The following is a 56,826-nucleotide window of genomic DNA, read 5'->3' on the forward strand; positions in this document are numbered from 1 at the left end:
TGAGCAGCGCGGTCGCCCAGGTGCTGCTGCCTTTGACGTCGGCGTAGCCGTCCCACCAGTCGAACAGGGTCAGCTTCACCGTCATGCCGTTGCGGCCGGCCAGCTCGACGAACTTGGCCAGTTTCGCCGCGTACTCGGGCTTGGGCGTGGGATAACCGAACACGGTGGGAAAGACGATGACGCGGACGCTGTCGGCGCCCAGGGCGCGCGCCTTGGCCAGGTCGGCGCCGATGGTGACCGGGTCGAACGACGTCCACATGCGGGACCAGCCGTTCGCCGACGGGTAGTAGTTGATCTGCTTGGCCGTCTTGGCCGCGGCGATCCGCCCGGCCAGCGTCGGCGTGGCCTGCTTGGCCGCCGACGCCCCCTCGGTCAGCGGCGACGCCGCGAGCAGAGAGGTGGCGAGTCCCAGAGCAAGCGCGGCGGCCTTGCGCATGAGCAGATCAGCCCTTCAGTTCCGACGGGGGTGGTGACACCTCCTGTCGGACGCGCGAACGCCGCGCGCGAGAAGAACTGATTGCTGTAGCGGGTGCGACTCGGTGGCGATCCGGTCACCGCACCGGCAGATCGACCCTCCGGCCCATGCCGACCCGCGGAGTGTTGGTGTCGGTGATCATCGCGAAGGCGCCGGCCGGCACGCCCTTGCGGGTGGCCACCCGGGACGCCGCCTGAAGGAGCGTGCGCTCGCGCGCACCGGCGATGAAGAAGACGTACGCGTCGCCCGACTCCTCGCCGTCCTCGACCTCCTCGATGCCGAGCTCCTCCTCCAGGTCGATCAGGAAGTCGCCGACGTCGTCGATCCACTCGTCGTCGGCGGTCAGCGGGAAGTGGATCTCCACCATCAAAGCCATGCCGCCCATGGTCCAGCACGCCGCGCCGCCCGCGCATGCCGGGTGCTCAGATGCGGAACGCCGACACCAGGCCGCTCAGCTCGGTCGACATCCGGGCCAGGTCGGAGGTGGCCTGCTGGGTCTCGGCGACGCCCTGGCTCGTCATCCGGGCCGCCTCGGCCACGCCGGTGATGTTCTGCGCGATCTCGCCGGTGCCGCCGGACGCCTCGGCCACGCTGCGGTTCATCTCGGCCGTGGTCGCGGTCTGCTCCTCCACCGCCGACGCGATCGTCGTCTGGAACTCGCTGATCCGCCCGATCACCAGGGAGATCTCCTCGATCGCCAGCACCGCCCCGCCGGTGTCGGCCTGGATCGCCTCGACCCGCCGGGAGATGTCCTCGGTGGCCCGCGCGGTCTCCTGCGCCAGGTCCTTGACCTCGCTGGCCACCACCGCGAAGCCCTTGCCCATCTCACCCGCCCGCGCCGCCTCGATCGTCGCGTTCAGCGCCAGCAAATTCGTCTGCTCGGCGATCGCCGTGATCGTCTTGATGACGTTGCCGATCTCGGCCGAGGAGTCACCCAGCTTGTTCATGGTGGCCGACGTGGCCGCCGTGACGGTCACCGCCTCGGCCGCGACCCGCGCCGCCTCGGCCGCGTTCTGCGAGATCTCCCGGATCGACGCGCCCATCTCCTCGCTGCCGGCCGACACCGTCTCCACGCTGCGCGACACCTGCTCGGCCGCGGCCGACACCGCCTGCGCCTGCACCGAGGCCTCCTCGGCCGACGCGGCGATCTGCGCCGACGTGCCGGTCATCTGCTCCGACGCCCCGGCCAGGGACGCGGCGGACGCCTCGATGGTCGCGATGGTCGAGCGCAGCCGGCCCATCGCGGCGTCCAGCGAGCGGCCCATCCGGCCCGGCTCGTCGCGGGTCTCCAGGCCGGTCGTGCGGGTCAGATCGCCGTCGGCGAGACCGTCACAGACGTACGTGACCTTGGAAAGTGATTGCACGATCTTGCGGGCGACCAGGAAACCGAGCAGCAGAGCCAGCGCCAGCCCGGCGACCAGGACGATCATCGAGGTGGTACGGCTGGACTCGTAGCCGGACCGGGCGTTGCCGGCGTTCTTCGCGGCGTCGGCCGTCTCGATCCCGTCCAGGTCCGTGAGCTGGTCATAGATGGAGTTCAGGACGGGCAGGGTCTCGTTCTTGCGGACCGAGACCCACGTCTTGAGGTCCTTGCTGGTGCCGGCCGGCAGCAGCTTGGTCTGAACCAGGCCCGTGTACGTGTCCCAGGTCGCCTCGAGTTTGTCGATCTGGGAGGAGTCCGCGGCGGGCATGGTGTCCCGGTAGGCCTTCAGCGCCGCGTTGGCATTCTCGATGTCGGTGTTGACGTCGTCGGTGAACTGTTTGGTGGTGTCCGCGGTCAGGGACAGGGCCTGGTTCGCGACGTCCGAGCGGGTCTTCGTCATCACGAACCTGATCTGGCCGATCGCCTTGATGCTGGCGACGTTGCTGGCGTAGATCAGCTGAGCCGAGTCGCTGGCCCGGCCGAGCGAGACCAGTCCGACAATGCCCACGATCAGCGCGACCAGCGCCGCGGTCGTGACCGAGGCGATCACTTTCACGCTGACGCTCAGGTCGGCGAAGGAGGCTCGGCGGGGCCCCGCGGAAAGGGTCATTGAGCTCATAACCGCACTCTTCCGGGTGAAGATCGAGAGGATTGGTCGTACGTCTTCACTATGCGAGTGAGGGACCCGGCCCATCGCCGCAATCGCCGAATTGGGGCCGCTGTAGGTTGATCTCCGGTGTGCCGGGAAGTCTGGTCGGCGGTCGATGACGGCTGGGCGGAACCTGGGGGCACGCGTGAGCACGATCGCCTGGATCGCGGTGGCGGTGTTCGTCGGGGCGTACGTCCTGATCGCCACCGAGAAGATCAACCGAGTCGCGGTCGCGCTCGGCGGCGCCTCCATCATGCTGGCGCTGGGCGCCACCGACGCCGAGCACGCGTTCTTCTCCCCCGACGCCGGCGTCGACTGGAACGTCATCTTCCTGCTGCTGGGCATGATGCTGATCGTCGGCGTGCTCAGGCGCACCGGCCTGTTCGAGTTCGTGGCCATCTGGTCGGCCAAGAAGGCCCGGGCCCGCCCGTTCCCCATCATGGTGATCCTCGTGGTCGTCACCGGCGTGGTCTCGGCCGCGCTCGACAACGTCACCACCGTGCTGCTGGTCGCGCCGGTCACCCTGCTCGTGTGCGACCGCCTCGGCGTACCACCGATCCCGTTCCTGATCGCCGAGGTCTTCGCCTCCAACATCGGTGGCGCCGCGACGCTGGTCGGCGACCCGCCGAACATCATCATCGCCAGCCGCTCGGGGCTGACCTTCAACGACTTCCTCAGCGTGCTCGCGCCGTTCGTGCTCATCGTCCTGGTCGTGCTGCTGGTCCTGTGCCGGATCATGTTCCGCAAGGCTTTCCGGTACGACGCCGAACGCGCCGCCAAGGTGATGGCGCTGCGCGAGCGCGACGCCATCCGCGACCCCCGGCTGGCCGTGCTCAGTCTCAGCGTGCTCGGCGCCGTGCTCGTGGCGTTCACGCTGCACACCGTCCTCGGGCTGGAACCGTCGGTGGTGGCGCTGCTCGGCGGGCTGCTGCTGCTCGCCCTGTCCCGGGTCGACGCGAACGAGGTGGCCGGCGAGGTCGAGTGGCCGACGCTGATCTTCTTCGCCGGCCTGTTCGTCATGGTCGGCGCCCTGGTCACCACCGGTGTGATCGACGAGCTGGCGCACGCCGCGACCGGCGCCGTCGAGGGCAAACTGTGGCCGGCGACGCTCCTGCTGCTCGGGGCGTCGGCCGGGCTGTCGGCGATCGTCGACAACATTCCGTACGTCGCCACGATGAGCCCCATCGTCAGCGAACTGGTCGACGCCTCCGGCGGCTACGATCACGCCCAGGTGCTGTGGTGGGCCCTGGCCATCGGCGCCGACCTGGGCGGCAACGCCACCGCCGTCGGCGCGTCGGCCAACGTCGTCGTGCTCGGCCTCGCCGAACGCGCCGGCCACAAAATCACCTTCTGGGGTTTCACCAAGTACGGGCTGATCGTCACCGTCATCACGGTCGCGCTGGCCGTGCCGTACCTCTGGTTGCGGTTCTTCTAGGTTCCGAGCATCCGGTCCAGCAGCCCGTCGAGAGTGATCACCCCGGCCATCACGCCGGCCTCGTCGACCACCGCGACCAGCGGCACGTTCGACCGTGCCATGATCGACGCCACTTCCAGAACCGTCGCGTTCCCGCGCACCGCGGGCAACTCCGGCCGCTTGCGGGGCAGCAGGTCGGCCACCGTGCGGTCGCCGACACCGTCGAGGATGACGTCCGCGGCGTCCTCGTCGATCACCCGCGCCAGCGCCGGATCGTCCTGGCAGTACGCCGGCAGCGCCATCCGCAGCACCTGCGTGCCGGCCAGCACCGTCAGCGGCCGCCCCGCCCGGTCGACCACCACCAGGCCCGGCAGGTCCTGCGCGGCCAGCACCCGCACGGCCTCCCGCGCCGGCAGATCCTCGGCCACCGTACTCATCGAGACCGCCACGTCACGCGCGTGCACATCCGCCCCCTCAACTCTGGTAGACGTCGGGGACGTCGTCCCGGTCCTCGTCGACCTGTTCCGCCTCGTACATGCGCCGGTAGGTGCGGTTGCGCAGCCGCAGGATCACCGTCGCCAGCAGGGCGGCGGCGAGTGAGCCGGCCAGCACGGCCACCTTGACGTGGGCGTCGCGCTCGGTGCCGGCGCCGAAGGCCAGCTCACCGATGAGCAGGGAGACGGTGAAGCCGATGCCGGCCAGCACGGCCAGGCCCACGACGTCTATCCAGGCCAGGCCGGCGTCGATCCGGGCCCGGGTGAAGCGGGCGGTCAGCCAGGTCGCGGCGACGATCCCGATCGGCTTGCCGAGGATCAGGCCGGCCATGACGCCGACCGCGACCGGGTCGGTCAGCGCGGAGCCGAGCCCGCTGAGCCCGCCGATCGCCACCCCGGCCGACATCAACGCGAAGATCGGCACGGCGACGCCGGCCGACAGCGGCCGGAAGCGGTGCTCGAAGTGCTCGGCGAGGCCCGGGCCGTCGGCACCGTCGCGGCGCAGCACCGGCACGGCGAAGCCGAGCAGCACACCGGCCACGGTGGCGTGCACCCCGGAGGCGTGCATCAGCGCCCACGTGGCGAAGGCCAGCGGCAACAGCAGCCACCACGCACGGACCCGGCGCTGCACCAGCACCGTGAACAGCGCCAGCGGCACCAGCATGCCCAGCAGCGGCCACACCGACAGGTGGTCGGTGTAGAAGATCGCGATGATCACGATGGCCAGTAGGTCGTCGACCACGGCCAAGGTCAGCAGGAAGGTGCGCAGCGCCGACGGCAGGCACCGGCCGACGACAGCCAGCACGGCCAGCGCGAACGCGATGTCGGTGGCGGTCGGCACCGCCCACCCTTCGGTGGCTCCCCCGGCGTTGACCAGCACGTAGATCAGGGCGGGCACCGCGACGCCGCCGAACGCCGCCGCCACCGGCACCGCCGCCCGCCGCGGATCGCGCAGGTCACCGGCGACGAACTCGCGCTTGAGCTCGAGCCCGGCCACGAAGAAGAAGATCGCCAGCAGCCCGTCGGCCGCCCACTTGCTCAGCGACAGGTCGAGATGCAGCGCCTCGGGACCGACCGTGAAGCCCAGCAGGGCCTCGTAGCTGTCCGCCCACGGCGAGTTCGCCCAGATCAGCGCGACGATCGCCCCGGCCAGCAGCAGGACGCCACCGATCGTCTCCTTGCGCAGGATGTCGGCGATCCGCCGCGCCTCGGGCCAGGAACCACGGCCGAGGACGTCAGGGGCACGATGGGGTGGTTGTGTCACAAAGTTTCCTTTTTCGGGCGTCGGTCAGCTGCATCGCCGACCAGACTTCCCGGCACACCGCGACCCACACTACCGGCACAGCGCCCCCGGCGTCATAGGAGTGAGACTCCGATCATCGCCGCACACAACGATCCCCACAGGACGACGACGACCGTGATGAGAGCGACCCGGGCCGCGGTCATCGGCCGCTCCCGGTTCTCGGAGACGGCCGCACCTGACGGCGGGCGCACGCCGAGCACGTCGCAGACGTCGGTCACACCGGTCGCCGACCAGGCCCTGCGGGTGGCCGCCGCCCGAGCCGAATCGCTGTGAACGTCTCCCTCGAGAATCACGACACCGTTCTGCACATCGATCGTGATCTCGCCGCTTTCCACCTCCGGATCGCACAGCAGAGCCTCCGCCACCGAGCGGGCGAGCCGGCCGTCAGCGGTCAGCGGCGCCGCGGCCGCCGGCGGTTGCGGCCGGAGCGGGCCCCGGTCGCCGTACGCCTCGGGATACCACCAGAAATACATGAGACCACCTCCCGGTCCTCAGACTCCGCGATGGGCATGGCGGCGCACCCGCAGCCGCATGACGATTTCATGACTCTCGGCATTGACGGCGATGCCTGTTCCGGTACGGTGAGCGGCAGGTGTGCCGGGAAGTCTGGTCGGCGGTCATTGATCGCTGTCGACCGGAAAGGCTTTCCCGCGATGACCGATTCCGCGCTGCGCGCTGTCGACCTGACGAAACGGTACGGCCGCCTCACCGCCCTGGACACCTTGAACCTGGACGTCGCGCCGGGCGAGGTGTTCGGGTTCCTCGGGCCCAACGGCGCCGGCAAGTCCACCACCATCCGGCTGATGCTCGGCCTGGCCCGGCCGACCGCCGGGCGCGCCGAGGTGTTCGGCGCCGACGCCGCCGATGTCGCCCGCGCCCACCGGTCGCTGGCCTACGTGCCGGCCGACGTGGCGCTGTGGCCGCAGCTGACCGGTGCCGAGATCCTGCACCTGCACGCCCGTACGGGCCCCGGCACCGATCCGTCCTACCGCGACGAGCTCGTCGAGCGCTTCGACCTCGACCCGTCGAAACCGGCACGCACCTACTCGACCGGCAACCGCCAGAAGGTCGCCCTGATCGCCGCGTTCGCCACCCGCGCGCCCCTGCTGGTGCTCGACGAGCCGACCAGCGGCCTCGACCCGTTGATGGAACAAGAGTTCCGCACCGCCGTCCGCGCGGCCCGCGACCGTGGCCAGACCGTGTTCCTCAGCTCCCACCAGCTCGCCGAGGTCGAGGCCGTCTGCGACCGGGTCGGCATTCTGCGCGCCGGCCACCTCGTCGAGGTGGCCACTCTCAGCCGCCTGCGGGCCCTGCACCGTTCCGAGGTGACCGTCTCCTACGCCGGCCCCGCGCCCACGCTGACCGCTGTTCCCGGCGTGGAGGCGATCACCGAGAACGGAGACGGGCGACTGCGGTTCACCCTGACCGGCTCGCCCGCCGCGGCCCTGCGCTGCCTGGCCACGGCCGACGTCACCGCCCTGGCCGTTCGCGAGCCGAGCCTCGAGGAGATGTTCCTCGACTACTACGGCGCGGAGAACGGCCGATGAGCGCCCTCGAAACCGCCCCCGGCGGCGCGGTGATCCGGCTGGCGGCCCGCCAGATCCGCCGCGGCGGCGTCATCGTCGCGGTGCTGATCGCCGGCATGACCGCGATCGTCGCGGCCACCTTCGACCAGGTGATGGCCGACCCGGCCGCTGCCGGCAGCCTGGAGGCGCTCGCCGGCAACCCCGCCATCCGCACCCTGTTCGGCGAGCCGATCGGCCTCGGCACGGCCGGCGGATTCACTGTCTGGCGCGTCGGCAGCGTCACCGCCGTGTTCCTGGGCGCCTGGGCGATCCTCGCGACCACCCGCATCACCCGCGGTGAGGAGGACGCCGGCCGGTGGAACCTACTGCTGTCCGGCCGGATCACGCTGCCCGGCACCGTCGTCCGGCACCTGGCCACTGTCCTGACCGTTCCGGCGGCCACCGCCGCGGGGATCACCGGTGTGCTGGTGGCGTCGGGCACGCCGATGACCGGCGCCCTGATCCACGGTCTCGGCACCGGGTTGCTCGGGCTGTTCTTCGCGGCCACGGCGGCGCTGACCGCGCAGATCTTCCCTGCCCGCACCCCGGCCACCGGCACAGCGGTCGCCGTCCTCGGCGTCACCCTGCTGGCCCGCATGATCGGCGACGGCATCACGGCGCTGGGCTGGCTGCGCTGGCTGTCCCCATTCGGGTTGATGGCGCTCTCCGGCCCGTACGTGCACGACCGTGTCGTACCCCTGCTGATCCTCTTCGCCGCCGCGGTGGCGATTATCGTGGCGACAGGGCTCACCGCCGCACGGCGTGAGGTCGGCAGCGGGCTGGTCACCGCCTCGACCAGCCGCCCGGCCCGGCTCGGCCTCCTCGGCAGCGTGGAGAGCTTCGCCATCCGGCGGGCGCTGCGGCCGTTGGCCGGCTGGGCGCTCGGCATCGGCGCCTATTTCCTGCTCATCGGACTGACAGCGGTATCGGTGACCGACTTCCTGGCCGACAATCCGGCCATGTCCGACGCGGCCGCGCAGGCGGGGTTCCCAGGGCTCGGCAGCATCGCCGGCTTCGCCGCGACGCTGTTCGCGCTGCTCGCCATGCCCGTCGGCGGCTTCGCCACCGTACGACTCGGCGCCTTCGTCGCCGCCGAGACCGACCGGCGCCTGACCTCGCTCGCGGCCCAGCCGATCGGCCGCGCCCGGCTGCTCGGTGCGGAGATCGCCGCGACCGCGGCCGCCTCGGCGCTCCTGGTCACCACAGCGGGTCTCGCCACCTGGGCCGGAGTGCTGATGATGGGAGGCGACCTCACCCTGACGGCCTCCCTGCGCGGGGTGTGGAACAGCATGCCGATCGTCCTTCTCAGCCTCGGCGCTGCCGTGCTCGCGGTCGGCTGGGTGCCGCGTTGGGTGGGCGTCGTCGGCGGGCTTCCCGCCATCGGCGGTTTCCTGCTCCTGGTCATCGCCGAGAGCGTCGCCACGCCGGCATGGGTGCGCGACCTCTCCCCGTACGCGCATCTCGCACCCGTTCCGTTGACGGGCGCCGGCTGGCCGGCCATCGCCGTGATGCTCGCCCTCGCCTCGGCCCTGACAGCCACCGGCATCGCCGGATACCGGTCCCGGGATCTGCGCTCCTGACATGTGCCGGGCCTCGCCCGGGTCGCTGCGGGCGGCGTACTGTCCCCGCATGACGCACGCAGTCGTGTCTGACCGGGCACGGATAGTGGCGATCCGGGCCCACGCCCTGTTCGACGGCGTGTCCGCGACCCTCATCCCCGAGCCGGTGCTGCTGCTGGACGGCCCGGCCATCGTCGGGGTCGGCCGGGCGACCGTACCGCCGGGCGCTCAGGTGGTCGACCTACCCGGCGCGACCCTGCTGCCCGGCCTGATCGACACCCACGTCCATCTCGCGTTCGACGCGAGCGCCGACCCGGTCGCCGCCCTCGCCATGCGGGACGACGACGCCACGATCGCGGCCATGACCTCCGCCGCCCGCACCGCCTTGCACGCCGGGATCACCACCGTGCGCGACCTCGGCGACCGCGGCTATCTGTCCCTGCGCCTGCGCGACACCCCGGGACTGCCCTCGATCGTCGCGGCGGGTCCACCGGTCACCACACCGGCGGGACACTGCCACTTTCTGGGCGGCGCGGCCGAGCCGACGCCGGGCGCGCTGCGGGCCGCGGTGCGCGAGCGGGCCGACCGAGGCGTCGACATCGTCAAGGTGATGGCCAGCGGTGGCACCATGACGCCGGGCACTCGCCAGGAGGTCGCCCAGTTCACGGCCGAGCAGCTGACCGTGGTGGTCGACGAGGCGCACCGGCTTGGCCTGCCGGTCACCGCCCACGCCCACGGCACCGCCGCGATCCGCACCGCGCTCGACGCCGGCGTGGACGGTATGGAGCATGTCTCGTTCTGGAGCGCCGAGGGGGTCGACGACCCGGGCGACCTGATCGCCCGCATCGCCGCCGGCCGCGTCGCGGTCGGCATCACCGCCGGCGTCGCCCCGGAACCCGGCGTCACCCCGCCGCCGGCAGTGGTGGCGCGGATGCCTCGCATCATCGCCAATACCCGGGCCATGTACGAAGCCGGCGCCCGCATGGTCATCGGCACCGATGCGGGCATCGGGCTCCCCAAGCCGCACGACGTCCTGCGATACGCGCTGGCCCAGACGTCGATGATCGGCCTCGACGCCCCGACAGCGCTGCGCCTGGCCACCTCGACGGCGGCCGAGGCATGCGGCCTGGGCCACCACAAGGGTCGCCTCGCTCCGGGATACGACGCCGACATCGTGGCCGTGCGGGGAAACCCCCTGCACGACCTCAACGCGCTGCACGACGTCCGCGCCGTCTTCGCCCGAGGAGCCCGGGTGGCTTCCTCATAGGCCGGCAGTGACGACGGAGCGCAAGCGATCTTCGTCGCTCCGTCTTCTCGCGGTCACCGGGAACCAGTACGGTGCTGGCAGGTGTGCCGGGAAGCCTGGTCGGCGATGGATGAACCCTGTCCTGCCGCGAAAGGGCTACGACGATGAGTGTTTCCGGGATGGTGCGCCGCATCTCCGAGGGGGGCCAGGCGCCGCGCACGGAACGGACCTTGCGCCTCGACCACCGTATCCGGACCGTCCTGGTGACCGAGACCCGCGGCGCCGCCGCGTTGCTGGCGGCGACCGTGCTCGCCCTGATCTGGGCCAACCTGCCCGGCGACAGCTACGAGACGCTCTGGCACACCGAGTTCACCGTCGGGCTCGGCGGCGCGGAGATCAGCGAAGACCTGCGGCACTGGGTCAACGACGGTCTCATGGTGTTCTTCTTCCTGCTCGCCGGCATGGAGATCCGCCGCGAGCTGAGCTTCGGCGACCTCCGTGACCGGCGGGCGGCGACGGTGCCGATCCTGGCCGCGGCCGGCGGCATGATCGTGCCGGCGGTCATCTTCGCCGCGATCACCGCCGGCACGTCCGCTCAGCACGCGTGGGGCATGGCGATGGCCACCGACATCGCCTTCGCGCTCGGCGTCCTGGCCCTGGTCGGCCCCCGCTGCCCGGCGAACGTCCGGGTCTTCCTGCTCACCCTCGCCGTGGTCGACGACATCGGGGCGATCCTGGTCATCGCGGTCGTCTACACCGAGGCCATCCATCCGGTGCCGCTGCTGGTCGCGGCGGTCCTGCTCGGTGTGGCACTGGCCATGCGCGCCGCGGGAGTCTGGCGGGCCACGCCGTATTTCGTGGTCGGCGTCGCGCTGTGGGTCGCCACCGTCGAGTCCGGGTTGCACCCGACCATCGTCGGTGTGGTGTTCGGCCTGCTCACTCCGGCTTTCCTGGCCCGTACGGCCGACCTCGACCGCATCGAGCGCCTCCTGCGGAAGTTCCGGCGCGAGCCCGGGCCGGAGGCCGCGCGGACGCTGACCATCGCGGCGCAGGGCGCGGTGTCGGCCAACGACCGGTTGCAGTACCTGCTGCGCCCGTGGACCAGCTTCCTCATCGTGCCGCTGTTCGCGCTGGCCAACGCCGGTGTGGTGCTCAGCCCCGAGGCGCTGTCGCGGGCGGTGACCTCGCCGGTGACCATCGGCGTGTTCGCCGGCCTGGTCGTGGGCAAGACGCTCGGCATCTGGGCGGCGTCGGCGCTCGTCGTGCGGACCGGCCTCGGCCGGCTCCCCTCGGGCGTACGCCTGCCTCAGGTCCTGTCCGTCGGCGCGGTGGCCGGCATCGGCTTCACCGTGTCGCTGTTCATCGCCGAGCTCGCCCTCACCGACGAGCAGGTCCGCGACGAAGCGAAGATCGGCATTCTCGCCGCCGCCGTCGTCGCGACCATGCTCGGCTGGGTGCTGTTCCGGCTCACCGGCCGGCAGAAGCCGGCGGGCGAGGCGACGTCCCTGCAACCGCCCGTCGAGCCCTCGGGTGAACACCACCGCGGCCCGCTGGGCGCCCCGGTCGAGCTGGTGCAGTTCGGCGACTACGAGTGCCCGTTCTGCCGCGACGCCGCACCGGCCATCACCGCCCTCCTCGACCGGCACCCCGGGCGGATCAGCTATGTCTGGCGAAACCTGCCGCTCGACGAGATCCACCCGTACGCCCGCCGCGCCGCCCAGGCGGCCGAGGCCGCCGCCGCCCAGAACGGCTTCTGGGCGATGCACGACCGGCTCATCACCGCCGACGCCTTCGACGACGAGGCACTGGCCGGCCTCGCCCGCGCGGCCGGACTCGACGTGTCCCGCTTCGTCGTCGACCTGGACACCGCCATCGTCGCCGCACAGGTCGACGCCGATGTGCGCAGCGCCCACGACAGCGGCGCCGACGGCACTCCCACGTTCTTCCTCAACGGAACCGTCGTCACCGGCTCACTCGACGAGGTCGTCGCCGCGGTGGAACGGGCGATCGACGCCGTACCCGTCTGACGTTCCGGCGGGATCTTGCTGGTCAGGGCGGTCGTCCTGGTCGCTCAGCCACCCGCGTTTCGCGGCCAGGACGGCTATCTGGAAGCGGGTCCGGGCGCCCAGCTGGGCCGCCGCGTCGGTGATGTGCTGCTGGACCGTGCGGCGGCTTATGGTGAGGATCCGGGCGATCGTCTCGTCCTTCATGCCGGCCGCCATCATGCGCAGGATCTCCCTCGTCCGCAGGTCCCGTCCCGAGACCGGCAACTCGTGACGCCTCGCCAGCGACACCGGCTCGGCGCGCTCCCACACGCTCTCGAACAGGGCCACGAGCGCCGTCACCAGCGTGGGCGAGCGCACCACCAGGGAACCCGACGACGGGCGGTCGCCCCAGATCGGCAGCAGCGCGGCGGCCCGGTCGAAGATCACCAGCTTCACCGGGATCTGCGATGCCAGCCGCAGCGTGCCGCCCCGGCCCGTCCCGCGCAGGGCCGTCATGAGCGAGACCGCGTCAGTGAAGCCGTCCGTCTCGTACACCGATCGCATCTGCAGACCGGGCGCCACCGGGGTCGTACTGTCGGACCCCGATCCGCCCGTCACATAGGGCGGCTTCGCGAGATGCAGCACCTCGAAGGTGCTTTCCGTCAGCAACTGGAGATAGCGCGCGGGCACCTCGTCCGGGCTCTTCAGCACCTCCACCATGTCGGTGGCGCGTGGCCCGGACGCCGAGTCGTGTGCTTCGACGAGCCGCTCCACGAGGTCTTCGGCACGGGCCAGTTCGGCCCGGCGCCGGGCCAGCAGCGCGCCGAGTGACGATCGCGGCGGCGCGGCCGCCCATCGTGGCGGCGCCCCGCCGATCCGCGACGCCAGCGCGTCGTCGACCAGCAGCCGCAGCGCCCGTTCCGCTTCGAACGGTGACACCCCGGCCGCGGACGCCACATCGTCGCGGTCCGCCGAGCGTACGGCCATCAGGTGTTCCAGCACCCGGCCGGCCAGCGGATCGAGACCGGTCGCCGACCACGGTATTTCCGTTCCGTCCATACGTTCTCGCATCCTCCGGCCTGAGCCTGCCAGGAGAGCCGCCCGCCGAGATGAATCGGGGATTACGAATGTGTAAGCGGCCTTCCGATTTGCGCAACTGCACAAGATCGTCCTTGTGGCGGCGGCCGGCATCAAGGTGAGCTGGGCGAACCCACTACCTCGCAGGAGCACCGAATTGCCTAGACCCAGGGCACTCCCCGCCATCGCCGTCCTGGCGACGGCCGCCATCCTCGGAACCACCGCCCAGGCCGCGCACGCGGCGACCCCGCCGGGGGCGACCCTTCCGGCCACCGTGGCGCCTGACACGGAGACACCCGCCCTTGTGGACGATGTGGCCGACCCGGCCGACGCCACGGTCGCACCGGACAAGGCCGCGAAGTCGCACCTCGCGAGCCACAAGGACCGCTACAAGATCGGCGATCCGGCCGGCACGCTCACCACGGCGAGCGTCGAGACGGAGGGCGAACGGGAGACGGTCCGGCTGAACCAGAAGTACAAGGGCCTTCCCGTCTTCGGCGCTCAATATGTCGTACGGACGGAGAAGGCGGCCGGCAAGCGGACGGTGACCGGAACGTCGGGCACCTACTTCACCAACCTGGACGTGGACACGGCCGCCACCCCGATCCCCACCGCGGTCGCCGTCTCCCGGGCGGTCGACGAGGTGCGCCGGAGCCTGAACCCGGGCGCGGCGGTCGTGGCCGGTGCGGCCAAGGCCGACCTCACCGGCACCGACCAGGGTCTGCTGGTCATGCCGACCGGCACCGGTGTGCTCGCGCGGCGCGTGCTCGTCAAGGGCAGGGACGCCGTCGACGGCCGGCCCGTGCTCCGCGACGTGTACGTGGGTGCGACGACCGGGGTGACGCTCCTCAGCGTCAGCCGGATCAAGTCCTTCGCCGCCGATCAGAAGCCCGGCACCGCGCCGCAGGCCGCGAAGACCTCAGGCACCACGAGCACCGGGACAGCGTCCGTCGCCGGACAGGGCACCACCCTGCACGGCGCCACCGTGTCGCTGCCGCTCGTCCGGTCGGACTCCGGGTCGTACCTCATGAAGGATCTGACCCGGACCGTCCCGATCACCACGTGGGACGCCCGGGGCCGGGACTACTACGACCTGATGGGTGGCGCGTGGCCCGAGGGTCTGGCGCCGTTCGCGTCGCCGTCGACCACGCTCGGCGCCGACCTGACCGACGCCGGCGCGGTGGACGCCGCCTGGGACGCCGCCAAGGTGGTCGACTGGTACAAGCAGAAGCTCGGGCGCGACAGCCTGGACGACGCCGGCATGCCGGTCGACTCGATCGTCGGGATCACGTACGGCGGCTCCCCGTGGGTCAACGCCTACTGGGACGGCACCCGCATGGTGTACGGCAGCGGCGACGCCGAATATCTGCCCCTGTCGGCCGACCCGGACGTCGTGGGCCACGAGATGACGCACGGCGTGGTGGAGCACACCGCCGGCCTCGTCTACGCCGGGCAGCCGGGCGCGCTCAACGAGGCGATCGCCGACTACTTCGGCAACGCGATCGACGTGGACGCGTCGGGCACGCCGATGTCCGACCCGCAGGCGAGCCTGCTCGGCGGCGACCTCTGCCGCACCCTGGCCCCCGCCCAGTGCGCCCTGCGCGACCTCGACGACGGCGCCACCACGGCCGACTTCCAGCACCTCATCGACACGCCGTCGATGGACGACGGCGGTGTGCACCTCAACTCGACGATCGTGTCCGGTGCCCTCTGGGACCTGCGCCAGGCTCTCGGCACGACGGTGGCCGACAAGATCGTCTACCGCGCCCTCACCGACTACCTGACGCCCATGTCCGACTTCGTCGACGCGCGTGACGCCGTACTCGCCTCGGCCAAGTCCTTCCGTTTGCCCAAGGGCGACCTCAAGGTGGTGCAGAGGGCGTTCGACTCCCGCGGAATCACCGCGAAGTGGGAGGAGAACCTCTACGGCAAGGGCACCGAAGTCCTGATCGACCGGCTCAACACGGGCATGTACGCCGACATGAGGGCGAGCACGGCGGGCGGCTGGTTCGCCGTGCCGCGCGCGGACGCGAACCGCACGGAGCCGACGTCGATCTGGGTCGGCCGTACGAACGGCAAGGGCACGCCGTACCGCATCTCCCCCGACGACGGCAGCGTCAACAGCTTCCCGCACACCGACGGCAAGCGGGTGGTGTGGCTGTCGGTCACGCTGAACCCCGACTCGCCGACCTACGAGACCAACCGCATCCTGTCGGCGCCGATCGGCGGCGGCCCGGTCAAGGAGCTCTACAGCTCCCCGTACCGCGTCGACGGCCTGGGCTTCGACGGCGACATCGTGGCGTGGAGCCAGTACGACCCGGAGCAGGGCTACCTCGACGTCGTGCGCTACCTGCGAGGCACCTCGAAGACCGTGCACACCCTGGCCCACCCGGACTGGCTCGGAAGCGCCACGGCACCGAGCGTCGAGAACGGAAGGATCTCCTACGTACGCTACGAGAACTTCACCGAGCCCGACGCCAACGGTGTCTATTGGTCGCTGGGCGTGGAGGTCTACGACGTGAAGACCGGCCGCACGGCCTACGCCGGCGGCGACCGAGGCGCCGAGCGGATGAGCTACCCCGACCTGTCGGCCACGGGCGTCGCCTGGATGACCGACCGCGACTACGGCACCATCGTCAACGGCGAATGGACAAAGGGCGCTTATTACGATTCCGTACGCCTCTACGACTTCGCCACACGCACCAGCCACCTCCTGTTCGAGGAGAACTCGCCGCAGGCGATCCGCACCGTGACGGTCGCCCTGTCCGACACGACCCTGACGGTCACCGAGGAGGCGCCGGTGAGCGCTTGGCTCGAGACCGGCGGCTACCCGAACAACGTGCTCAACCCGAAGCTCAAGCAGTACACGTTCCAGGGCCGGTACCTCGGCCCGGCGTCGTGCAGCCCGGGCGCACAGATGTACGCGACGGCCGGCAAGGGCCGCGAGGTCGTCTACATGGACTCGTCGGCGTCCGGCTTCGGCCTGGCCCACGCCACGGGTGCCAAGTCCTGTAAGTGAGTACCGCGGCGCGCTGGGATCGGTCCGACGGTCCCAGCGTGCTCGCGTCAGAGGTGGCGGACGATCGAGCCGGCCATCCGGTCGTGGAGGGTCCGCTGGCGGTCGCCGAAGACCGTGAACGCGTCGACCCAGAAGTAGACGCTCAGCGTCACCACGTCGAGCAGCCAGCCCAGCAGGCCCTTCACGCCGAACTCGCGCACCGCCATGCGGCCCCAGTCGAACGGCTGCCCGGTGTTCGCGTCGGCGACCACGTAGCCGAGCAGTTTCTTGCCCGGGCTCTGGCCGTCGGACCAGGTGACCATCGACCAGATGAACCACCCGATGAACAGGGTGAACACCATCAGCAGGCCGTCCAGCAGGAACGCGCCCAGCCGGCCGCCGGGCGAGACCAGCTGCCCCTGCGAGGCGGCGCCCGGCACGACATGGCCGGGCCGGTAGGGCTGAACGGCCGCCGGCGGCTGCGCGACGGGGGCGGCCCACTGCTGTCGGTACATGTTCGGATCGCTCATACCTGCCTCTGACGGACAGGCTTCAGTCCGAGCCCTTCACCGCCGTGCCGACGACCTCACCGGCGACTCGGATCATCTCGATCAGGGTCTGGCCGAACGCGCGCAGGAAGGAGGCCGATTGATCCGTGCTCACGATGGCCAGAATGATCAGGATGACGGCGAACGGGGCCCAGCTCAGGTGCATGGCGATGCGGCCGGCCACGGTCCGCGCCGATGCCCGGCCGCAGATCAGCCCGACCAGCAGGGCCGGGGTGAAGATCGCACTCAGGCGAGGCTCGGCGACACCGCCCCAGCGCACATTGATCAGGTCGATGACGAGGGCGGTCACGCCGATGACCGCCGCCAGGACCGCGGCCCACGCGCCGTACGAGACGAGGTCCTTGCGTTCGTGAAAAGCCGATCCCGGCGGCGGCGACGGATCGCGGGTAGTCATGAAGCCAGACTGACAGCCGAGCGATAAGCGGGTAATAGGGCGAATTGCCGACGCCCAGCACCTGTCCCGGCTAATCCGTTCGGCGTCATCCCCCTGATCGCTGCGGGGCGCTTCTGGTCAGTCGTTGTAGGGCTCGGGGAAGACGGCGGTCACGTCGGTCTCCGGGATCCAGACCGGGCGCTCCTTGCCGTTGATCAGGTAGCGCAGAAGGTTGGTGTCCTCGTCCCAGACCAGGGCGAGCACGCGGTAGCGCGCCTTGCCGCCGATCTTGACCTCGATGTCGGACGAGACTCCGGTGAAGTGACTGGGCATGGTGGTGACTTCTCCTCTCAGCCGCGATTGGTGAAGCACTGGAGGTAGGCGATCCCCTCGGGCCTGCCCTCCAGGTAGCTGCTGGTGCTGTAGCCGGCGTACGGCCGTCGCTCGATGAGCACCTCGTCGAAGTACGGCTCCCAGCGCGGCTCGATCTTCGGTTCCGTCACGAAGAAGGACATGAAGAATCCGCCGGGCCGCAGAATTCGGGTGATCTGCGTCCGCATCAGGTTGTCCCACCAGGCGGCGTCGTCGCGCATCGCGCGGGGCAGCCAGGGATCCAGCATCAATCCGTCCACGGTGCCCGTCGGCACCGACTCGATGTACTCGAAGAAGTCGGCCCGCACGATCTCGAGGTTCGCCGGCCGGTCCGGGTGCTTCTGCTCGAACTGCTCGATGACCTCCGGGTAGACCTCGATCACGGTGTGCTTCACGGTTTTCGGCTGTTCGGCGATGGCGATCGCGGAGAATCCCAGGCCGAGCCCGCACTCCAGGAAAGACCCGCCGTTGCGGCAGAGGATCTCGGCCGAGCGGCGCATCAACGGCTCCTCCCAGCCCTGCATCGCCTGTGATCCGTCGATGTAGAGCGTCACCTCGCCCTCGCCCGACCGCCGGAGGGCGATGTCCGGGTCGACCGGCTGTGCCGGGTGCTTCATGCTGTCTCCTCGGTGCCGGGAGCCTCGGGCTCGGTGTCGAACGAGAACGCGCGCAGGACGCCGTGCATGCGGTCCTCCACCTCGGCGGCGGTGGCGCCTTCGATGTGCAGGTAGCCGGACGAGGCGTACGAGGCCCGGGGAGGATGGGCGACGTCGCCGACGGCCAGCTTGAGCCGGCCGTCCATCACTCCCGGCAGGGTCAGCAGCTCGGCCAGCGGGGTGATCTCCACGACGCGGCCGGGCTTGACCGGCAGCAGCAGGTCACCCACGGCGCGGTTCTCGGTGTACGTCAGGTCCGGCATCCGTCCGACGTACGTGTCGAGGATGGCCCTGTGCATGTCGAAGCCGTACGCCAGCCCGTGGTTGGAGGGAACCTCGCAGCCCGAGATCCGTGCGGCCACCTCGCCCATGCAGAACGAGCCGTCCTCGCGCAGCCAGCACTCCCCGTGGAAATAGCCGTGGGTGATGCCGAGGCCGTCCACGAGGTTCTGGCACACCGCACGGGCGTCCAGCGGCGTCGCCTCGCTCGGGGCGAAGGTGATGTTGGCGTTGATCGCGCCGTCGAGGACGGAAAGAAGGGGCGCCGGGTTCAGCGAGAGGTAGGCGTCCAGCACCTTGCCGTCGAGCACCAGGGCACACAGCTGGAACTCGGTGCCGTGGATGAACTCCTCGACCACCCATGTTCGGCTCGGGTCGGGCGCCGGCGTGCGCGCCAGGTCGTCCGGCCCGTCGATCTTGTAAGTGCCGATGCACGCGAACGAGTCCAGCGGCTTCAGCACCACCGGCCAGCCGTGCTCCGAGGCGAACGCGGCGACGCCGTTCCGGTCGGTGACGAAGCGGTAGGCGGCGTGCGGCACGCCGATCTCCTGGTAGCGGTCCTTCATCGCCGACTTGTGCCGCACCCAGGTGACCTGCTCGGCGCTCAGGTGCGGCAGGCCCACCAGGCGCGCGAAGGGCTGGGCGACCTCCTGGAGCGGCTCCTGCGGGTTGCAGAAGTAGGTGGGCGGCCGTTCGAGCTCTGTCACCCACTGGCGGTATCGGGCGGCCTCGTCCTCCAGCGCGTCGTCGCGTGCGACGAATGTCGGCAGGTGAGCGCTGCGGTCGAGGTAGTCCTGCGGCAGGCTGCTCAGCACCGAGGTGAAGCGGAGCAGGACGATGTCGAGGTCGTCCCGGCGGATCGCGTTGTCGACGAAGGTGGACGGGCGGTCGTCCACCACCAGCACGGACGGGCGGGCGGCGGCAGTCATTCGCGCTCCTCGGGGCTCAGTGGATGATGCGGGACAGCCCGGACGGCCGGGCCGGGCGGGAGCTGCGCAGGTCGGTGATCACGTTCACCCGTTTCAGCCAGCGGTCGGTGCCGTCGTAACGCGGGAGGAACGACCGGCGGCCGTGGACCACGTTGCGGTTGTCGAGGAAGCAGATGTCCCCGGGGCCGATGGCGAGGCCGTACAGACTGTTGTCGATGTTGGCGGTGAGTTCGGCCCACGCCGCCGCGGCGCCCCGGTCTCCGGCCACCGGGCGCGCGAAGTCCCGGTCGACACGCAGCACCGGCGCTTCGGGGTGACCGGTCAGCAATGGGGTGGGCTCGCCGCCGGCCTGGTCGGCGCCCTCGTGCGAGTCGTCGGGAAGGATCTCGAACCGCGGCTGGAACAACGTCTCCAGGGCCGCCGCGGACAGCCGGGGCAGGTCCACGTACCCGATGGTGGTGTCGACCTGGTCGGGGTTGCGCAGCGCCAGCAGCCCCACGTGGTGGGCGCGATGCGGGGAGAACGCGTCCTCGGTGTGCCAGGCCAGCTCCCGGCCGCTGCTCGAGCTGACCGTGCTCTCCTCCATCCCGGCCACCGGCAGGACGTCGGTGATCAGGTGGCCCGCCTGTTGCGCGGCCCAGCCGATCGGATCGCCGAACAGGCCGGCGTAGAGCGCCAGCAGTATGGCGTAGCGACGGCTCGATGGCGTGTCGGCCGTCTTCCAATGCGCCGGCGTCGGCTCGAGATCGCCGGCTATGTGATTGCCCCGGAAGACCACGGCGTGCTTGCGCTCGTCCAGGCGGGCACGAGCAGCAGCCTCCCGTACCGGCCGCGGCAGGTCCGCGGCCAGGACGTGCAGGTCGGCCATGAACGCGGGATTCTCGGCGCTGCCGTATTCGGCCAGGCAGGCCAGGGCCAGCGAGCCGGCCGCGCCCGCGGAAGCATCGTCCAGACGGCACACGTGCAGCAGCCGCGGCGGGGTGATCGTGGAAGATTTCACGGTGCCTCCTTGTCGGACGGGCCGGTCGCGGCGGGCTCCACCCCGAAGTCCCAGCGGGTGAGCGACAACCCGAGGTCCTGCACGCCGTACGCGGTCAGGTAGTAGGCCTGTGGCGGCACGTCGGCGGCCATGGTCAACGTGAACTCGGCCGTCGGCGTGGGACGGCCGGCGCTGACCCGCAGGCGGGCCTGAGCCGGCTCGACCACGCAGTCGCCGCGCAGATAGCGGGGTACGTAAACGCCCACCCGGACCGGTCCCGGCCGAGCGCCGGTCACTCGCAGCCGGACCGGCAACACCCCGCCGGCAGCCACCTTGGCGGGTGCCTCGACGGCGAGCTCGGGTGCGCCCGTCAACCGCAGCGTCACGTCCCCACATCGTTCGCAGAGCACACAGACGGTGTCCAGCGCGGTCGGCGTCCAGGCCCTTCGCACGAACCGCCGCGCGGGAAGCCCACAGACGCAGACGACGTCCTCGGCCGAGTCGTCATCGGGTGCGCTGCGCTCACCGAAGTGCCCGGCGAAGTCGGTCAGCTCGTTGTCCGGGTCCTTGGCCAGCAGGCCGGCGATGGCATGGTCGAGGGACTGAAGGTCGGCGTCCAGCTCCGCTCCGACGCGGTCGGCGGAGACGGCGGCGGCCTGGCGGGTCGTCCACGGTGCGACCTTGGCCGCCATCCGGGTGAACCGGGGCCGTAACGGGTGGCTCGGCGGCAGCAGATCGCCGGCGAGGTAGGCGGTCAGCCGGGCCGCCGTGGTCAGCACGCGCGGATCCGGGCGCCGCGCCGCGATGCCGGGCAGCTCACGCCGGTCGCCGGGCAGACCGTAGTGCACATACGCGTCGTCCGGCTGGCTCCCGCCGAGCACCGCGTTGAGGGTGAGGACGGACGACGCGCCGGCCTCCGCGGCCCGCATCCAGGCCTCGTTCTCGGGCCGGTCGCTGTGGTGCACGGTCGGGGCGGCCACCACGTCCTGAGCGACGCCGTCGATCGCCTCCAGCAGGAGCTGGTACTTCGGGTCGTACGTGATCGCGTCCGGGTAGGGCGCGTTGTTGCAGGAGCTGAGCACGATCTCGGCGGCGCGGATCCGGGCCAGCGGCAGCAGCTTCTCCCGGGGCTTGTAGCAGTCCGGCCCGTACGCGCAGCGGGGCCCCAGCAGTTCGGGACTCCGAGCAGCGCCGGCGTGCAGGCCGCACACCGTCCAGTCGCCCAGGTTGATCGAGTCGTCCCGGCCGTGCCCCTGCAGGAGCAGCCGGCGCCAGCGGCCGTCGAGCACCTCGGCCCCGGTGTCCGCCTCGTCGAGGGTGCGGTCGTCGCGGACGCGCACCGCCCCGATCGGGGCGGGCCGGTCGGTCGAGGTGTAGAGCCCGACCGCGGTCACGTCGGGGGACACGGTCGCGTACTGCTTGGCCACGAACCAGGCCAGCGAGGCGAGGTCCCGGCCGGTGAGCAGGCTCGACCGGCCCCGCCAGCGCCACAACGCCGCGCGTACCGGATCGATCGTGAGCTGCTCGTAGAGGCCGGCGATCACCAGAGTCGCGTCGCCGGTCATGTCCGACGGCTGGTCCCGGTCGAGTTCGGAGGCGGCGAGCCACGTGACGGCGAGCGGCTCGATCATGGCGGCCAGAGCCGGTGGGAGCGGCTCCGAGCCGAGCAGCACGCCATATCGGCGGGGAAGCGGCCGGCGGGACGCCCGATAGATGTCGGTGGCCCGGCGGGCGGCCTCGGCCAGGTCGTCGCGGCCGTCGGTCCACACCGGCACGGCGGGTGTATCGCCGGCGAGGAATCGACTCACGTCGAGCGTGTACTGGTCCAGCGAGGCCGTCGCTGCGAAGACGGTCGGTGCAGACATGTGCTTGTTCTCTCCGGACTGTGGGTCAGAGTTTCCGGAGGACGGTACCGAGATACGTCGCCTGCTCCCGCTGGTCGGCCTCGCTGAGCTCCGGTGACATCGGGAGGCAGAGGATGCGGCTGATCCGGTCGCGGGTGGTCCGGAATCCGTCCCGGCTGATCGGGGCCGAGGTGCCCGGGTCCGCGAGGTTCCAGGGGAAGCCCTCGGCGTACAACGACCGGCGCCCGGACAGGACCGGGTGGGCGGGGAGGTCGTACTTGTCGAGGGTCCAGCTCGAGATGCCCGCCTCGGTGACGGCCTTGACGGCCCGGTCGCGCAGTTCCGGGCTCTCGAAGCTGATCCGGACGCTGAGTTTGACCTCGCCCTCCCGGCGCGGCAGCACGGTCAGGTCGGGACGCTCGGGTGCCTCGGCCGCCGCCATCGCGTAGTGCCGGGCCAGGCCGGCCAGGATCTCGTCCAGGTGCCGGAACTGCTGGAGCTGCACGGCGGCGGTGCCCTCGCTGGTCACGAAGTTCTCGCCGTAGAACGCGTCGTCGCCCCAGATCGGGTAGCGGCCGGGAATCCGGATCGATCCGTGGTCGTGGTACGAGCGCATGGTCTCCCACGTCCGCTCGTCGTTGGTGGTGAGCAGGCCGCCCTCGCCGGACGTCAGAACCTTGGCGTGATGGAAGCTGAAAGTGCCGGCGTAGCCCACGGTTCCGGCGTGCCGCCCGTCCGGGAACGTCGCGCCCAGCGCCTGAGCGGTGTCCTCGATGACATACGGCACCGAGGCCGGTACGTCCGCGACCGAGCCCTCCATGTGGGCGAGGATGACCCGTTGGGCGCCGGCCGGGATGAGCGTGGTGTCGAGCATGAGCCGGTCGTCGACGTCGACCGGCACGGGGATCAGGCCGCAGGACAGCACGGCTCCGGCCACCGCGACGAAGGTGAGGGCCGGGATGTACACGAGGTCGCCGACCGCGGGCCGGGTGGAGATCAGCGCCAGTCGCAGCGCCTCGGTGCAGTTGTGGACGGCCAGCACGTGCCCGGCGCCGAGGCGCTGGGCGACCACCCGCTCGAGGCGGGAGGCCGCGGACTCCGTCTCGGTCTGATAGCGGAACAGGATGCGGTTGTCGATCGCCTCCTGCAGCTCGGTCATGTCGGACCAGTCGAGATAGTTGGCGCCGAACGGGAGCATGCGCAGGCCGAGGCGTTTCTCGAGGCTCATGGTTGTGCCTTTGCTCTTGGAGGGGTCAGGCCCACGGTGCGATGGCGAGCTGGCGCAGCTTGCGCGCCACTCGCTGGGCGCCGCTCAGGTCGTCGTCGAACGCGTCGAGGACGGACCAGTCCACCGGGTCGCGTCCCGCATCGGCCGCGTCGGCGATTCGTACGGTCTTCGTCACCTGCTGCCTGAGGCGTTCCTGGGCCGCGTCGAGCGGGGGAAGCAGGGCCATGGGCGCCTTGCCGCGAGCCCGGGCCAGGGTCAGCGCGGCCAGGGACGGCGTCGCGGCGAACTCCACGCATCCGGCGTGCAGGTCGTCCAGGGCGGCCTCGCTCGTCGTCAGCACGTCGGCCGGCACGCCGCGCAGCCCGGCCAGGACGGCGGCCGGCGGCCCGTCGGTGAGGATCCGCACCGGCTCATGCGACCCCTCGACCAGCGGAAGAAGCACTTCCCGGGTGTACGTCTCGACGGCCTCCGGTGTGGCGGCGCCGACGGCCAGGGCCATCAGCCGGTACGAGCCCCGTCCGTTCCAGCCCCGGCGGACCGGCGTGAACGACAGGACGCGCTGCACGCCGCGAGGCAGGGGCTCGTCCCGGTCCGACCAGCGCGGCCGGTGTGCCAGCACCAATGCCGCCGCCGGCGGCGGTCCGGCCGGCTCGGCCGCGCCGGCATGCAGATGCAGGACGGCGTACCCGGCCGCTTGCAACGCGGCGGTGGCGTCGGCGGCGCCGGCGACCAGCGCGGCGCGGACGCTGTGGGAACGCGCCAGCGTGACGGCCTGGTCCGGGTCGGCGCCCGGCGCGAGAACCACGTCCATCTCGGAGAGATGCGCGGAGACCCGATGGACAGCCGTACGGGAATCGAGGTCGTCGCCGGGCACGAGAAGTACACCCCACCGGGTGGTGGTGGTCATGATCGCCTCCGTTGCCTAGAACTGCCAGGCCGGGACGGCGCCGAGTCGCGCCACGTCGTCGCTGTACCCGGCGGCCGTCGTCGAGCAGCCCGTGCAGACCGATGGCCCGTTGTCGCGGAAGTAGTCCTGGTGCCGGCGGAACGAGGGGCTGTCCAGCCACTGGCGGCCGTCCGGCTGTCGCACCGGGCTGCCTCCACGGACCTCGTCCTCGCTGCGGTGCGGCAGGCAGCTGCACCCGAACGCCCGGTTGTTCTTGGGATCCAGGTAGATCACGTCGTCGACGAGCTGACACAGCGGCTCGGACGCGCGCGGTGTGATGGACTCCCCGAAGTAGAGCTCCTGCTCGCCGGGGGTGTCGCCGTAGAAGCGACGGCCCAGCGGGATCAGGTTGGTCGCCGGGTCCGCGTCGTAGATCGGGTCGCAGGTCCGCCGGACCTCATCGGGGTCGGGGTACGCGATGTGCCGGTTCAGCTTGATCGCCGAGAGCTCCCACTGCTGGACCCCGGCATCGGTGAGCACCCGCTGCAGGCGCGGCATCTCGGCGAAGTTGTGCGGGCCGACCACGGTGTTCACACGGGGCAGGATCCCCAGCGCGGCGGCCCGGCGCAGTCCTTCCAGCCCGTTGGCGAACATGCCCGGCGACCGCCGGAAGACGTCATGCGTCTCCGGACCGGCACCGTCCAGGCTGACGATGATCTGCGCCAGGCCGGCATCGTGCAGTGCCTCGATCTTGCGGGGCAGCATCATGCCGTTCGTGATGATGGACATCCGCATGCCGTGCTCGGTGCCGAGGCGGACCAGCTCCTCGACGTCGCCGTGCATGAGCGGCTCTCCGCCGGTGAAGCGGACGAAGCCCACTCCGACCCGCCGGGCCTCGGGCAGCAGCTCCGCGAACATCTCCGGCGTGTAGCGGAACACGTCACGAGACAGCCCGTACTCGCACATGAAACAGTCGGCGTTACAAGCTTCCAGAATGCGAATGAAAAGATAGCGCTCACGTTCAGACAACGTCTTACCCCCGTATGCGTAGATGAGTGTCAAGTCATTACGCATTGATGTCTGCTGTTAGTGCACGATCATGGATCGAGTCGGACTCTACTGCTCCACGGTGGACCCGGCAAGGGGTTGCCGGACGGGCTGACCGCGAAGTACCGTTCGCGGTGATCATCGGTCCAGCTTAGACACATACCCATCATGAGCTGCCGAAACACGGTGTGCCGCATGCTTGCGCCACCGGTCGCCGAGCGCGCCCCCGAGACCTCGTCCGAGCCGTCGCCGGTCCACCGGGCACCTTCCCAAGGCAATCAGGAGGAGTTTTGGGAGAAGTTCTCCAGAAGCCCGCCGTCCTCGTTCCGAAAACCCTCGAAGAATTGCATTCCGCGCTCCGCGCGGGCGCCAATGTCATCGGCGGCGGCGTGGGCCTGATGTCGCGTGCGATGCCACCGGAGCTCGCCGAGCTCAATGTCGATCTCAGCGCGATGGGCCTGGGCGCCGTCGAGGCGCACGCCGCCGGCGCGATGGTCCCGCTGAGCCGCCTGGCGGCCACCGATCTCGCGCGTCATCGTGCGGTGGCCGAGGCGCTGGAGGTCACCGCCACCCCCGCCCTCCGGCGCCTCATCACTGTCGGCGGCGTGCTGGGCGCCCGGCAGGTCCGCGCCGACCTCGTCCCGGCCCTGGCGGTACATGACGCGCAGGTCACCGTCCTGCGGGCCGACGCACCCGTCCCCGTACGGATTCCGGTGCTCGACCTCTGGGACGTGGACGTCCCGTTCGCCGTGCTGAGCATCGAGCTCGGCGAGGCCGGACCCAGCCGTTACCGGCGCGTGGCCGGGCATCAGCCGATCGCGCCGAGCGTCGCCTCGGTGGCCGTCCGCCGCCGGGCCGGCGGCTGGAGCGTCTGTGTGGGCGCGGCGATGACGCGTCCCCAGCTCGTCGACCCGCGGCGGATTCCGCCGGTCGCCGCGTTCCGCACCGACCATCGCGGCTCGGCCGAGTATCGCCACCATCTGGTCGGCGTGCTGGTCCGCGACCTGATGACCGAGATAGAGGAGCCGACATGACAGCAACCCGGGCGCCGGTCGTCCTGATCGACGGCGTCGCGGCCGAGGTCGCCGCTCCCCCGATGTCGCGCGTCGCCTGGTGGCTGCGCGACAACGGGTGCCCAGCGGTGAAGGTGGGCTGCGAGGAGGGATCCTGCGGCGCCTGCATGATCCTGCTCGACGGCGAGGCTGTGCCGTCCTGTCTGCTGCCGGTGGGACGCCTGGCGGACGGTGCCCGCATAGAGACCTCGGCGGCGCTGACCGAAGAACCCGACGGCGCTGAGATCGTACGGTCGCTGGCCGAGGAATCCGCTGTGCAGTGCGGGTTCTGCACGCCGGGGATCGTGGTGAGCTGCGTGGCCGCGGCCAGGTCAGGCGACGACCTGTCCGAGGCAGGCACCACCCGGGCGGTGCTCTCCTCGCACGTCTGCCGGTGCACCGGGTACCAGGCGATCGTCCGGTCGGTCACCCGCGCCGCGGCCACTCTCGCCGCGGTCACTCCCGTCGCGGCCGCCGAGGGGATCTGAGGCGCAGATGGACCTCTCCTCTCTTCCTCGTGGCGCTGAAACGGCCCGCAAGGCCTCCGGCCGAGCTCCGTTCGTCCTCGACGCGGCGCCGGCGAGCGCCCTGCACGCACGCCTGATCCGGGCCCGGGGCCCGCACTCCAGGGTGGCCGTCGACACGGCGGCGATCGGGCGGATGCCCGGAGTGGTGGCGGTGCTCGGCCCCCAGGACGATCCGGGCCGCCCGTACTCCGCCAACCCGCACGGCGCCCGCGCGGACATGGCCGTCTTCACCGCGGAAGCCCGGTTCCCGGGCGATGTCGTGGGCGCCGTCGTGGCGCCGACGCGCGAAGCGGCCGCGGCGGCGGTCGAAGCGGCGGCAGCGGCGGGCGCCGGGCTGTCCGAGGTGGCATTGCCCGCCGTGCTCACCGTGGACCAGGCCCTGGACGCGAACGCGCCCCCGGCGCACCGCGGCTTTCCCGGGGACGGCAATGTGCTGGCCACGCTCGCGTTCGGTGCGGAGGCGGACGCGACCGCGGCAGCCATCGCCGCTTCAGCCCATGTGTTCGACCACACCTATCGGACCGCGGCGACCACGCACGCCTTCCTCGAGCCGATCGCCGCCACGGCCGCGTTCGACGCCGAGGGCCACTGCCGGATCAGGTCGTCCACCCAGTGCCCGGCACCCAGCCTGACGATCCTCGCCGGGCTGCTCGGCATCGCCGAGGAGCTGATCGAGTACGAGCCGGTCGTCATCGGCGGGTCGTTCGGCGGCAAGGAGGAATTCCTGCTCGACGCGGCGGCCGCGCTGTGCAGCCGGGCGGTCGGCGGCCGGCCCGTGGTGCTGGCCACCGACCGGCGGGAGATGACCGCTCAGTTCCGGCTGCGCCACCCGGCGAGCGTGCGGGTGCTGACCGGCTGTGATCGGACAGGCCGCATGACCGCCCGGCTCATCGAGGCGACCGTCGAGGGCGGCCCGTACGCGGTGCACACGCCCAGCGTCACCGCCAACGGGCTCACCTTGGCCATGTCGATGTACCCGGCGCCGGTGGTCCGGGCCACCGGCACGAGCGTGGCGCTCAACCGCGTGCCGGGCGGCGCCTACCGCGGCTACGGCGGACCACAGGTGCTGTTCGCGGTCGAGTCGCAGATCGACGAGATGGCCCGGGCTCTCGACCTGGACCCGATCGAGCTGCGGGCACGCAACGCGCTGCGACCGGGTGGGGTCGATCCGGTGCACCGGTGGCGGGCCGAGTCGTACGACATGATCGGCTGCCTCGACCTGGCCCGGGACCTTCCCCCGCTGGAGCCCGGAACCCGCGGCCCGAGGTATCGGCGCGGCCGTGGCCTCGCCGCTCTGGCCAATGTGTCGGGCGTGACCGGCGCCCTGGGCATCGACGAATCGCAGGCGGAATGCGTGGTCCGGGACGGGCGGGTCGTCGTGACGACCTCGGTGCCGGACGTGGGACAGGGGCTGCACACACTTCTGCAGAACACCGTCGCCGAGACTCTCGGGCTGCCGCCGGTTCTCGTCGAGGTCGCGTTCGACGTGCGAGGCGGCGACCGCGGCATCTACGCCTCTCGCGGCACCTACCTGACCGCGAACGCCGTCCAGGAAGCGGCTCTCGACCTCAAACGGCGCCTGCCGGCGGCGGCCGGGCCGGTCACCGGTGCGGTGCCCGGCTCGTGGGCCGGGCTGCGCGGCCGGGGCGTGTTCCGGGCCCCGGACAACGCGCTGGTGGCCGGTGTCCAGGTGGCCGACGTCGAGGTCGACATGGACACCGGCCAGGTCGAGGTGCTGCGGGTGACCTCGATCCACGATGCCGGGCGGGTGCTCCAGGCCGGCGCGGCCCGCGGGCAGGCCGTCGGAGGTGTGGTGCAGGGCCTGGGCAACGCGATGCTCGAGGAACTGCCGTTCGCCGGGACCGGGGAGCCGTACGAGACGAGCATGTACGCGCTGGGCGTTCCCCGGGCGACGTGGCCGGTCGAGGTCGACGTCGTCTTCACCGAGGGCGACCGGCTCCCGGCGGGTCCCCTGGCCGCCAAGGGCTTGGGCGAGTCGCCCGTGATGGCGGTCGCGCCCGCGGTGGCCGCGGCGCTGCACGACGCGGCCGGGATCCGGCTGCGAGAGACACCGTTCACGTCCGAGCGGGTATGGCGGGCCCTGCGGTCCCGGGAAGGAAAAGCAGTGACCGATCGTACGAGGACGCCGTTCGGGCTCGTGGTGCACGGCAACCCGTTCGGCTGGGGAAGCATGGGGAAGATCAACCACGTGCTGGCCCGGCTGCCCGAGGCCCGCCCGGTGCTGCTCGGTGAGAGCCTCGGCCACGAGATCCTCGCCGAGGGCCTGCTCGCCGGGTCGTACCCGGACGTCGCCGATCTCTCCGGGCCCGAGGCCCGGGAGATCCTGCGGCGGCACGAGATCGAGGTGGCTCTGGTCGCCAACGATCCCCTCGCCGCCGATCAGCTGATCTCGCTGGGCTGCCCTGTCGTCTTCATCGACAGCCTGCCGTTCCTCTGGACGGACGCCGACCCGATGCCGTCCTCCGAGGCCGCCTATTGCGCACAGCAGACCCTCGCCCTGCCGGTCGCCGCGGGCGCCGCGCTGCTCAAGGTGGAGCCGATCACCTGGGTCGGCGCCATCGTTCCGGAGTCGTCCACCGTGGCTTCCGGTGACACGTCGAGTGTCGTGATCAACGTCGGGGGCCTGGAGTCCCCGTTCGGGCGCAATCTGGGTGACAGCTACCTGACCGCGGTGCTGCCGCCGCTGCTCGAAGCGCTCGCCCGGCACGGCGACCCGGTCGTGCACCTGTGCGGCAACATCAGCTGGGACAGGCTCAAGGAACTCGGCATCGACATCGACCGGCTGACCAGCGTGGGGATCCGTTCGGCGGAGGAGTTCGACGCGCTGGTCGCGACGAGCGGCCTGACCGTCACCTCCCCCGGTCTGACCACGCTGTTGCAGGCGCTGCGCCATCGCGTACCGGTGTTGACGTTGCCGCCGCAGAACGTCAGCCAGGTGATGAACGCGGAGACCTTCTGGAGCGGCCAGCCGTCCGTACGGCACATGAACTGGCCCGACGGTGTCATCGACTGGAGCCACTTCGCCGAGCTGCGCCGGCAGGGCGAGGAGGTGACCGTCCGCTACATGTACGAGCGGGTCCGGCAGAGCGCGCACGACGAAGCGATGCAGCAGGCCCTGCGCACCGAGGCCAAGCGGGTCGTCGACATGGCACCTGTCCCGCCGGAGCCGCTGCTGCTGGACATCCTCGGCACGACCGGCGCCGAGGAGGTGGCCGCCGTCATCCGCGCCCGGCGCCGGCCGCAGCCGTGGTGACCGCCGGCGACGTGCTGTTCCGTTCGCTGTTCGTGGTGGCGCTGGCCGTGGCAGCCTACGAGCCGCTGAAGGAGATGCGGCCCGGGACGGACTGGCGCCCGGGAACGCCGGGCGCGCGGATCGGCGACCAGGTGGTGACCACCACCGGGCGGGCCGGTGTCGCCGCGGCGATCGCGGTCTCCGGGTTGTCGTTCGCGGCCGGATGGTGGATCGTGCCCGCGCTGTGCGTGTTCGCGGCCGCCTTCCTGCTGTTGGCGACGGTGTACCTCGCCCAGCGCTTCGCCGGCTACGTGACCGAGGAGGACGACGGGACCAAGCACTTCAAGGTCCACCATCATCTGCACCTCGCGGGCATGGCCGTGCTGACGGCGGCCGTCGCCGGTCTGGCCGGCCTGGTCGCCGGCCACGGATCCGACCCGCATGTCCTGACGGCGTGGATCTCGCAGGGGTTCTGGGGCGCCGTGGGTGCCCACTACTTCGTGGCCGCGATCTCCAAGATCCGCAAGCGTGGCCTCGGCTGGGCCGATCGGCGCCTGTTCCCGTACTTCGTCACGCTGTTCACGCGGTATCGCCGGGGCGACGGCGAGACCGTCCGCGACACCGGGGCCGGGCCGCTGCTGGCTCGCCACCCGGCCTGGTCCACGGCGCCGCTGTGGGCGGTGCTGCTGCTCGAGCTCGCGGCGCCCGCGGTGATGTTCGGCTATCCGTTCCGGCTGGTCATCGGCGTCGGCCTGGTGCTGTTCCACGCCTGCAGCTATTGGCTGCTCGCCGTCGACTTCCGGGAGAACGCCATGCTCGCCGCGCTGGTGCTGCTGCCACTGCCGTGGCCGGGGGCCGACTGGGCCGGCCTGACGATCGCGCCGGTGGCGCTGACCGCCGGGGTGGGCTGCATCCTGCTGTCCCTGCTCTTCGACGACCGGGTCTTCCCGTTCTCCAACCTGCCGATGTTCGCGGCGGCCTACCGCCCGGTCACGGTGATCACCCTGCGGTCACCGGACGGCGCACTGATCTACCCGACGATCCGGTACGCCGGGTGCTCGACCTCGGGCCTGTCCCGGGAGTTCGCCGAGACGCAGGAGCCGGGGCCGGACCTCGAGGGCTTCCTGGGCACGGTCCGCGATCGGATCGCGCGGTCGGGCGAGGAGCCTCCCGCGGGCACGGTGCTGTGGCGCGAGGTGATCGACGTGGACCCGTCGGGACGGGTCCACGTCGACGATGGCCTGCTGGCCGGCCTCGCCTGAGCTACGACTCCTTCGATGTCGCCGCGGCGACGTCCTCCAGGTCCTGTTCGGCCTCGAGGTCGTCGCCGCTCGGCACCGCCGCCAGGACACGGCGGAAGACCAGCACCACCAGGGCTCCGGCCAGCACCATCCCGACCGCGGCGGCGAACGCCGCCCGCGTCCCCGACCAGTTGACGAGCAGGCCGCTGAGCTGGGCGCCGACGGCACTGCCGGCGGTGTTGGCCGTGATCATCCAGGTGAAGGCCTCGGTCACCGTGCCCGCCCGGGCCGCCCGGCCGACGAACTCGTAGGCCACCACGGTGACCGGCGCGACGGCCAGCCCGTTCAGTGCCAGGGCCACCCCCATCGACCAGTTGTCCCAGGCCAGCAGCGGTACCGCCATCAGCGCCGCGAACACCAGAACCACGATCAGCAGCAGCTGCTCGGAGGGGATCCTGAACCGGCGGCCGCTGTACCAGATGCCACCGATCGCGCCGCCGACACCCCAGGCCGCGAACAGGAGGCCGACGTCGCCACCGGAGCCGTGCGCCTCCGCGAACGCCGGCAGGGCGATGTTGAAGACACCCAGGGAGCCGGCGCAGAAGAACAGGACGCCGAGCATCGTCAGCAGCGCGGGCGAACGCAGCGGGCCGAGCAGGTCGCCCTTGGCCGGTACGGGCCGCCACTGCCGCGAGGCTCGCGTGGTGGCCAGGCCCAGAGCACCCAGACCGCCCATCACGCCGCCGGCCAGAATCGCCGATCGCGGATCGCCGATCGCGATCAGCAGGCTGAGCAGGGCCGGTCCGCCGATGCTGTAGACCTCGGCCAGGATGGCCTCGAGCGAGTACGCCGCGTTGCGCTCGTCCTTGGACAGGCCCATGGTGCTCCACAGCGCGCGGATCGAGTTGCTGACCGGCGGAATCGCGCCGCCGGCCAGGAACAGAAGCGCGATCAGGAGCGGCCGGGGGCCGTCGACGGCGGACACGGTGCCGATCAGGAGGACCGGGTAGAGGACGGCGGTGACGACCAGCATCCAGGTCTGTCCCTGCCGGTCCACCCGCCGGGCGATCACCGGCCCCAGCACCGAGCCGCCGAGCGTGTACGCGGCCAGCAGGCCTCCGGTTGCCGCATAGCTGATGTCCTGCTCGACGAAGAACAGCACGAGCGCGAGGCTGATCAGGTAGAGCGGGAGCCGGCCGATGATGCTCCACAGGAGCGGGCCACGGACGGAACGATGACGGACGAGCGCGGTTATACGCGATGTTCCAGCAAGCACGGCTGCCATCTTCAGCCGAGCTGGGCGGATCTGTCCAGTGTGCTCGGACGATCTTCTATCGATGGTAATCGACTTGCCACCGGCGAAAGGGCTTGGTCAGAATACCCGGTATGGGTCATCTGGAGGTCTCGCATGTGCACTATTACCTTCCCGATGGCCGTATCCTCCTGGCCGACGTCTCCTTCCGGGTGGCCGAGGGCTCCGTGGTCGCCCTGGTCGGAGCGAACGGCGCCGGCAAGACGACCCTGCTCCGCCTGATCTCCGGCGAGCTGCCCCCGCACGACGGCACGATCACGGTCAGCGGCGGGCTCGGCGTGATGCCGCAGTTCATCGGGTCGGTCCGCGACGACCGGACAGTCCGTGACCTGCTCGTCTCGATCAGCCCCGAGCCGATCCGGACCGCCGCCGAGAGGATCGACGCGGCCGAGGCGGAGCTGCTCGAGCGGGACGACGAGCAGACCCAGATGAAGTACGCCCAGACGCTGAGCGACTGGGCCGAGGTGCGCGGTTACGAGGCCGAGACGACCTGGGACGTCTGCACGACGGCGGCGCTCGGGATCCCGTACGAGCAGGCGCAGTGGCGGCAGGTCCGCACGTTGAGCGGCGGCGAGCAGAAGCGGCTCGTGATCGAGGCGCTCCTGCGCGGCCCGGACGAGGTGCTGCTGCTCGACGAGCCGGACAACTACCTCGACGTCCCCGGCAAGCGCTGGCTCGAGGAGCAGCTGCGCTCGACCCGCAAGACGGTGCTGTTCGTCAGCCACGACCGGGAGCTGCTGGCCCGCGCGTCCGAACGGATCGTCAGCATCGAGCCCGGCCCGGCCGGCAGCGACGCCTGGGTGCACGGCGGCGGCTTCGCCACCTTCCACGAGGCCCGCAAGGAGCGTTTCAGCCGGTACGAGGAGCTGCGGCGCCGCTGGGACGAGAAGCACGCGCAGCTCAAGCGCCTGGCCCGGGACATGCAGCAGTACGCGGCCCGCAGCGACGTGATGGCCTCGCGCTACCACGCCGCCGTGACCAGGCTCCGCAAATACGAGGAGGCCGGCCCGCCGCCGGAGCCGCCCCGCCAGCAGGAGATCACGATGCGGCTCACCGGCGGCCGGACCGGCGTCCGGGCCATCACGTGCGAGGGCCTCGAACTGACCGGCTTGATGCGGCCGTTCGACCTGGAGGTGTTCTACGGCGAACGCGTCGCGGTGCTGGGTTCCAACGGCTCGGGCAAGTCACACTTCCTGCGGCTGCTGGCCGGCGAGGAAGTGGCCCACTCCGGCAAGTGGAAGCTGGGGGCCCGGGTGACGCCGGGACACTTCGCACAGACACACGCCCAGCCCGAGTTGCAGGGCCGCAAACTGGTCGATGTGCTCTGGACGGAGCACTCGCTGGACCGGGGCCAGGCGATGGGCACGCTGCGCCGCTACGAGCTGGACCGGCAGGGCGAGCAGCCCTTCGACCGCCTGTCCGGCGGCCAGCAGGCCCGGTTCCAGATCCTGCTGCTGGAGCTGGCCGGCAGCACAGCGCTCCTGCTGGACGAGCCGACCGACAACCTCGACCTGGAAAGCGCCGAGGCCCTCCAGGACGGCTTGGAGGCGTACGAGGGCACGGTGCTGGCGGTAACGCACGACCGCTGGTTCGCCCGCTCGTTCGACCGCTACCTGGTCTTCGGCTCCGACGGCCAGGTCCGCGAAACAACCGAGCCGGTCTGGGACGAGCGCCGGGTATCGGTCGCCTGATTCACCCGAGCGGGGAGTGGCGGCCGCCACCGCGTTGCCGAGCTGAGCGTGCAAAGCGTCCAGCTCGGGTGCAACCTCCTCGGCCCGCGCCTCGGCGTTCGCGATGGCGGTCGACACCAGCTCGGCGAAGGCGGTGAGCCGGGCCTCGCTGTCCGGGGGTGGCATCTCGCCGGTGGTCGATCCGGCCAGCAGAACGCCCCACAGGCCACCGCCATGTCCCGTGCGCTGGCCGCGTTCCCCCTCGACAGGCTGGTCGACGGCTTCGGCGCGACCGGCTCCCAGCCGGTGCTGTCCCCGCACGCCGTCCGCTGCCGCGTCGAGTTGCGCCCGCGTCCGTCCACCGAGCGACACTGCGCCGGCGCCGGCCAGGTCGATGGCGAGGCAGCGTAGAGCTCGGACTCGCCGGTGGGCGGGATGGCGCAGATCACCGGCGCTCAGGTGCCATCGGAAGCTTCCGGCGCCGCGTCAACTTGGCCCGGGCGTCCTCGGCGTCGCCGGGCGGCCGTTCCACCGGGAAGAAGAAGCCTTTGACCGCCGGGGCGAGCGCTCCGACGTGGTTCATCTTCTTGGGAACCGCCCGCCCGGCGTACGGCAGAGGGCCCGCGGCAAGGGGTTGGTGAACCTCGACGAAGCCTCCGCCCGGCAGCCGGCGAATCACGCCGGTTTCGATGCCGTGCGCGAGCACCTCACGGTCGTGCTGCTGGAGGCCGAGGCAGATCCGCACGGCGATGAAGTAGGCGAGCGCCGGACCGAGCACCAGGGCCACGCGGCCGCCCCAGACGATCGCGTTCACGCTGATGTGGAACTTGTCGGCGATGATGTCGTTGACACCGGACACCCAGGCGACAAGGTAGAAGGTCAACGCCATCGCGCCCACGCCGGTGCGCTGCGGTGCGTCCCGCGGCCGCTCGAGCAGGTTGTGCCACGAGTTGTCGCGGCGCAGGCGCCGTTCGATGTACGGGTACGCCGCGGTCACGGCCAGCATCCCGCCGAAGACGACCACACCGGGCCAGAACACCGGCGGGATCGAGTACCCGTCGCCGATCGGAATCGTGATCTGCCACGACGGGAAGATGCGCAGCAGCCCGTCCAGGAACATCACGTACCAGTCGGGCTGGCTCGACGAGGCCGCGTCGCTGCCGGACGAGGGACCGTACAACCAGACGGGGTTGATCTGCAGCAGGCCCGCGATCAGGGCCACCACGCCGAACACGACGAAGAAGAGGCCGCCGCGCTTCATCAGGGGCCGGGGAAAGAACCGCTCGCCGACGACGTTCTTCTCGGTCCGCAGGGGCCCCGGGAACTGGGCCGGCCGTTGTCTGAGGGAAAGCAGCGCGGACAGGGCGGTGACGGCCAGAACGACCGCGGGCAGCAGGAACGAGTGCAGGACGTTGAGGCGATCGATGATGACGGTGCCGGGATATTCGCCGCCGAACAGCGACGCGGAGATCCAGGTGCCGGCCACCGGGATCGAGAGCATGACGCCGTCCGCGATCCGCAGGCCGGTGCCGGAGAGCCCGTCGTCGGGCAGGCCGTAACCGCTCCACCCCTCGAGGAACCCGAGCACGAACAGAACGACGCCGATGACCCAGTTCGCCTCCCGGGGCTTGCGAAATGCCCCGGTGAAGAATTTGCGGAGCAGATCGAGGATCAGTGCGGCCATGAACAGCAGGGCGGCCCAGTGGTGCATCTGCCGGACAAAGAGTCCCCCACGCACTTCGAACGAGATATCAAGGACGCTTTCGTACGCCCGCGAAACGTCCGTTCCGCGCAGAGCCGCATAGGACCCGTCGTAGGTCACCTGCTGCATGGACGGTTCGAAGAAGACGGTCAGGTACACCCCGGTGATCAACAGTACGGCGAACGAGAAAATCGCGATCTCGCCCAGCAGAAATGACCAGTGATCCGGGAACACCCTGTTCATCAGCGACCGCAGCGGAGTCGCGACCTTGTATCTCTTTTCGGCCCCGGCCGCCACCTCCGCGACCAGGGCCGCCCGGCGCTGTTCCTTTTTCATCGCCATGGCGTGATGACGTGATGGCCTCCGCGGACGTGACATCGGAATGCGGCATCGTCGGCCAAGTCACATCTTGCATTTGTCCAGCTCGACCATTGCCGGCACGCAGCCGTCGACGGACTCTCATTCGCTCGATGTGGTGTGAGCGCGTGGGTGGCGTGGCTGTGCCGCGCGATGTTGGTGACCGCCGTGCAGCCGTCGAAGCAGCCCGTTCTCATCACGAACGCGGCGCGAAGTCAGCAAGAGCTTCTCCGTGCCCGGCACAAACGCTACCTACTGATGATGAGCGTGCGGGCGGGCCTTCTGGTCGTAGGTACCGTCGTGGTCAGCGCGTACCCCTCCCGGATGTGGGCATGGTGCTGCTCCCCGGCCGGCGGCGTGATCTATCGGGTGGGTTCGACCAGGCCGCACTCGTAGCCGAGGATCACGGCCTGCACCCGGTCCCGGAGGTCGAGTTTGGCCAGGATTCGCCCGAGGTGAGTCTTGACGGTGCTCTCCGAGAGGCAGAGCGCCGCCGCGATCTCCGCGTTGGACAGTCCGCGTGTCACCAGCGTGAGGACTTCCCGCTCCCGGCCGGTCAGGACGCTCAGCCGGCCGGCCGCGGCCGGCGTGGCCGGCGCGCTGCCCAGGTAGTGGGCGATCAGCCTGCGGGTCACGCTCGGTGCGACCACCGACTCGCCGGCGACGACCACCCGGACGGCGGAGATCAGGTCGGCGGCGAGGGCGTCCTTGAGCAGGAAACCGCTCGCCCCGGCCCGGAGCCCGGCCAGGACGTATTCGTCCAGGTCGAACGTGGTCAAGATGATCACGCGGGCCGGGTGCGGACCGGATCTGATCCGGCGGGTCGCCTCGATCCCGTCGAGGCCGGGCATCCGGACGTCCATCAGCACCACGTCCGGCCGGGTCCGGTCCACCACGTCGAGCGCCTGGACCCCATCGGCCGCCTCGCCCACCACCTCGATGTCGGCGGTCTCCTCCAGCACCAGCCGGAAGCCGGTGCGGACCAGCGTCTGATCGTCGACCAGCACCACCCGTACGGTCATCGGGGTACGAGGCTTTCGCCGGCCCGCAGCGGCAGCGTCGCGCAGACGCGGAATCCGGCGCCGCCGGCCGAGCCCGCGTCGAGCGTGCCGCCCAACATCGCGATCCGCTCGGCGATGCCGCGCAACCCGTTGCCCCCGTCGTCGGCTCCCTCGGCCGGGCCGGTGCCGTCGTCGGCGACCACGACCCGCAGCCGTTCGGGGTGGAACTCGAGCAGCACCGTCGCGCCGGCGCCCGGCCCGGCATGCCGCAGCGTGTTGGTGAGCGCCTCCTGCACGATCCGGTACGCCGACACGTCCACCGCCGCCGGCATCGCCGTGGGCACCCCGTCGACGTGCAACTCGACGCGCATCCCGGTCGAGCGCAGCTCGTCGACGAGCGCGGGGACGGCGCCGACACCGGCCAGCGGGGCGAGTTGCGGGTCCTCGGCCGGGTCGGTGCGCCCGGCGGCGATCAGCCGGCGCATCTCGGCCAGCGACGACCGGCCCACCTCGATCACGTGTTGCAGCGCGGTGGCGGCCCGGTCGGGGTGCCGGTCCAGCGCGGCGGCCGCGCCCTGTGCCTGCACCACCATCACCGACATGCCGTGCGCGACGACGTCGTGCAACTCCCGGGTGATCCGGGTGCGCTCGGCCGCGACCGCGAGCGCCGCCCGCTGCCGCTCCTCCCGGGCCAGGTCGGCGGTGCGCTGCTCGACCGCGGCCAGATGGGCACGACGGCTGCGCATCGCGTCGCCGATCGCGAACGCCGCGATCAGCAGCAACCACATCTCCATCACTGCCTGGCCCGCGTCGAGCAGCCGGTCGGGCGCGAACACCGACGGCGGATCGAGCGTCTTGCGCATCACCGTCGCCACCGGCTCTCCGCCGGCCGCCTCCTGTTTGAGCTGCTGCTGTTCGACCTCCTTGCCGGACCACACGGCGGTCTCCTGGTCGACGTGGAACCGGCCGCCCAGCATCGCGGCGTACGTCATCAGCATCGCCAGCGCCAGCACGGCGACCGAATGGCGGCGACGGCGGGCGACCGTCGCCACGGTGTAGAGCATCAGCGGGAGCGCCAGATCGAGCAACTGGAACTTGGTCTGCAGGGCCAGGTGACCGACCGTGCCGGCGGCGGCCAGCACCAGGCCGGTGAACGGCCACCGCTGCCGGATCAGCACACCACCGACGATCAGCGCGGCGAAGATCCACCAAGGCTCGCCGGCCGGGAGACCGGACCGGTCCAGGTACGTCGACGGGTCGCCCGGCTTCGTCGGAGTGACCCATCCTTTCACCAGCCCGGGCCCCAGGGTCAGCAGGATCAGGGCCAGCGCCAGGGTGGCGTCGGTCAACAGGTGGCGCGGCGAGTACCGGGACACGCTCTCATGGTAGGGAGCCGGCACCCCGCCGGCATCGGACTCAGGTGCTACGTCCGTGGTACCGGCGCCGGCGGAAGGACCGACCCGGGTAGGACGAAGTCGATCACCGCGGCGGCCACCGTGAGAGCCATGACCAGAACGACATCCGCTGTACTGATCACCGCACTGATCGCGGCCGGGGTCGCCGGGTGCGACGCCGGCGGGCGCGGCCGGTCCGCCGGCCCGTCGGCCTCCACCTCGGCGGCCCCGCAACAACTGCTGGCGCTCGGCCAGGAATGGGTCCGGTGCATGCGCGACAAAGGCATGACCCGGATGCCCGACGCACAGCTCACCCCGGAGGGCTACCTTCAGTTCCCCAACCAGGGCGGGTACGAATGGAAGCGCGACCTCGCGGCGCATCCGGGCATCATCGAGGCGTGCAAGTCCATCGAGGACCGGTACCCGCCGAACGCCTTCCGGCCCAAGCAGGCCGTCACCGCCGAGGATCTGCGCAAGCTGGCCGAGTTCGCGAAATGCGTTCGCCAGCACGGCCTGCCGGCATGGCCGGACCCGAACGCCGCCGGCGAGTTCGACCTCCGTGGGACCTCTTTGGCGAACGGCATCTCGGGCCGGCAGAGCGAAGCCTTGGACAAGGCGTGCAAGCACATCTGGAGCGGTGACATCAAGGTCCACGACAACGGCGGAGGCAAGAAGTGAGCCGCCGGCGCGGCATGACCACGGCCGCGATCGCGGTCGCCGTGGCCGCCCCGCTCGTCGCCGGCGTGGCGTACGCCGCCCGGTCCGAACCGAACGCCTCACCGCCGGCCGCCGCGATAGCGACCGGAACGGCCCCGGTCGTTCGGGGCACGCTCACCAGCCGGGTGCGGATCGGCGGCGCGCTCGGCTACTCCGGCTCCTACACCGTCGATCACCCGGGCCCCCCGGGCGTGCTCACCGCGGCTCCTCGCCCCGGTGCGACGATCGGCCGCGGTGGTGTCCTGTACCGGGTGGCCGACGCCCCGGTCCGGCTGCTGCTGGGCGCCGTCCCGGTCTATCGCGACCTCGAGTCCGGGATGAGCGACGGCCCCGACGTACGCCAATTGGAACGCAACCTCGTCGCGATGGGATTCGACCCGCACCGGCGGATCACCGTGGACCGGCACTTCAGCGCGGCCACCGCGGCGGCGATCCGGCGGTGGGAGGCCTCCTGGGGTCGCAAGCCCTACCAGCGCACCGGGCGCCTCGGCCAAGGGCAGATCGTCTTCCTGCCCACCGCGCTGCGAGTGACACAGGTTCCGGCCCGCGTCGGCGCCCCCGTCGAGCCGGCGACGACGGTGCTCACCGGCACGTCGACGAACCGGGCGGTGATCGGCCAACTGGACACCGCCGAGCTGGCCACCGTACGGGTCGGCGCCCGCGTCGAGGTCTCGCTGCCGGACGCCGACCCGCTGCCCGGCCGGGTCGCCGCAATCGGCCTGGCCGCGACGGCCGAGGCCGAGGAGGACGGCGGCGCAGCGACCGTGCCGCTCACCATCACCTTTCGCCCGCCCCCGGGGTTCACCCTGGACGAGGCGCCGGTGGACGTCGACATCGTCACCGGGGAACGGCGCAACGTGCTGCTGATCCCGATCGCTGCCCTGCTCGCCCGGCCCGGCGGCGGTTATCAGGTCCGCCTCTCCGACGGCTCCGTGGTGCGGGTCGAGCCAGCCTCCTTCGACGAGAACAGCGGCCAGGTGGAGATCGCCGGCGGCCTCACCGAGGGCCAGTCCGTGGAGGTGCCGGCCACATGACCGCCGTCCTGGAACTGATCGACGCCCGCAAGGTCTATCCCGGCACCCCGCCGGTGGAGTCCCTGCGCGGGGTCACGCTCACCGTGCACAGCGGCGAACTGGTCGCCGTGGCCGGGCCGTCCGGGTCCGGCAAGACCACCCTGCTCAACCTCGCCGCCGGCCTGGACCGGCCGTCCGGCGGCTCGGTCCGCATCACCGGCCACCCGGTCGAGAAGCTGAGCGACCGCCGCCTCTCCGGCGTACGCGCGCACCGTCTCGGCATCGTCTTCCAGCAGTTCTTCCTTCTGGAACGGCTGAGCGCGGCCGAGAACGTCGCGACCGGTCTGCTCTATCGCGGCCTACCCGCGGCCGAGCGCCGGCGAGCGGCCCGAGCCGCCCTGCGGCGGGTCGGTCTGGCCCACCGGGCCGACTTCCCGGCGGCGCACCTGTCCGGCGGCGAGCGCCAGCGGGTGGCGATCGCCCGGGCCCTGGTCGGCCGGCCGGCCGTGGTGCTGGCCGACGAGCCCACCGGCAACCTCGACTCGGTGACCGGCGAGGGCATCATCACGCTGTTGAACGAGCTGAACGCCGGCGGCGTCACCATCGTCGTGATCACGCATGACGCCCGCGTGGCCCAGGCCATGCGGCGCCGGGTCGAGCTGTGCGACGGCCAGGTCGTACGGGACAGCGGGGGTGTCTCGTGAGATCGCGGCTGCGGATCGCCGACCTGCTCCCGGTGAGCACCGTGGGCCTGCGGTCCCGGCCCGGCCGGGCCGCGCTGTCCATCCTCGGGGTGGCGATCGGGATCGCGGCCATGGTGGCCGTGCTCGGCGTCACCCGATCAAGCCAGGCCGACGTGCTGGCCGGCATCGACCGGGTGGGCACGAACCTGCTCACCGTGGCCAACGGCAAAACCATCCAAGGCGCGGAGGCCGAGTTGCCGGTGACCGCGGGCGCCGCGGTGGCCCGCACGGACGGGGTGCTCACCTCGGCGGCCACCGCGACGCTCGGGGTGCCGGTCTACCGCAACGACCGGATCCCGGCCGGGCGCACCGGCGGGCTGTCCGTGCGGGTCACCGATCCGGCCCTGCTCACCACTGTGGACGGTTCGTTGCTGAACGGCCGTTTCCTGGACGCCGCCCTGTCCCGCTACCCGGTGGTGGTGCTGGGCCACTACGCCGCCACCTCGCTGGGCATCCACGACGTCGCCGAAGGTCCCCGGATCCACCTCGGCGATCACTGGTTCACCGTGGTCGGCATCCTGGCCCCGGTGGAGCTGACACCCGAGCTGGACGCGTCGGCGCTGATCGGCGCGCCCGTGGCGGCCGCCTACCTCGGCTATCAGGGAAACCCGACCCGGATCTTCGTACGGACGCAGACCGAGCGTACGGACGAAGTCGCCGGCCTGCTGGGCCGCGCGGCCTGTCCCGGCCATCCCGAACAGGTCGCCGTGAGCCGGCCCTCCGAGGCGCTCACCGCCCGCCTCGCCGTCACCGACGGCACCACCGTCCTGCTGTTGGGCCTGGGCGCGGTAGCGCTGCTGGTCGGCGGCATCGGCATCGCCAACGTCCTGGTGATCTCGGTCCTGGAACGACGCGGCGAGATCGGCCTGCGCCGCGCGCTGGGAGCGACCCGGCGACACGTCGCGGTCCAGTTCCTGACGGAGTCGCTGCTGCTGGGAGCCGGCGGCGGGATGGCCGGCATCGTGCTGGGCGTCACCGTGACCTACGCGATGGCGACCAGTCACGGCTGGCAAACGCTGATCCCGGCCGCCGCGGTGGGCGCGGGCCTCGCCGCGGCCGTGGTGATCGGCGGCTGCGCCGGCCTGTACCCGGCGGTGCGGGCCGCCCGGCTGTCCCCCACCGACGCTCTCCGCGGCGGCTGCCAAGGCTGAACGGCTCGCAGCACCGGCCGGGGCCGGCGACGGATCAGTGCGACGACGCCGCCCACCACGAACGACAACCCGAGACCGATCGCGATCCCGATCAGCGGGTTCTCGGCGAAGGCGGAACCTCCCAGCACACCCAGCCCGGCGTGGTACGACGCCCACGCCACCGCGGCGAGCGCCGAGGCCGGGCTGAACCGGGACAGCGGCACCCGCGCCGTGCCACAGGCGAGATTCGTCGTGAGACGGCCACCCGGCAGGAACCGGGACACCACGATCAGCAGGCCGGGCCGGCGCTCGATCCGCCGGCCGGCCACGGCGACGGCCCGGCCGATCCGCGGGAAACGGCCGAGCAGCCGCGGACCGGCGGCGGTGCGGCCGAGGCCGTACACGAGGTGGTCGCTGACGAACACGCCGACCGCGGCCGCCACGATGACCAGCAGCAGGTTCGGCGTGCCGGCGCGGGCGAACACGCCGGCCGTCAGCACCGCCGCCTCGGACGGGACGACCGGCACGACGCCGTCCACGCCGACCAGCGCGGCCAGCAGCGGGTAGAGCATCGGCGAGGTCATCACCGGGCTGAGCAGGGAAATCAGTTCCATGCCGGCAAGCGTGGATCTCCGGCACCGGCCGAGGCGTCATCCTCGGGAAGGGGGTCGTATGCATCGCCGGTCGGACGCCGGACATGGATCTTCCGGATACGGTGTGAACGTGACAGCGCCGATCGAATGGTTGCGGTGGTGGCTGGTCGCCGGCGGGCTGGCGCTCGTCGCCCTGCCCGTGAACGCGGCCCTGTCCGCGCTGGTGTTCGGCATACCTCCGCTGGTCGCGGTGCTCACCGGCATCGCACAGGCCGCCGCGCTGCCCCTGATCCTCATCCGGCCGCGCGAGGCGACAGCTCTGCAACTGCTGGCCGTGGTCGTCGTCGCGCTGGCCCTGCCGCCCGGCTCCGTGTCGACGTGGCCGCTCACCGTGCCGGGACTGCTGACGCTGATCGCGCACACCGGTCTGGTCTCGGCCCGCTGCGACTGGCGCGCCACGACGCTGACGTGGAGCGTGAGCTCGGTGCTCCTGCCCGTCGTGGCCCTGCTCGATCCGCGCGGCCGCTCGGTCGGGGACGGGCTGCTGATCGAGATCCTCTATCCGGCGCTGTCGGCGCTCGTCGTGGGCGCCGTCATGCTGGTCCGCCGCTGGCGGGAGGTCCGCCGGGAGCTCGCCGACGCGCGCCGCGACGTCGAGATCGAGCAGAACCAGCGAGCGATCGCCGAGGAGCGCACCCGGATCGCGCGCGAGCTGCACGATGTCGTGGCGCACGGCATGTCGGTGATCCACATGCAGGCCACCTCCGCGTCGTACCGGATCGACGACCTGGACCCGCGGGCGGAGGCGGAGTTCACCCGGATCGCCACCGGCGCGCGGGCGGCCATGCGCGAGATGCGGCAGCTGCTGTCCGTGCTGCGGGCGCAGGACGCGGACGCCGAGTTGTCCCCGGTGCCCGGCCTGGACGGGTTGCCGGACCTGGTGGCGTCGGCGGAACGGGCGGGCCTGCCGGTCGAGGTTCGCCAGACCGCGGCCGTACGGGCGGCGGCCGTGCCGGAGCGCGTGGCTTTGGCCGCCTACCGCCTCGTCCAGGAGTCGCTGAGTAACGTCATCCGGCACGCGCCCGGCGCCCGTACGCAAATCGAACTCCGCATTGAAGGAAGTGATCTTTTGCTGTCCGTCGTGAACGAGTCCGCGCCGCGGCCGGCCGAGCCGATGGAGTCGCCCGAGCTGACCGGTCACGGGCTGACCGGCATGCGTGAACGGGTCCGGCAGGTCGGCGGGACGCTGGAGACCGGCGTCCGCGCCGGCGGCGGCTATCGGGTGGCGGCCCGCCTGCCGATCGGCGCCGAGCAATGATCCGCGCCCTCATCGTGGACGACCAGTCGATGATCCGGATGGGCATCCGGGCCATCCTGCAGGCGCAACCCGACATCGAGGTGGTGGGCGAAGCGGAGAACGGGCAGGCCGGCGTGGACAGCAGCCGCCGGCTACGGCCCGACGTCGTTCTGATGGACGTGCGGATGCCGGTGCTCGACGGGCTCGCCGCCACCCGGGCCCTGCTCGGCCCGGAACGCCCGGCCGGGCACACGCCGCGGGTGCTGATGCTGACGACGTTCGACCTCGACGACTACATCTACGAGGCGCTGCAGGCCGGAGCCAGCGGGTTCCTGCTCAAGGACAGCGAGCCCGCGGACCTGGTCCAAGCCGTCCGGGTGGTGGCCGGCGGCGAGGCGCTGCTGGCGCCGCGCATCACCCGGCGGCTCATCGAGAACTTCGTCGAGGCGCGACCGCGCCGCAACGCCGGCGCGGTCGCGCTGAACGCTCTGACCGACCGTGAGCGGGAGGTCCTGCGCCTGCTCGCCCAGGGGTTGTCCAACACCGAGATCGCCGCCTCCCTGTTCATCTCGGAGCCGACCACCAAGACCCACGTCAGCCGGATCCTGCAGAAGCTCGGTCTGCGCGACCGGGTACAAGCCGTGGTCTTCGGCTACGAGAACGGCCTGGTCACACCCGGGCGGCCCGGTTCACCGGAGGCTCGATAGGCGCGTTCTCGAAGCGGCGCACCAGCACGACGAGGCCGGCCAGGACGAGACCGAGCACCGGGTACCAGGCGAGGCGGGCCACGACCCAGCCGCCGTCGGCGGGCACGTCGCCGAGGCCGGGCAGCGTGCCGAACCGCCGGGCGACCTCGGAGACACCCACGAGCGCCACCTGATGCCAGCAGAACACGCTCATCGCGCTCAGGTTGAGCACGGTCACCGCGGCCCACACGCGGGGCCGGCGCAGGACCCGCTCGATCCGGGCGCGCAGCAGCAGCGCGGCGCCGGCCTGCATCGCGGCGAGAGCCGGGACCATCAGCGACGGCGGGTTCGAATTCGACCGTACTGACCCGGGCACGCTCACGAGGCTCACCGGGTAGTCCGCCACGACCAGCAGGAACACGAACACCGCCAGGCCACCGGCGAGCAGGCCGGCCGCCACGCGCGGTCCGACCCGCCCGGCCGACCAGGACACCCCCAGCTGGTAGGCGAAGAACCAGGCCGGAAGCACGCTCAGATATCCGACGGCGACCGGCTCCACGTCCGGGCCGAAGCGCAGCAGGTCCACCACGGCCACGGCCGCCGCGCAGGCCAGGACGACCCGCAGGCCACCGATCCGGTCCAGCTTGAGGGCGTACGGGGTGAGCGCGGTGATCACCGCGTACACGCCCATGAACCACAAGGGCTGAAGGAACAGGACCACTGTCGTACGAGCGGTGCCGGCCCCCAGCCCGGCCAGGCTCAGCACCGGCAGCGCCACCGCCAGGATCACCGCCGCGGCCACAACGGGCCGCCCGATCCGCCACAGCCTTCGGCGCACCCAGTGCGCGTCGGTCTCGCCCCGCTCCCGCGCCCGGCGCAGCCCCTGCGCCGCCGTGTACCCGCCGACGAGGAAGAACAGTCCCAGCATCTGCAGGAACCAGGTGGCCGGGTGCAGCCACTCCAGATGGCGCATCGGGCTGTCGATCCGCAGCCCGCCGGCCGGTGTCGCGACCAGCGCACCGACCAGCCAATGTCCACTCACGACGCCGAGAATGGCCAGAGCCCGGAGTCCGTCGATGAATCTGTCCCGCTGGCGCATGATGCCCCTTCCACTGTTGAAGAGGCACCGAAGCTAAGAACGGCCAGGGCCCGGCCGCGTCGGGCGCGAGATGTAGCCGGCATGGTCCCGCGGACTGATGCCGGGCGCGCCACCGGTTCCCCACGCTTGTCCCCATGAGGCAGACGAAGGCTCCTGGTGACACCACTCTCGCGGTCGAGCTCCGCGGGGTCCGGCGACGGTACGGCCGCGGGGCGCGCACGGTGAACGCCCTCGCGGGGATCGACCTGGCGTTGCCGCGCGGCACGTTCACGGCCGTCATGGGCCCGTCGGGGTCGGGCAAGTCCACGTTCCTGCAGTGCGCGGCCGGCCTTGACCGGCCGTCGGAGGGCTCCGTGCGCCTGGGCGGCACGGAGATCACCGGGATGAACGAGAACGAGCTGACCGAACTGCGGCGCGGCCGGCTCGGCTTTGTGTTCCAGGCGTTCAACCTGTTGCCGTCGCTGACGGTGGAGCAGAACGTCCTGCTGCCCCTGCGGCTGGCCGGGCAACGCCAGGATCGCCGGCGGGCGGCCGAGGTGCTCGGCAAGGTCGGGCTCGCCGACAAGGCGCGGCGCCGCCCCGGCGAGCTGTCCGGCGGCCAGCAGCAGCGGGTGGCCGTCGCCCGCGCCTTGGTCACCAACCCGGACGTGATCTTCGCGGACGAGCCCACCGGCGCCCTCGACACCGGCACCGCGGCCGAGGTCCTCGGCCTGCTCCGGCAAGCGGTGGACGGCCTCGGCGCCACCGTCGTCATGGTCACCCATGACCCGGTCGCCGCCGCCTGGGCCGACCGGGTGCTGTTCCTCGCCGACGGCGCGTTCGCCGACAGCCTGGAGCGCGGTTCGCCGGCCCGCATCGCGGCCCGGATGGCCGCCCTCGGCGCCGGCAACTTTCGCTCGGGTGTGATGGCGGGTGCGGCGGCATGATGCGCCCCAACGGACTCGCCCGTGCGGCCATCCGGTTCAAGCCCGCGTCGTTCGCGGGAACCTTCTTCGCCCTGCTGATGTCGGCGCTGATCGTCTCGGCCTGCGGCATCCTTCTGGAAACCGGCCTGCGCGCATCGGTGCCGCCGGCACGCTACGCGAACGCGCCGGTCGTCGTCGCCGCCGACCAGTACGAGTACATCGTCACCGGCAGCGGTGAGGACGCCGAGAGGGAAGCGGTGCCGCTGCCGGACACAGCACGGCTGGACGCCGGGCTCGCGGCCAGGGCGGCCACGGCACCGGGTGCGACCGCGGCGGTCGCGGACTACACCTTCCCGGTACACACGCGCGGGGCCTCGCTCACCGGCCACGGGTGGGGCTCACACCTGTTGACCGGTACCACGTTGACGGCCGGCGCCGAGCCTCGTGACGGCGAAGTCGTGCTCGCTCGGGACGCGGCCGCCGTCGGCGACACCGTCACCTTCGAGACCGCTTCCGGGCGGCGGGATTTCCGCGTGTCCGGCATCGCCGACACGGGCGGCCCGCTGGCCTGGTTCGCCGACGACCAGGCGGCCACGCTCGCCGGGCACCCCGGCCGGGCCGACGCCATCGCCGTGCTGGCGCCGCCGGGCACCGACGCCACCGCGCTCGCCGCTTCGGTGACCGCGACGCTGGCCGGCTCCGAAGTCCAGGTGCACGCGGGCGACGACCGCGGCGCCGTGGAGGATCCCGGCCTCGGCTACGCCAAGGAGATCCTCTTCGGCATCGGCGGCTCCTTCGGTGGCATCGCCACCATCGTGGCGATCTTCACCGCGGCCGCGACAGTGGCCCTGTCCGTGTCCCAGCGGGCCAGAGGGTTCGCCCTGCTGCGTGCCGTCGGGGCCACCCCACGGCAGATCCGCCGCGCGGTCGCCGCCGAGGCGCTGCTGATCGCACCGCTCGCCGGGATCGCCGGCCTTCTGCCCGGCCTGGGGCTCGCGCACTGGTGGTTCGGGCAGTTGCAGGACCGCGGCGCCGTCCCGGCCGCGGCGCGGCTGCACCTCTCGGCGACGCCGCTGCTCATCGCGGTCGCCGTCGGGCTGCTCACGGCTCTGGCCGCCGGCTGGATGGCGGGCCGGCGCCCGGCGCGGACCCGGCCGGGTCAGGCGCTCACCGACGCGTCGATGCAACGGCTGCGGCCGGGCGGCCTCCGCACCGTCCTCGGCGTCGCCGCCCTCCTCGGCGGCATCGGGCTCACCGGCATCGCGGCCCGCTCGGCCGGCAACGACGCGGCCGGCGCCGCGCTCGGCGTGGTCATGCTGTTCATGCTGGCGGTCGGGCTGCTCGGGCCGTTGCTGGCCCGGTTGTGCGCCGGCCTGTTCGGCCTGCCTCTGCGCGGCGGCGGGCCGGCGGCCGGGCTCGCGGCCGCCAACTCCCGTACGAACACTCGCCGGCTCGCCTCGGCCTTCACCCCGATCGTGCTGGCCATGGCCTTCGCCTCGACCCTCGTCTTCATGCACACGAGCGAGAACCACGCCGCCGGCAAGCAACTGCGCGCGGGTCTCACGGCCGACCACGTCGTCACGAACCCGGCCGGCCTCGCGGTCGACGCGGTGGACGGGGCCGCCCGTACGCCCGGCGTGGAAGCCGTTGTGGCCGTGCTCACCACCCAGGCGCTGGTGCCGGTCGGCACCGGCGAGTTCACGTCGCTGCAGGGCGCGACGGTCCAGGGCGTCACCGGCTCCGGCGCCGAGCTGGCCAAGGTGCAGGATCTGGACGTCCGCGACGGCAGCCTCGACGCGCTGGGCGGTGACCGGATCGCCATCGACACCACCCTGGCCACCGCGGCCGGCCGGGGTGTCGGCGACCGGCTCGCGCTCTACCTTCCCGACGGCACCGAGATCAGTCCCGAGATCATCGCGGTGTACGGCCGCGGCCTCGGACTCGGCACCGTGACCATGGACCGGGCGTCGCTGGCCGGGCACGTCACCTCAGAATTCGACAACGCCCTGCTGGTGCGGGGCGGCCCGGCCGAACCGCTCGAGGCCCTGGGAACGGTCACCGACGCCGACGGCTACGCCACCCGGCGGAGCCTGGACGCGGAGTTGGGCGCGTGGACCAACAACGCGATGGCCGCGGTCCTGGGCGGCTTCGCGGCCATCGCCGCCGTCAACACCCTGGTCATGACCGTCCTCGACCGGCGCCGCGAGCTGGGCATGCTGCGCCTGGTCGGCTCCACCCGGCGTCAGGTCCTCGCGATGCTCCATTGGGAGAGCCTGCTCGTCTCCCTCGCCGGCGTCGTCCTTGGTTCCGCCATCGCCGCGGCCACGCTGATCCCGATGATGCGCGGAACCACCGGCGAAGCACCGCACATCCCGCTTCTGACGTACGGCTGTTTCGCCGCCGCCGCAACCGGTCTGGCCCTGCTCGCGGTCACCCTGCCGGCCCGGGCACTCCTGCGCCGCCGGTCATGACCGGCGCTCCACCGACACCTCTGGGCCCGAGGACCGTACACGGTCGAGCAGGTCCTTCAGTTTCGCGGCGCGGGATGGGTGGTGATGGGACATCCACGCGACACGGCCGGCCAGGTGGGCGGCGAAGTCGGGGTGACCGTCGCGGTTGGCCGCCGCCAGTCCCTGGGTGGCCGCGTTGTGCAAGATGGCCCGCAAGCGATCGTAGTCCTCGCGGGGCACCGCCGGACGGTCGTTGACGACCAGGCCGGTCAGTTCCTGACGCTGCGACCGGCGCCGCACCCGGGTCTTGCCCGGGTGCGCCCGGAACCCCTCCTCCCGGGCGATCTGCCCGGCCAGGGCGACGAGCCGCGCCACACGGCCGTCGGCGAGCGTGCCGGAGAAGGCCAGGTCGTCGGCGTATCGCCCGTAGGTGAGGCCGAAGCGGCCGGCCAGCCCGCTCAGCCGCCGGTCCAGCCGGAAGGCGCAGAGATTGGCCAGCGCGGGCGACGTGGGCGCCCCTTGCGGCAGGTGCGGCTGCCGCAACAGCGCGGCCAGGTACGGATCGGAGGCGGCACGCAGGATCCGGGCCGGCGTCCGCGTGGTGGTGAGGGCGGTCAGCGCGTGCGCGACGGGCTCCGGATAGCCGATGCCGAGGAAGAGCCCGTGGATCCGTGCCGCCGTGATGCTGGAGAAGAAGGCACGCAGGTCCATGCTCACCAGCACACTGGCGCCCGCGTGGGCCCGCGCGAAAGTGTGCGCGTCCCGGCCCGGTACGAATCCGTGGACGCTGGGGTGCACGGGCACACGCGACAGGATCTGATCGAGCAACTGCCGTTGCAGCGCACGCATCCGCGGCTTGGGCGCCTCGATCAGCCGGTGCGTAAGCCAGGTGTAGCGGTAATGCCGCAGCCGCTCGTCGCGGGCGTGCCGATTGATCTCGCGGCGGTCGGCGAACCAGTCGAGAGCGTCGCCGTCGAGATCGAGGAACGCCGCGAGGCCCGCCAAGCCGTCGACACCCGGCGCGCCCCACCGCATCCGTACGACCCGCACCGGCACCACCGGCCGATGCCGGACGACCGCCCGTCGCACCGCGACCCGCGGCCGGCCCTCGAGCCCGGCCAGGAAATGGCGCAGTTCCCGGGGCCGGTCGGCGGGGGCGCGCGGATAAGCCAGCAGCACGGCCCCGACCAGCCGCCGAGCCCAGGCCGGGCGGCCCGCCACCACGGAACCGACCGTCGCCACCATGTCCTCGGGCCGCCAGCTCGTGGTGAGCAGGGCGTCGGCCAGAGCGCCCGCGACCTGCCACGGCGACTGCCGGTGGGCCCCTTTCGGGGTACGGGCGGCAGCGTGCCCCGACGATTCCCGGTCGTGCCTGCGCCGGGCTGCGCGAAGCGCGGAGGCGCGCCGGCGATGCGCTGCGGTGGTCACTCAAGCTTCCCCGGGGTTACCCCGGAGAGACCCTCGCCGCCGGAACGACGGGCGACGGTCGAGCTCGGGACACGCTGCCACCCGGCCAGCATAAGGTCAGCCGGCGATCTGCCGCCGTCCGCTGGTGCCGGAGGCTACGCTGATCCGCCGCGGCTTGGCCCGATCGGAGATCGGGATGCGCAGCGTGAGCACGCCGTTGTCGTACGTCGCCTCGAGTTTGTCGGTGTCGAGGGTGTCGCCGAGGAACAGCTGACGGCTGAAGACGCCCATCGGCCGCTCGCTGATCACGGACTCGACGCCGTCCCGGCGGGTCCGCAGGCGCTCGGCCCGGACCTGGAGCACGTTCTGCTCGACGGTCAGGTCGATCGAGTCCGGGTCGACGCCCGGCAGGTCGAAGTAGACGTAGAACCAGTCGCCGTCACGCTCGGCGTCGACGTGCATGACCGCGGGCCGGCCGGAGGTGCCGACGAACTGCTCGAAGACGCGGTCGATTTCACGGAACGGATCGGTGCGCATCAGCATGGTCGTTTCCCCCTTCGGAATCATCCGGCAGTTGAGTGCCTCCGACTCAACTCTCACTTCCACCAATACAACGACTCGAATCCGGCGTCAAGACCTTGCGTCCGGCCCCGAGAGCTCCTATTTCTAGGAGAAGGTCAATCGGCTCGTAGGAGGTGATCCTCGATGTGGTCGCAGCCACCGCCGCCGGTCGCCGACTGGTGGGTCCTGCATGTCGCGGCCAGCCCGCACGAAGTCCAGGACGCCCTCATCGATGCCTGCGTCCATCAGCGCGCGCGTGCGCTGCCCGACCCGGACTACCCGGCCTACCTGGCCGGCCAGGGCAGCACCGACGAGCCGCCGGCGTGGCTGAGCTTCGCCCGCGCCGAGCTCAGCCGCCGCGGACACCCGACACGCTGGTGCGAGCCGGACTGCCGGCACCGCGACGTCCGGCACCTGAGTCCCCTGATTCCGGGTGCGCCAGCCGGCGGAACCGCTCCGCGTCGGCGGCGCGGGGCAGATTATTGAACATGACGTACGCCGGTCCGGCGCCGACGATGCCGTCGAGCCGGGCCAGCTCGTCGTCGGTGTAGACGTGCCGGGCACCGGTGATGCCGTGCAGCCGGTAGTACGCCGTCGGCGTCAGGCTGACGCGCAGGAACGGGTCGGCCGCGTGGGTCAGGTCCAGCTCCTCGCACAGCTCCCGGACCAGCTCGTCCGGCCACGGCCCGCGCGGCTCCCACACCAGGCGGACGCCGGCCGGCCGGTGCGCCCGGAAGCAGAACTCGCGCAGCCGCGCGACGGCGCTCCCGCTCGGCCGGAAGCTCGCCGGGCACTGGAGCAGGATCGCGCTCGCGCCCAGGATCTCGGCGCAGCCGACCGTCGTCTCCCAGGCGCGAGCGACAACGGGCGTCCAGCGGAAACCGCCGGCCTCCGCCCGCTCGTCGGCGCTCAACGGCGTGCGCAGCCGCCGGTAGGTCGGGCTCTTCGCCTCATGCGTGATCAGCTGCCACGCCTTGACCGTGAACTCGAACTCCGGCGGAACAGCGGCCCGCCACCGCGCAGCGTCGCCTCGCGGGGCGGCTCGTAGAACGTCTGCTGCACCTCCAGCACCTCGAAGCGACGCGCGTACGACGTCAGCGCCATCCCGGCACCGCACAAACCGACCTTCACCGCCGTCATAAGCGGTTTCATACCCACCCGAGGTGACCTAACCTGTGCCAAGCGGAGGTGATCGATGAACCAACTTCTCGACGGGCTGACCTCGCTGGGCTGGGCTTCCGGCACACCCCTGTTCTTCTCCGGGGCCGAGCGGCCGGGCCGGGTCTCGGTGGTGCACGGCCCGAGCATCGAAGTGATCTGGTTTCCGTACGATGCCGAAGCCGAGACCACGCTGTTCGAGTTGCGCCGCGATCTCAACCTGCGGCCGGTGGCCGGCGACTGGATCGTGATCGACGGCGGGGAGCCGGTGCGGGTGGTACCGCGGCGGACGTCGCTGTCACGTCCCGACCCGAACGAGAGGGACATCCAGGTCCTCGCGGCCAACATCGACACGGTGATGATCGTGCTGCCGATCGACCGGGGCCTCAATCTCAAGAACCTCGAGCGGCTCTCCGTGATGGTGTGGGACAGCGGCGCCGATCCGCTGATCGTGCTCACGAAGGCGGACGCCACCGATGACCCGGGCCCGATGGTCGACGAGGCCCAGGCGGCCGCGCCCGGGGTGCCGGTGGTCCTGACCAGCGCCGTCGACGGGCGAGGGCTCGACGAGCTGCGGTCGCGGATGGGTGCCGGGACGACCACGACCATGCTCGGCCCGTCCGGGGTGGGCAAGACGTCGCTTCTCAACGCGCTGGAAGGCCACGCCGAGCCGGTGCGGGAGGTCCGGCGCGACGGGCAGGGCCGGCACACGACGACCACCCGGAAGCTGTACCGGCTGGGCATCGGCGGGGTGCTGCTGGATCTGCCCGGGATTCGATCGCTCGACCTGTACGCCAGCGACGCCGCGGTGGAGGAGACCTTCACCGACATCGCCGCCCTGGCCGAGCACTGCCGGTTCCGGGACTGCGCTCACGACGGCGATGAGGGTTGCGCGGTCGAGGCCGCGGTGGCCGCCGGCGAGCTGCCCGAGCGACGGTTGCACAGCTGGCATGCGATCCGGCGGGAGATGGCCTACCAGTCGCGGCGCAGCGATCCGGCGGCCATGGCCGCCCAGCGCCAGGAGTGGAAGCGGATCACGAAGGCGAGCCGGAAGGCCGGCCGGTGACCGCCTGTTCAACGTCCCGGGCCAGGGCGCGCAACGTGGCCGCGAAGCCGAGACGCCCGGCGAGAGACAGCACCGGCCCCGCGAATCGGGTGATCTTCCGCGGGGAGACGGTCACATCCTCGTACCAGACCACACGGCAACGCCGGCCCGGCAGAGGCGTCACCGAGAACCAGGCCCGGCCGTGCACGACGCGCCCCGACTTGCGCACCTCACATCGCCCGAGCCGATCATGCTCGCCATCACCGGACGGCGGCTGCCAGCCGACCACGGTCATCGGGTCGTCGAACGCCAGCGGCCCCACACCGCTGCGGGCCACGAACGTGGCACCTGTCCCCTCGGAGGGGCCGGGCAGGGTACGCACGGCGGTCAATGGCGCCCAATCACCATGGCGGGGCCAGTCCACCAGGGCCGCCCAGACCACGGTGGCGGGGGCGTTCACCTCTTGCACAACCGTGAACTCAGCCATCGACGAACTCCCAGATCAGTGCCGGCGTCAGTTTCTCAGTATGATCGCCGACTAGAGTCGCAGCCTGTGAAGCGTGCTTCGATCGCTGCCGGTGCCGTGGTGTTCGCGTTCGTGGCGGTCGGCGTCTTCGGCCAGGTGCGCCGTGCCCATCGAGAGTCCGTCCGGGCCTGGTCCGAATGGATCCCTCCGGCCCCCTGGCCGACGACGGCGTGACAGACGTCTATTCGTACAAGGACTTCAAGGTCGCCGTGAACTTCACCTACATATCCGACGGGCAGCCCTGCGCAGATCAGCCGTGCATCCGCGACGCCGACCTCACCGTCGCGACCGACGACGCGCCCAGCCTCCGCCACGCCGCCGTCTGGTTCCTCGACGGCCCGCCGGCCACCGCCGCCGAGGCACGCCGTTTCTGGGCGAAGACCACCTGGGTCCCCCACGCCGACGCCACCTGGTTCACCGACCTGGCAGCCCAGGGAACCATCTACACCCGCCGTTGATCCCACGCTCGCCGGGGACGCGTACGCTGCTGGTTCCCAGCGACCTAGCCCACGGTTGCGCTCACCCCATGCCCACCGGTCAACATCCAACACTGCCCGCATGCTGGTCCGGCTCATCCGCGCCGGTCACACGCCGACGCGCTCGCCAAGCTGGCGCGCAGGCTGAGAGACGACAGCACCGGCACGCCCCATCTGGCCGAGATGGCCGCCGCCAGCGACCGCTGGCTTCAGTACCGCCATCCTCATGCCTCTACGTAGTCGCCGAGCGCCACGTCGTTGAGCAGGGTGGGCCAGAATCCTGGATCGTCGTCGAAGACGGAGGCGTCGATGGCGTACAGGGCGCGGCCGACGTTTTCGCTTATCGACTCGAGCTCCTCGCGCTCACTGTCCTTGCTCCCGTAGGGCAGGCCTCGGACGAACTCCGCGATGCACCTGTCGAAGGCCTGCGGTGAGGCGTTGACATGCCCGATGCCGGCCTCCGCCTCGAGGCCGGTGATGACGACCTCGCCCGTGACGACGTCCACGCAGTACAGGCCGGTGCCGTCGTGGCCGATGACGACGAACTCGCGGTCCTCGCCGGCGTGCGGGTACGCGGGCACCGGGAAGAACAGCGGGTTGCCGGCGGGAAGCCCCCGGCGCGACAGGTGGTCCCGGGCATCGGAGTCCCGGATCAGCGCGAGCGCGCTTTCCTCGTACAGAAACCGAGGCTCCGATGCATCGGGGGTCACCACGCCGGCTCAGGCTCGCGAACCCGGGGGATTCCGGCGCAGGCTGATCTTTCCGGCCCGTACCATCTCGGCCGCGGCCGGGCCCAGCCTTTCCGGGCCCCATTCCGCCGGCATCGCCGGCGCGTACCGGCGTACCCACTTGAAGAGGCCGGTGGCGGCCTTCGTGAACGGCTCGTCGTCGTGCGGCAGGTAGTAGAACCGTCCCGGGTAGAGCTGATCGTCGTCGAGCTTCGAGAACCACCATTCGATCAGCGGCCCCGACTGGACGCTCATCACCCACTCGTCTCTCGGCTCGACGAAGCGCGGCTCCAACTGCCCCACCTGCGACGCGACGGCGATGAGCCGGGCCATGCCGTCCTGGGAGCCGGTGGTCGCCAGGGAGGCCCGGTCGGCCGAGCGCTCCCGCAGCAGCACGCATCCGAGTTCGCGCACATAGTCGTCGACCGCCGGCCGGTCCTCGGGGTGGAGATAAACCTTGAGCTGCTTACCGGTCGCCATCACTTGACCGTCCCATACGGGTGGAAGACCATCTCGACGCCGTCGTCGAGTTCGCTCCAGATGTCGGACATGGCCTCGGTCTCGCGCATGACCGGTAGGCCGCCCTTGGTCTGCAGGCCGACCTGATGGACCGATACGAGGGTGCCGTTGGCATCGTAGGCGGCGACGTCGGCGGCACGGTTCGGCTTGAATCCGGTCGGCGTGCTGAACGGCACCTCCCGGCGGGTGGTGAAGCCCTGGTTCTGCAGGTCGCGCTCCACCTGGTCGATGACGCGCTGGTGGGCCGGTCCGCCGGCGCGGCCGTACGGGTTGCGGACGATCCGCGGCGTGCCGCCCTGTGCACAGGTGCACTTGGTCGAGTGCTTCGCGAGGGCGCCGCCGCAGTTGTGGACGAGAACGGACTCGTCACCGGCGACCACGTAGTAGGTGTGGGTGTCGTTGACCGTGAGGTTGTAGACCGTGGTGGTCTCGGAATGGTCGACGGTCCTGGTGATGGTGACCGCGCGGCCCCGGGGGTCGCGGAGGGTGTCACCGGCCTTCAGGTCCTCGGCCTCGGTCCAGCCCTTTGCGGGGCTGTAGAACTTGTGGCCAGCGGTGGCCGTGAGCTTCTGCGGCGGGCCGCCGCCACCGGCGCCGGCTCCGGCCAGGGTCAGCTCGACCAGGCTCTTGTCGCCGGATCCGGTGACCGATGCGGTGACCTGCTGGGGCTCGCTGACGCCGGTCTCGTCATTCGTGGCCTTGACGGTGTCACCGGGCTGGACCTTCTCGATCGGCTTGGTGCTGCCGTCGGCCATGAGCACCAAGGTGCCGGCCGCGAAGGAGTTGGCCGAGGCGAGCCGCTTGCCCGCGCCGGCGGCGATGTCGCAGCTCTCCCCGGTCGTCGACTTCCGCTTCTGTTTGACCTTGCCGGCGGCCTTCTGCGTGGTCGCCTTGGCCTTGGCGCCCAGGTCCTT

Annotated in this window: 52 protein-coding genes and 1 pseudogene (2 of these 53 running past the window's edge); 23 read left to right on the forward strand and 30 right to left on the reverse strand. The window is 71.5% G+C overall.

From position 1 onward, the window contains the following. The 3 genes from CRP55_RS28075 to CRP55_RS28085 all read right to left on the reverse strand — a co-directional run. Positions 1–436, reverse strand: the start of a protein-coding gene (locus tag CRP55_RS28075) for a cellulase family glycosylhydrolase (protein WP_097323145.1). Its footprint begins 1,037 nt before the window's first position; 436 of the gene's 1,473 nt are visible here — the first part of the coding sequence; it begins with the start codon at positions 434–436; its stop codon lies beyond the left edge, outside the window. Between the two features lie 115 nt (positions 437–551). Further along, entirely contained in the window at positions 552–851 is a 300-nt protein-coding gene (locus CRP55_RS28080) for a hypothetical protein (protein WP_097323287.1), read from the reverse strand. 46 nt (positions 852–897) lie between these two features. Continuing rightward, positions 898–2,517: a methyl-accepting chemotaxis protein gene (locus CRP55_RS28085; RefSeq protein ID WP_097323146.1), complete on the reverse strand. Its 1,620-nt coding sequence runs from the start codon at positions 2,515–2,517 to the stop codon at positions 898–900. A 175-nt stretch (positions 2,518–2,692) separates the two neighbouring features. Here CRP55_RS28085 and CRP55_RS28090 point away from each other — a divergent pair, with 175 nt between their 5' ends. Beyond that, positions 2,693–3,982, forward strand: a complete 1,290-nt coding sequence (locus CRP55_RS28090) for an ArsB/NhaD family transporter (protein WP_179855358.1) — start codon at positions 2,693–2,695, stop codon at positions 3,980–3,982. Here the strand turns inward: CRP55_RS28090 and CRP55_RS28095 are convergent. The 3 genes from CRP55_RS28095 to CRP55_RS28105 form a co-directional block, all read right to left on the reverse strand. Continuing rightward, positions 3,979–4,425 (reverse strand): CBS domain-containing protein, encoded by a 447-nt coding sequence (locus tag CRP55_RS28095; RefSeq protein ID WP_097323148.1) that lies wholly within the window; start codon positions 4,423–4,425, stop codon positions 3,979–3,981. The genes CRP55_RS28090 and CRP55_RS28095 overlap by 4 nt on opposite strands. Before the next feature lie 10 nt (positions 4,426–4,435). Next, positions 4,436–5,719, reverse strand: coding sequence for a Na+/H+ antiporter NhaA (gene nhaA / locus CRP55_RS28100; RefSeq protein ID WP_097323149.1), 1,284 nt, complete (start codon positions 5,717–5,719; stop codon positions 4,436–4,438). A 92-nt stretch (positions 5,720–5,811) separates the two neighbouring features. After that, positions 5,812–6,231 carry a BON domain-containing protein gene (locus tag CRP55_RS28105; RefSeq protein ID WP_097323150.1) on the reverse strand — a complete coding sequence of 140 codons (420 nt, stop codon included), beginning with the start codon at positions 6,229–6,231 and terminating at the stop codon, positions 5,812–5,814. A gap of 180 nt (positions 6,232–6,411) precedes the next feature. Here CRP55_RS28105 and CRP55_RS28110 point away from each other — a divergent pair, with 180 nt between their 5' ends. From CRP55_RS28110 to nhaA (CRP55_RS28125), 4 genes are all read left to right on the forward strand, one after another. Next, entirely contained in the window at positions 6,412–7,305 is an 894-nt protein-coding gene (locus tag CRP55_RS28110; RefSeq protein ID WP_097323151.1) for an ABC transporter ATP-binding protein, read from the forward strand. After that, positions 7,302–8,903 carry an ABC transporter permease gene (locus CRP55_RS28115; protein WP_097323152.1) on the forward strand — a complete coding sequence of 534 codons (1,602 nt, stop codon included), beginning with the start codon at positions 7,302–7,304 and terminating at the stop codon, positions 8,901–8,903. Before CRP55_RS28110 ends, CRP55_RS28115 begins: the two co-directional genes overlap by 4 nt. 49 nt (positions 8,904–8,952) lie before the next feature. Beyond that, positions 8,953–10,149, forward strand: coding sequence for an amidohydrolase family protein (locus CRP55_RS28120; protein ID WP_245923415.1), 1,197 nt, complete (start codon positions 8,953–8,955; stop codon positions 10,147–10,149). A 143-nt stretch (positions 10,150–10,292) separates the two neighbouring features. Then, positions 10,293–12,155 (forward strand): Na+/H+ antiporter NhaA, encoded by a 1,863-nt coding sequence (gene nhaA / locus CRP55_RS28125; protein WP_097323154.1) that lies wholly within the window; start codon positions 10,293–10,295, stop codon positions 12,153–12,155. Here the strand turns inward: nhaA (CRP55_RS28125) and CRP55_RS28130 are convergent. Beyond that, positions 12,099–13,172, reverse strand: a complete 1,074-nt coding sequence (locus CRP55_RS28130; RefSeq protein ID WP_097323155.1) for a helix-turn-helix transcriptional regulator — start codon at positions 13,170–13,172, stop codon at positions 12,099–12,101. The two genes, nhaA (CRP55_RS28125) and CRP55_RS28130, sit on opposite strands and share 57 nt — an antisense overlap. 175 nt (positions 13,173–13,347) lie before the next feature. Here CRP55_RS28130 and CRP55_RS28135 point away from each other — a divergent pair, with 175 nt between their 5' ends. Next, the gene (locus CRP55_RS28135; protein WP_143234926.1) at positions 13,348–16,209 is read left to right on the forward strand and encodes a M4 family metallopeptidase; all 2,862 of its coding nucleotides are present in this window, start codon (positions 13,348–13,350) and stop codon (positions 16,207–16,209) included. A gap of 47 nt (positions 16,210–16,256) precedes the next feature. Here CRP55_RS28135 and CRP55_RS28140 read toward each other — a convergent pair whose 3' ends face one another. The 10 genes from CRP55_RS28140 to blsE form a co-directional block, all read right to left on the reverse strand. Then, on the reverse strand, positions 16,257–16,703 hold the full coding sequence (locus CRP55_RS28140; RefSeq protein WP_143234928.1) for an RDD family protein: 447 nt from the start codon (positions 16,701–16,703) through the stop codon (positions 16,257–16,259). Positions 16,704–16,740: 37 nt separating this feature from the next. Further along, a complete protein-coding gene (locus tag CRP55_RS28145) occupies positions 16,741–17,151 on the reverse strand; it encodes a hypothetical protein (protein ID WP_097323158.1) in 411 nt (136 codons plus the stop codon). 117 nt (positions 17,152–17,268) lie between these two features. Continuing rightward, a complete protein-coding gene (locus CRP55_RS28150) occupies positions 17,269–17,463 on the reverse strand; it encodes a hypothetical protein (protein WP_097323159.1) in 195 nt (64 codons plus the stop codon). Positions 17,464–17,480: 17 nt separating this feature from the next. Further along, a complete protein-coding gene (locus CRP55_RS28155; protein ID WP_097323160.1) occupies positions 17,481–18,119 on the reverse strand; it encodes a class I SAM-dependent methyltransferase in 639 nt (212 codons plus the stop codon). Further along, a complete protein-coding gene (locus CRP55_RS28160; RefSeq protein WP_097323161.1) occupies positions 18,116–19,366 on the reverse strand; it encodes an ATP-grasp domain-containing protein in 1,251 nt (416 codons plus the stop codon). Before CRP55_RS28160 ends, CRP55_RS28155 begins: the two co-directional genes overlap by 4 nt. 16 nt (positions 19,367–19,382) lie before the next feature. Continuing rightward, positions 19,383–20,366, reverse strand: a complete 984-nt coding sequence (locus tag CRP55_RS28165; protein WP_097323162.1) for a TauD/TfdA family dioxygenase — start codon at positions 20,364–20,366, stop codon at positions 19,383–19,385. After that, a complete protein-coding gene (locus tag CRP55_RS53260) occupies positions 20,363–22,210 on the reverse strand; it encodes a hypothetical protein (protein WP_097323163.1) in 1,848 nt (615 codons plus the stop codon). Before CRP55_RS53260 ends, CRP55_RS28165 begins: the two co-directional genes overlap by 4 nt. A 25-nt stretch (positions 22,211–22,235) precedes the next feature. Then, on the reverse strand, positions 22,236–23,417 hold the full coding sequence (locus tag CRP55_RS28175; RefSeq protein ID WP_097323164.1) for a DegT/DnrJ/EryC1/StrS family aminotransferase: 1,182 nt from the start codon (positions 23,415–23,417) through the stop codon (positions 22,236–22,238). A gap of 25 nt (positions 23,418–23,442) precedes the next feature. Then, complete coding sequence (locus CRP55_RS28180) at positions 23,443–24,324, reverse strand: hypothetical protein (RefSeq protein WP_097323165.1); 882 nt, start codon at positions 24,322–24,324, stop codon at positions 23,443–23,445. A 15-nt stretch (positions 24,325–24,339) separates the two neighbouring features. Next, on the reverse strand, positions 24,340–25,332 hold the full coding sequence (gene blsE / locus CRP55_RS28185; RefSeq protein ID WP_097323288.1) for a cytosylglucuronate decarboxylase: 993 nt from the start codon (positions 25,330–25,332) through the stop codon (positions 24,340–24,342). 308 nt (positions 25,333–25,640) lie between these two features. Here blsE and CRP55_RS28190 point away from each other — a divergent pair, with 308 nt between their 5' ends. From CRP55_RS28190 to CRP55_RS28205, 4 genes are read left to right on the forward strand one after another with little or no spacing between them, the layout of a single operon-like run. Further along, the gene (locus CRP55_RS28190; protein WP_143234932.1) at positions 25,641–26,384 is read left to right on the forward strand and encodes an FAD binding domain-containing protein; all 744 of its coding nucleotides are present in this window, start codon (positions 25,641–25,643) and stop codon (positions 26,382–26,384) included. Further along, on the forward strand, positions 26,381–26,890 hold the full coding sequence (locus tag CRP55_RS28195; protein WP_097323167.1) for a (2Fe-2S)-binding protein: 510 nt from the start codon (positions 26,381–26,383) through the stop codon (positions 26,888–26,890). Before CRP55_RS28190 ends, CRP55_RS28195 begins: the two co-directional genes overlap by 4 nt. A gap of 7 nt (positions 26,891–26,897) precedes the next feature. Continuing rightward, entirely contained in the window at positions 26,898–30,203 is a 3,306-nt protein-coding gene (locus CRP55_RS28200) for a molybdopterin cofactor-binding domain-containing protein (RefSeq protein ID WP_097323168.1), read from the forward strand. Continuing rightward, positions 30,200–31,444 carry a hypothetical protein gene (locus tag CRP55_RS28205; protein WP_143234934.1) on the forward strand — a complete coding sequence of 415 codons (1,245 nt, stop codon included), beginning with the start codon at positions 30,200–30,202 and terminating at the stop codon, positions 31,442–31,444. Before CRP55_RS28200 ends, CRP55_RS28205 begins: the two co-directional genes overlap by 4 nt. Before the next feature lies 1 nt (position 31,445). Here the strand turns inward: CRP55_RS28205 and CRP55_RS28210 are convergent, their stop codons facing one another. Further along, positions 31,446–32,699 (reverse strand): MFS transporter, encoded by a 1,254-nt coding sequence (locus CRP55_RS28210; RefSeq protein WP_179855359.1) that lies wholly within the window; start codon positions 32,697–32,699, stop codon positions 31,446–31,448. A gap of 110 nt (positions 32,700–32,809) precedes the next feature. Here CRP55_RS28210 and CRP55_RS28215 point away from each other — a divergent pair, with 110 nt between their 5' ends. Next, positions 32,810–34,426 carry an ABC-F family ATP-binding cassette domain-containing protein gene (locus CRP55_RS28215; RefSeq protein WP_097323171.1) on the forward strand — a complete coding sequence of 539 codons (1,617 nt, stop codon included), beginning with the start codon at positions 32,810–32,812 and terminating at the stop codon, positions 34,424–34,426. A gap of 213 nt (positions 34,427–34,639) precedes the next feature. Beyond that, positions 34,640–34,816: a hypothetical protein gene (locus CRP55_RS53265; protein ID WP_179855360.1), complete on the forward strand. Its 177-nt coding sequence runs from the start codon at positions 34,640–34,642 to the stop codon at positions 34,814–34,816. Positions 34,817–34,850: 34 nt separating this feature from the next. Here CRP55_RS53265 and qcrB read toward each other — a convergent pair whose 3' ends face one another. After that, entirely contained in the window at positions 34,851–36,443 is a 1,593-nt protein-coding gene (qcrB, locus tag CRP55_RS28220) for a cytochrome bc1 complex cytochrome b subunit (protein WP_097323289.1), read from the reverse strand. A 174-nt stretch (positions 36,444–36,617) separates the two neighbouring features. Between qcrB and CRP55_RS56285 the strand changes: the two genes are divergently transcribed. Then, positions 36,618–36,860, forward strand: a complete 243-nt coding sequence (locus tag CRP55_RS56285; protein ID WP_369076907.1) for a DUF3099 domain-containing protein — start codon at positions 36,618–36,620, stop codon at positions 36,858–36,860. Here the strand turns inward: CRP55_RS56285 and CRP55_RS28230 are convergent. Together CRP55_RS28230 and CRP55_RS28235 are read right to left on the reverse strand one after the other, a co-directional pair. Continuing rightward, positions 36,827–37,486, reverse strand: coding sequence for a response regulator (locus CRP55_RS28230; RefSeq protein WP_097323173.1), 660 nt, complete (start codon positions 37,484–37,486; stop codon positions 36,827–36,829). The two genes, CRP55_RS56285 and CRP55_RS28230, sit on opposite strands and share 34 nt — an antisense overlap. After that, positions 37,483–38,841, reverse strand: a complete 1,359-nt coding sequence (locus tag CRP55_RS28235) for a sensor histidine kinase (protein WP_179855361.1) — start codon at positions 38,839–38,841, stop codon at positions 37,483–37,485. Before CRP55_RS28235 ends, CRP55_RS28230 begins: the two co-directional genes overlap by 4 nt. 129 nt (positions 38,842–38,970) lie before the next feature. Here CRP55_RS28235 and CRP55_RS52295 point away from each other — a divergent pair, with 129 nt between their 5' ends. From CRP55_RS52295 to CRP55_RS28250, 4 genes are read left to right on the forward strand one after another with little or no spacing between them, the layout of a single operon-like run. Next, complete coding sequence (locus CRP55_RS52295) at positions 38,971–39,537, forward strand: hypothetical protein (RefSeq protein WP_179855362.1); 567 nt, start codon at positions 38,971–38,973, stop codon at positions 39,535–39,537. Further along, the gene (locus tag CRP55_RS28240; protein WP_143234938.1) at positions 39,534–40,610 is read left to right on the forward strand and encodes a peptidoglycan-binding protein; all 1,077 of its coding nucleotides are present in this window, start codon (positions 39,534–39,536) and stop codon (positions 40,608–40,610) included. Before CRP55_RS52295 ends, CRP55_RS28240 begins: the two co-directional genes overlap by 4 nt. Continuing rightward, entirely contained in the window at positions 40,607–41,293 is a 687-nt protein-coding gene (locus CRP55_RS28245; RefSeq protein ID WP_097323176.1) for an ABC transporter ATP-binding protein, read from the forward strand. Before CRP55_RS28240 ends, CRP55_RS28245 begins: the two co-directional genes overlap by 4 nt. After that, on the forward strand, positions 41,290–42,483 hold the full coding sequence (locus CRP55_RS28250) for an ABC transporter permease (RefSeq protein WP_097323177.1): 1,194 nt from the start codon (positions 41,290–41,292) through the stop codon (positions 42,481–42,483). The genes CRP55_RS28245 and CRP55_RS28250 overlap by 4 nt, the downstream gene beginning before the upstream one ends. Positions 42,484–42,623: 140 nt before the next feature. On the opposite strand, the pseudogene CRP55_RS54955 reads toward CRP55_RS28250, so the two are convergent. Beyond that, positions 42,624–43,076, reverse strand: a pseudogene (locus CRP55_RS54955) (DedA family protein); the annotation flags it as partial. Positions 43,077–43,185: 109 nt separating this feature from the next. Here CRP55_RS54955 and CRP55_RS28260 point away from each other — a divergent pair. Both CRP55_RS28260 and CRP55_RS28265 read left to right on the forward strand, forming a co-directional pair. Further along, the gene (locus CRP55_RS28260; RefSeq protein WP_179855363.1) at positions 43,186–44,373 is read left to right on the forward strand and encodes a sensor histidine kinase; all 1,188 of its coding nucleotides are present in this window, start codon (positions 43,186–43,188) and stop codon (positions 44,371–44,373) included. Further along, positions 44,370–45,059 carry a response regulator gene (locus CRP55_RS28265; protein ID WP_097323180.1) on the forward strand — a complete coding sequence of 230 codons (690 nt, stop codon included), beginning with the start codon at positions 44,370–44,372 and terminating at the stop codon, positions 45,057–45,059. Before CRP55_RS28260 ends, CRP55_RS28265 begins: the two co-directional genes overlap by 4 nt. Here CRP55_RS28265 and CRP55_RS28270 read toward each other — a convergent pair. Next, positions 45,022–46,137, reverse strand: coding sequence for an acyltransferase family protein (locus tag CRP55_RS28270; RefSeq protein ID WP_097323181.1), 1,116 nt, complete (start codon positions 46,135–46,137; stop codon positions 45,022–45,024). The two genes, CRP55_RS28265 and CRP55_RS28270, sit on opposite strands and share 38 nt — an antisense overlap. Positions 46,138–46,271: 134 nt before the next feature. On the opposite strand from CRP55_RS28270, the gene CRP55_RS28275 reads away from it, so the two are divergent. Together CRP55_RS28275 and CRP55_RS28280 are read left to right on the forward strand one after the other, a co-directional pair. After that, positions 46,272–47,063 carry an ABC transporter ATP-binding protein gene (locus tag CRP55_RS28275; protein WP_097323182.1) on the forward strand — a complete coding sequence of 264 codons (792 nt, stop codon included), beginning with the start codon at positions 46,272–46,274 and terminating at the stop codon, positions 47,061–47,063. After that, a complete protein-coding gene (locus CRP55_RS28280; RefSeq protein WP_179855364.1) occupies positions 47,060–49,513 on the forward strand; it encodes an FtsX-like permease family protein in 2,454 nt (817 codons plus the stop codon). Before CRP55_RS28275 ends, CRP55_RS28280 begins: the two co-directional genes overlap by 4 nt. On the opposite strand, the gene CRP55_RS28285 is transcribed toward CRP55_RS28280, so the two are convergent. From CRP55_RS28285 to CRP55_RS28295, 3 genes are all read right to left on the reverse strand, one after another. Next, entirely contained in the window at positions 49,508–50,920 is a 1,413-nt protein-coding gene (locus CRP55_RS28285) for a reverse transcriptase family protein (protein WP_143234940.1), read from the reverse strand. The two genes, CRP55_RS28280 and CRP55_RS28285, sit on opposite strands and share 6 nt — an antisense overlap. A 96-nt stretch (positions 50,921–51,016) precedes the next feature. Continuing rightward, a complete protein-coding gene (locus CRP55_RS28290) occupies positions 51,017–51,442 on the reverse strand; it encodes an Hsp20/alpha crystallin family protein (RefSeq protein WP_097323185.1) in 426 nt (141 codons plus the stop codon). A gap of 367 nt (positions 51,443–51,809) precedes the next feature. Continuing rightward, entirely contained in the window at positions 51,810–52,577 is a 768-nt protein-coding gene (locus CRP55_RS28295; protein WP_218854719.1) for a DUF72 domain-containing protein, read from the reverse strand. A gap of 78 nt (positions 52,578–52,655) precedes the next feature. Between CRP55_RS28295 and rsgA the strand changes: the two genes are divergently transcribed. Next, entirely contained in the window at positions 52,656–53,684 is a 1,029-nt protein-coding gene (rsgA, locus tag CRP55_RS28300) for a ribosome small subunit-dependent GTPase A (protein ID WP_097323186.1), read from the forward strand. On the opposite strand, the gene CRP55_RS28305 is transcribed toward rsgA, so the two are convergent. Further along, entirely contained in the window at positions 53,653–54,150 is a 498-nt protein-coding gene (locus CRP55_RS28305) for an SRPBCC family protein (protein WP_097323187.1), read from the reverse strand. The genes rsgA and CRP55_RS28305 overlap by 32 nt on opposite strands. Positions 54,151–54,326: 176 nt before the next feature. Here CRP55_RS28305 and CRP55_RS28310 point away from each other — a divergent pair, with 176 nt between their 5' ends. Beyond that, entirely contained in the window at positions 54,327–54,647 is a 321-nt protein-coding gene (locus CRP55_RS28310; protein WP_097323188.1) for a hypothetical protein, read from the forward strand. Between the two features lie 242 nt (positions 54,648–54,889). Here the strand turns inward: CRP55_RS28310 and CRP55_RS28315 are convergent, their stop codons facing one another. The 3 genes in view from CRP55_RS28315 to CRP55_RS28325 are tightly spaced (at most 6 nt apart) and all read right to left on the reverse strand, a layout consistent with a single transcriptional unit that may run on beyond the window. Further along, positions 54,890–55,378, reverse strand: a complete 489-nt coding sequence (locus CRP55_RS28315) for an SUKH-4 family immunity protein (RefSeq protein ID WP_097323189.1) — start codon at positions 55,376–55,378, stop codon at positions 54,890–54,892. Positions 55,379–55,384: 6 nt separating this feature from the next. Continuing rightward, positions 55,385–55,873: a hypothetical protein gene (locus tag CRP55_RS28320; protein WP_097323190.1), complete on the reverse strand. Its 489-nt coding sequence runs from the start codon at positions 55,871–55,873 to the stop codon at positions 55,385–55,387. Then, positions 55,873–56,826 carry the final stretch of a polymorphic toxin-type HINT domain-containing protein gene (locus CRP55_RS28325; RefSeq protein WP_245923416.1) on the reverse strand. The gene runs 5,211 nt beyond the window's last position, so the window shows 954 of its 6,165 coding nt (coding positions 5,212–6,165); its start codon lies beyond the right edge, outside the window; it ends in the stop codon at positions 55,873–55,875. The genes CRP55_RS28320 and CRP55_RS28325 overlap by 1 nt, the downstream gene beginning before the upstream one ends.

This window comes from Paractinoplanes atraurantiacus, assembly GCF_900215205.1.
GTDB lineage: Bacteria > Actinomycetota > Actinomycetes > Mycobacteriales > Micromonosporaceae > Actinoplanes > Actinoplanes atraurantiacus.

Excerpts from the sequence above, each read along its gene's own strand:
- CRP55_RS28280 (WP_179855364.1), top strand. The coding sequence starts at position 47,060 with ATGATGCGCCCCAACGGACTCGCCCGTGCGGCCATCCGGTTCAAGCCC.
- CRP55_RS28155 (WP_097323160.1), bottom strand. The coding sequence starts at position 18,119 with ATGAAGCACCCGGCACAGCCGGTCGACCCGGACATCGCCCTCCGGCGG.
- CRP55_RS28245 (WP_097323176.1), top strand. The coding sequence starts at position 40,607 with ATGACCGCCGTCCTGGAACTGATCGACGCCCGCAAGGTCTATCCCGGC.
- CRP55_RS28140 (WP_143234928.1), bottom strand. The coding sequence starts at position 16,703 with ATGTACCGACAGCAGTGGGCCGCCCCCGTCGCGCAGCCGCCGGCGGCC.
- CRP55_RS28200 (WP_097323168.1), top strand. The coding sequence starts at position 26,898 with ATGGACCTCTCCTCTCTTCCTCGTGGCGCTGAAACGGCCCGCAAGGCC.
- CRP55_RS28265 (WP_097323180.1), top strand. The coding sequence starts at position 44,370 with ATGATCCGCGCCCTCATCGTGGACGACCAGTCGATGATCCGGATGGGC.
- CRP55_RS52295 (WP_179855362.1), top strand. The coding sequence starts at position 38,971 with ATGACCAGAACGACATCCGCTGTACTGATCACCGCACTGATCGCGGCC.
- CRP55_RS28195 (WP_097323167.1), top strand. The coding sequence starts at position 26,381 with ATGACAGCAACCCGGGCGCCGGTCGTCCTGATCGACGGCGTCGCGGCC.
- CRP55_RS53265 (WP_179855360.1), top strand. The coding sequence starts at position 34,640 with ATGTCCCGTGCGCTGGCCGCGTTCCCCCTCGACAGGCTGGTCGACGGC.
- CRP55_RS28305 (WP_097323187.1), bottom strand. The coding sequence starts at position 54,150 with ATGGCTGAGTTCACGGTTGTGCAAGAGGTGAACGCCCCCGCCACCGTG.
- rsgA (WP_097323186.1), top strand. The coding sequence starts at position 52,656 with ATGAACCAACTTCTCGACGGGCTGACCTCGCTGGGCTGGGCTTCCGGC.
- nhaA (WP_097323154.1), top strand. The coding sequence starts at position 10,293 with ATGAGTGTTTCCGGGATGGTGCGCCGCATCTCCGAGGGGGGCCAGGCG.
- CRP55_RS28115 (WP_097323152.1), top strand. The coding sequence starts at position 7,302 with ATGAGCGCCCTCGAAACCGCCCCCGGCGGCGCGGTGATCCGGCTGGCG.
- CRP55_RS28320 (WP_097323190.1), bottom strand. The coding sequence starts at position 55,873 with ATGGCGACCGGTAAGCAGCTCAAGGTTTATCTCCACCCCGAGGACCGG.
- CRP55_RS28180 (WP_097323165.1), bottom strand. The coding sequence starts at position 24,324 with ATGACCACCACCACCCGGTGGGGTGTACTTCTCGTGCCCGGCGACGAC.
- CRP55_RS28270 (WP_097323181.1), bottom strand. The coding sequence starts at position 46,137 with ATGCGCCAGCGGGACAGATTCATCGACGGACTCCGGGCTCTGGCCATT.
- CRP55_RS28145 (WP_097323158.1), bottom strand. The coding sequence starts at position 17,151 with ATGACTACCCGCGATCCGTCGCCGCCGCCGGGATCGGCTTTTCACGAA.
- CRP55_RS28130 (WP_097323155.1), bottom strand. The coding sequence starts at position 13,172 with ATGGACGGAACGGAAATACCGTGGTCGGCGACCGGTCTCGATCCGCTG.
- CRP55_RS28275 (WP_097323182.1), top strand. The coding sequence starts at position 46,272 with ATGAGGCAGACGAAGGCTCCTGGTGACACCACTCTCGCGGTCGAGCTC.
- CRP55_RS28150 (WP_097323159.1), bottom strand. The coding sequence starts at position 17,463 with ATGCCCAGTCACTTCACCGGAGTCTCGTCCGACATCGAGGTCAAGATC.
- CRP55_RS56285 (WP_369076907.1), top strand. The coding sequence starts at position 36,618 with ATGTTGGTGACCGCCGTGCAGCCGTCGAAGCAGCCCGTTCTCATCACG.
- CRP55_RS28290 (WP_097323185.1), bottom strand. The coding sequence starts at position 51,442 with ATGCTGATGCGCACCGATCCGTTCCGTGAAATCGACCGCGTCTTCGAG.
- CRP55_RS53260 (WP_097323163.1), bottom strand. The coding sequence starts at position 22,210 with ATGTCTGCACCGACCGTCTTCGCAGCGACGGCCTCGCTGGACCAGTAC.
- CRP55_RS28120 (WP_245923415.1), top strand. The coding sequence starts at position 8,953 with ATGACGCACGCAGTCGTGTCTGACCGGGCACGGATAGTGGCGATCCGG.
- CRP55_RS28110 (WP_097323151.1), top strand. The coding sequence starts at position 6,412 with ATGACCGATTCCGCGCTGCGCGCTGTCGACCTGACGAAACGGTACGGC.
- CRP55_RS28105 (WP_097323150.1), bottom strand. The coding sequence starts at position 6,231 with ATGTATTTCTGGTGGTATCCCGAGGCGTACGGCGACCGGGGCCCGCTC.
- CRP55_RS28085 (WP_097323146.1), bottom strand. The coding sequence starts at position 2,517 with ATGAGCTCAATGACCCTTTCCGCGGGGCCCCGCCGAGCCTCCTTCGCC.
- CRP55_RS28080 (WP_097323287.1), bottom strand. The coding sequence starts at position 851 with ATGGCTTTGATGGTGGAGATCCACTTCCCGCTGACCGCCGACGACGAG.
- CRP55_RS28160 (WP_097323161.1), bottom strand. The coding sequence starts at position 19,366 with ATGACTGCCGCCGCCCGCCCGTCCGTGCTGGTGGTGGACGACCGCCCG.
- qcrB (WP_097323289.1), bottom strand. The coding sequence starts at position 36,443 with ATGAAAAAGGAACAGCGCCGGGCGGCCCTGGTCGCGGAGGTGGCGGCC.
- CRP55_RS28310 (WP_097323188.1), top strand. The coding sequence starts at position 54,327 with ATGGATCCCTCCGGCCCCCTGGCCGACGACGGCGTGACAGACGTCTAT.
- CRP55_RS28215 (WP_097323171.1), top strand. The coding sequence starts at position 32,810 with ATGGGTCATCTGGAGGTCTCGCATGTGCACTATTACCTTCCCGATGGC.
- CRP55_RS28175 (WP_097323164.1), bottom strand. The coding sequence starts at position 23,417 with ATGAGCCTCGAGAAACGCCTCGGCCTGCGCATGCTCCCGTTCGGCGCC.
- CRP55_RS28230 (WP_097323173.1), bottom strand. The coding sequence starts at position 37,486 with ATGACCGTACGGGTGGTGCTGGTCGACGATCAGACGCTGGTCCGCACC.